This window comes from Haloferula luteola (genome assembly GCF_014201715.1).
Lineage (GTDB): Bacteria > Verrucomicrobiota > Verrucomicrobiia > Verrucomicrobiales > Akkermansiaceae > Haloferula > Haloferula luteola.
In genome coordinates this window covers 57,672-115,342 of record NZ_JACHFD010000004.1, presented here as the reverse complement: position 1 = coordinate 115,342, position 57,671 = coordinate 57,672, and the positions used below count along the sequence as shown (strand labels likewise).

Sequence of the window (57,671 nt, the reverse complement as noted above, 5' to 3'; positions counted from 1 at the left end):
CGGGAACGCAGCACGGTGAGCAAATCTCCCTGCCCTTCCCGCCACGCCTGTTCCGCGAGTTCGGTTTGCTCAGCTGCCTGGGGCAGCAGCGCATCCCCCACCTCACCGGCGAGCTTCGCCCATTCGAGCATCTCATTGCGCGCGGCTTCCGCTTCGAGACGAATCGATTGATCCAGGGCCGTCACTTCACGTCGGCGCCGTTCAGCCCGCGCCTCAGCCGCTTCGATATTGCCCTCGTTGCGATCCCAAAACGGCAGCGGAATCGAAAAGCGGATGCCGACCATCGCTTCTTTTTCCGCCGCTTCCGGGGCATCTACCACCCGTTCTCCCGCAACGAAGAACCCTGCCTGAACATCCCCATATCGCTTCGTTCGCTCAATCGCGGCCTGCTGCTCGGCTTCCAAAACCGCCAAACGCGCCACTTCGAGCGCCGGTCGACCTGTCGGATCGGCGCCCTCCGGCAACTGGAGTGCCGGCAAAGCTCCCGAAACCGTCAAGGCCTCACCCGGCGCCAGACCCAACAGGGGCTTCAAGGTGCCGACCGCTCTCTGCTCTTCGGCGGCCAGGCGTCGGATCTCTGTGGAGAACCGCGCCGTCGCCAAGCGCGCCTGACCCGCATCCAGCACGGAACCTTCGCCTTTCTCTGCAATCTCCGCAGTGAAATCCGCCAGCTCCTGAGCCAGCTCCTCCTGTTTCCGCACCAGATCCTGGCGTCCCCGCAGGGCCAGCACCTCAACCACCGCCGTCCGGGCTTCCCCAATCAACGCGTTGGTCGCTTCCGCCACTTCCCGCTGCGCTGCCTGCACCTCGGTGGCCCCGAGGTCCCGCTCCAGGCGCAACCGGTGGGTCACCGGAAACCGTTGGCTCAGACCCAGCTCCAACCGCCGCTCGGAAAAGCGATCATTGTGCTCCATCTCCACCTCCAGCTCCGGGTTCTCGAGACGTCCCGCTTGGCGGGCATGTCCCAGCGCCTCATCGATCGCACAACTCGCCGCGGCGAGCTGCGGATTGTCGGCACGCACTCGCTGTGCCACCGAATCCAGGGTCACCACCACACCCGGGTTCGACCAGGCGGGAAGGACCAAACTTATCCATAAAATCGTTCTTAGTTTCACAAAATCGAAGACATCTTTCATCTCTCATCTCATCCGCGGCCCATACCTCGGGGCACACGGAAACAAAGACGGCTCCCGACAGGGGGAACCGTGACACGCAAATGGGCGCGTCAGATCAAAGGCGGCGCGTCTTCTTCAAATACCGGCGCATCCGGCAGGCGGTCGTCCGCCAATCCCACACCCAACCACTGCCCGCTCGGCGGGCTCAATCGCACCGCCGCCAGCATTTCGGCGGAAAGATTCAGCGGCGCACACCCACAGCCATGGTGGTGGTGGTGACCCGGGCAACTTGGCGTAGGAGACTCCGTCGGTCCCGAATCCGCCTCCGCAAGGTGGCACGAGCCATCATGCTCATGGGAATCCGAATCCACCGCAGCCGGCGGGGCCTCATGATCCCCACAGCTCAAGCAAGCCTTCGGGTGAAAATGCCCCATCTCCTGCAGCTCCGGCACGGCACGCACCGACAGCCCGGCGAGAACGCCGAGCACCAGCAGCCATGTCAGAAATCCGCGGAGCACGAACCCGCACTAAGGCTTGTTGAGACGCACCCGCAAGGAAAATCCCAATCGCCCCCTGTTGCGGAGCCGCTTGCAAAAGTTCGACAATCCCTCGTTTGCCTGCTAACTCGCGCGCCCCATGATCCAAGAAGCCGTCCAGGAAGTTCGTGTTTTCGCACCCGCCACCGTTGCCAACGTGGCCTGCGGATACGACGTGCTCGGGTTTGCCATCGACTCGCCCGGTGACGAAATTGTCGTCCGCCATTGCTCCAAACCCGGCCTGCACATCACCGCGATCACCGGCGACGAGGGCAAGCTTCCCAAGGCCGCCGAGAAAAACACCGCCGGCGTGGCCGCCCTCGATTTGCTCCGCCACCTGGGCATGACGGATCGCGGCATCGAAATGGAAATCCACAAGAAGATGCCCTTTGGATCCGGGCTCGGCTCTTCCGCCGCATCCGCCGTCGCCGGCGCCTACGCCGTCAATTGCCTGATCGGCCAGCCGCTCACCAAGAAGCAGATTCTCCCCTTCGCCATGGCGGGTGAAGCCTCCGCCGATGGCGCCTGGCACGCGGACAACGTCGCCCCTTGCCTGCTCGGCGGCATCGTTTTCATCCGCAGCAACGAGGAACTCGATATCGCGCAGATCGCTCCGCCGAAAGACCTCTGGGCTGCCGTCGTCCACCCCGACATCGAAGTTCTCACCAAAGTCGCCCGCGAAATCCTGCCCAAGGAAATCCCGCTCCTCAATGCGACCCAGCAAATCGGCAACCTCGGCGGACTCCTCTGCGGCTTGATCCAAGAAGACTACGGACTCATCTCCCGCTCCCTTCACGACGTCATTGCCGAGCCCCGTCGCCAAAAGCTCATCCCCGATTTCTACAAAGCCAAACACGCTGCCATCAACTCCGGCGCCCTTGGCTTCTCGATCTCCGGCGCCGGCCCCTCCGTGTTCGCCCTCTGCGAAGGTGAAGAAAGCGCCCATCGCGTCGCCAAGGCCATCGCTCGGGTCTTCGACGCCGTCCCCCTCGGCAACCAAGCCTACGTCTCCCGCATCAACCCCCACGGCGTGCACGTCGTGGAAGAGAAAGGATCGGCCCCCCGCGCCTGATCTTCGGACGAACCCATCTTCATGCACCACGGCCCGGAGGAGGTCCTTGCCACTCCACCCACACCTCTCAGGATCGTTCGCAAAAATGCTTTGAAATCCGCGCTCATCCGCCCGGACGATTCCGCGACCTCGATCCTTCGCCACGCATCCCGCTTCGGCATTCCCAATCGCCCATCGGCGCCTCTGCCATGCTCTACCACTCCACGAACAACCCCACCCACCGGGTCGACCTCAAGGAAGCCATCCTGCGCTCGCTGCCACCGGACAACGGGCTCTACATGCCCTGCTCATTGCCCACGCTGGGGGAGGACTTCTGGAAAATCTGGCGCGATCTCTCCTTTGAAGAAATCGGCTACGCCGTCGCCGACGCCTTCTTTGGCGAAGATGTCCCGGAAGAAGCCCTGACCGACATCGTCGATGGCACTCTGGAGTTCGACGCCCCGCTCATCACCTTGGCGCCCGGCGATCACATTCTGGAACTCTTCCATGGCCCCACTCTCGCCTTCAAAGATTTCGGCGCCCGCTTCATGGCGCGCCTCATGGCCTGGCTCACCCGCGATGACGACCGCTTGCTTACCGTGCTTGTCGCCACCTCCGGCGATACCGGTGGAGCCGTCGCTTCCGCCTTCCACCAAGTCGAAGGCACCCGCGTCATCATTCTCTATCCCAAGGGCAAAGTCTCCGGGCTCCAGGAAAAACAACTCACCACCCTGGGCGGAAACATCCAAGCCCTCGAGGTCGATGGCACCTTCGACGACTGCCAGCGCCTGGTGAAATCGGCATTCCTCGATCGCGAGCTCTCCGAGCGCCTCAACCTGACCTCCGCCAACTCGATCAACCTGAGCCGGCTGGTTCCTCAAAGCTTTTACTACATCCATAGTGCCCGCCAGCTCCCCGAGGGCGTGAAGCCCGTCTTCGTGGTGCCCAGCGGAAACTTCGGCAATCTCACCGCCGGGTTGCTCGCCCGCCAGCTCGGTCTGCCAGTGGAGCACTTCGTCGCCGCCACCAACATCAACGATGTCGTCCCGGCCTACCTGAAGACCGGGAACTACCAACCCCGCCCCAGCGCTGCCACCATCTCGAATGCCATGGACGTCGGCGCCCCTTCCAACTTCGCCCGCATGGAGGCCCTCTTCGGCAAATCCTGGGAGGCCATGCGCGGACTCATTTCCGGGCTTTCCTATTCCGACCAAGCAACCCGTGCGGCAGTGCGCGAAGTGAAATCGCTTCACGACTACGAAATCGACCCGCATGGCGCGGTCGGCTGGCTGGCCGCCCGCCAATGGCGCTCGCAACATCCCGGCACGGCCACCATCACTCTGGAGACCGCCCATCCGTCCAAGTTCCTCGACGTCATGGAACAGGAGCTCGGCCAGGGTGCCGTGGAAATCCCCGAACGCCTCGCCATCCTCGCCAACCGTGAAAAGGTCGCTACCCCCATTGCGGCCGATGAAGCCGACTTCAAAGCTTGGTTGAACCAACAGGCCTGACCCGGGGCGCAGCGGCCCTCTTATGCTACGGAGCCTTCCCCCCGAAAGGAAGGCTCGCCCCCGCGAAGACCGCCTGAGCAGACTGCCGCTGCTCGGCATCGGGCTGTCGTCCATGTTTTCCCGCTTCCTCCTGTTCCTTGCCTGCGCCCTCGTCGCGCGAGCCCACGTCGTCGAACAATTTCATGCCGAACTCCTCGATGGGGAAATCGAGCTCCTCTTCGACCTGGGCTATGCCGACCCAGCAACCCGCGATGATCCCTTCGAGCCCCAACCCACCCGGGATTGGTTGGTCCAGCGCACGCCCGCGGAACACGCCGAGCTGCAGAGGGAATCCCAAGTCTATCTCCGCCACTACCTCCGGTTGGACGAATCCTCAGAGTTTCGCTTTATCGATTTCGCGACCACTCCACCGGATTTTGAGCGCCTGCTCTCAAATGGCGCCTACTACCGCATCCGGATCCCCGTCCATGACCACCTCCGGATCCAGGCAGGCAATTTCCCCGACTTGGCCGTCCATTTTCCCGATGGGGGCTATCAGACGCTGAAAGCCGGGGACGAACTCGATCTTCAGGATGACTCCTCCGCCCTTCCGCCCGGGCTCCACGCTTTTCGAGAAGGGTTTGTTCACGTCTTGCCCGCGGGGCTCGATCACATCCTGTTCATCCTCGGCATCTTCCTTCTGGAGCGCCGTTGGCGCCCCCTCCTGTGGTCGTCCCTCGCCTTCACCTGCGCCCACACCATCACCTTGGGACTGGGAGCCGCGGGCATCATCGGCCCCTCACCCCGCTGGGTGGAACCGGTCATCGCCCTCAGCATCGCCGCCCTGGCCGTGGAAAACCTGATCTTTCGCCAATTTCGCCCCTGGCGATTGGCCGTGATCTTTGCCTTTGGCCTCGTTCATGGCATGGGTTTCGCCACCGTCTTGGCCGATGGCATTGGCCGGGGTGAAGGATTCCTCGGTCGCCTGCTCTGCGCCAATCTGGGTGTCGAAGCCGCCCAAGTCGTCGTCCTCGGGGCCGCTTGGACCGTCACGCTCGGTTGGGCCGCCACCCCCGCTTACAAGCCGTTCCGGATGACTGCCAATCTCGCGCTGACCACCGTCGCGCTCATCTGGTTCGTCCAGCGTCTGGGCTGAGCCTCAGGATTCTTCAAATTCGACATCCACACCTTTTCGGCTCCATGCCTTGGAGATGTCTTTCTCAAGCTCAGCCCAGGTACGACCGTCCAGCAGCTCGGCATACGCCAATTCGATGTCTCCCTGGGGCCCGATCTCCCGCAATTTCTTCAGATAAGCCTTCAGGCGTGCGGCATTGCCCTCACCATCGAGATGCACGAAGTAGGTCGTCAGCAAAGCCCCCCAGCCGTAGTTCTCGTTGGCGCTTGAGCCAGTAAAATCCGCGTAGTCCATTTCCATGAACTGACGAAGTCCCGGTACCGAGAACTCAGTGCCCATCGCACGCCCCCGGTTCGTCTTCCGGTCGTATCCGGTCATGTTTTCTTCCACCGTCTTGAGCGAGCTCCGCACGGTGAATCGGCCATTGCGATACGGCGTGTTCGCACAGTATTCGGCCAATCCTTCCGTGAACCAACCCCGCGACCCCTCACGGTAATAGACATCGGGAGTGAGCTGGTGGGTCAATTCATGAACCAGAGTTTTGTTACTCTTGTCCCGGTCGCGCATATAACCGCTCCCCACTTTGCGCACTCCCAAGCTCACCAGCGGCACCATCACCACATTCTCCCCGCCCATGAACACACCGGCACTGCTCGGCGGACCTCCCGCCTTCACATAATCTGAAAACTCCTCAAACAAAAGAATCTGGAATTTCCCATTCGTCTGCCGCCCACCCGAAATCGCAATCGGCAACGCACGAGTGAACTGGAGAGTCGATTCGAACATCTCGGCAAAATTGCTCACGACCGACTTCGACAAACGAACATCGCAAATGAACCGATAGTTCGACGACTCATACACCCAACGCTTCTTCTCGTCGTCTTCCTCCGCGACATTCACCTCCGGGTCTTCTTTGAAAACCACGGTGTCCGGCCAAGGTTCATCCCAATTCAGGATCACCTCCGAGGTCGAACCGCCCTTGCTGCCGGTGTCCTCATCATCGTCATCCAAAAACTGCTCGTCGTCGTCACCGCCCCCTTGGCGCGCATATTCGACATCCCGCGGGCTTAGGCGGCTGAACGGCACCGTGACGTTCTTGCCCCCTGGCAATCGCAACACCACTTCCTCATCGTCGCTGGAAACGTAATCCGCCTCGATCTCCCGACCTTGCACATCTGTCCAGACACGGGCGTCCACCTGACCCGTCCAAAGGGCCAGACCTACCACTCCAGGTAAGATTCGTTTCTTCATCTTGGGTTCCAGCAGACAAATCGATTCTTTACTTAAGAAACAGCAAAAAAATGCGGACAGGAAAAACACATCCCGCCCGCATTCCGAGCCAGCCCTTCGAATTCGAGAGCGATTATTTCACTTCGACCACATCATTGAAGCCTCGCAAAGTGACGGCCTGCCCCCCTTGAGCCGGCAGGATGATCTGCAGCCCGCGCTTCTTTCCCGGATTCGGCCACATCGATGCCGCGAACTGCTTCCAGCCCTGCGGCGCCGCCTCGTCCTCATAGAAGGCCCTCATGCCGGAGGCATTGCGATCATTCACCGGAGCTTTAGCAATCAGCGTCTCCTTCTGCGGCGCGCACGGGAAGGGCTTTTGCTCCAGCTCGATCTTCACCTCGAGACTCGATAGATTGATCACCTTGAAGGTTCCCGCCGGAAACCCTTTTGCGGAATCATCGACCAGATGGGCCGCCGCGGGTTCATCTCCATCAGCCGGGGAAAAAAATACGATCCCTCGAGCCAGCTTGGCGGGCAAATCCAGCTCTCCCAGCTTCTTCGTCTCGTCTCCGATGCTCTCGGCCGAGGCCTCGGTCGTGAAAATCACATGGTTCCCCTTCAGCTCCAGAAGTTGCGATTCGTGATTGAGGTAACGCTTCAATTTGACCGCCGTGCCCGAGCCTCCGGCCTCGTGCACATAGACTTCTCCCGACGATGGATATCCTTGGAAGACGGAAAGCGCGCGAATCTGGAAATCGCGTGCTTCGAGCAAACCGCCCCATCCTGACAACAAGGCAGTGGCGCAAAGAATCTGGGTTTTCATAGCAATCCCCAACCTCGTGCGCTCACTCCGGGGTGTCAATCTCCCCCTCCGTCGATCTACGACATCCCCGCTTCAAGACCCCGGAGGATCCGTGGGCCGACTCGGCGGCGCCGTGATCGGACGCGGCAAGCTTCCCGCCGGATCCCCCGCACGCTGCTGGTCCAAAATCGCCGAGGCAATCGCCGCCGCGAGCCGATCGCGGTATGTCGCATCCTGGCACAGCCGCGCCTCACCCGGATGGCTGAGATACCCGCACTCCACCAGCACACAGGGCACCTCGGGATTCCGGGTCAGCCGCAATCTCCGGCGAACCTGCCCGCGGTTCCCGCTCTCCCCGGGAACGACCCGCTCCAGATTCCGCTGCAACCGCGTCGCCAGCCCCCAACTGTCCACTCGCCACCAGTAAAGCTCCGGCCCGCGCATCGCCGACGCACCGCTGTTGTAATGAACGCTCACCAGAATCGCCCCGTCCCGCTGGCTCGCCCGACGGACCCGCTCATCGAGATCCACAAAGGTATCGTCCGACCGCATCAGCACCACTTTCACCTGCCCATCGAGCTTCGCTTTCACCCTCCTCACCGTATCGAGTGCCAAATCCTTCTCCCGCGCGCCGGTATGCCGGGAGACGGCTCCGGAATCCTTGCCTCCATGCCCCGCATCGAGAATCACCGTGGTGAATCCTTTCGGCCCCGGACGGTGGCCCCATTCATCGCGATTCCAACTCACCGTTCCCCCTCCGCCCGTCGGCGCACAGGACCCGAGAACCCAAGCCAAAACTCCCAACAGCAGCACACGAAGCATCACCCCCCCAAGCTGGCAGGCGGCCTGCTATTCGACGAGTGGATTTCTCGGCTGAAATCCAGTGACATTCCCCACCGTCGAACGGAGCCTTTCCACCATGGAACCTCAGGAAAAATTCATGCGCCGCGCCATCGAACTGGCCCGCCAAGGCATGCACTCCGGTGCCGGGGGGCCCTTCGGCGCTGTGATCGTGCGGGATGGCCAGATCGTCGGCGAAGGCTGGAATCAGGTGGTCGCCCTCCACGACCCCACCGCACACGGCGAAGTCACCGCCATCCGCGACGCCTGCTCCCGCCTGGGGGACTTCCGACTCACCGGCTGCGATCTCTACACCACCGGCCAACCGTGCCCGATGTGCCTCGGCGCCATCCACTGGGCACGCATCTCCCGAATCTACTACGGCTTTCGCATCGAAGACGCAGCCACCATCGGTTTCGATGATCGCGAGTTCTTCGAGGAATTCGCCCGCCCCGAAGCGGCACGCAAGATCCCCGCCGCGGACCTGATCCGCGCCGAAGCCCTGCAACTCATCGAAGAATACCGCCACCTCCCCCAACGCACCCCCTACTGAAACCCGCGCAAGCTCGCGGCCTCCGCGCCCCATTCGAGCGATTTTTCGCGGTGCTATCGGCCCCTCACCTGCCCTCCTCCGCCCTCCCACGCTCGAACCGACATCTCCCCCGCACCCGCACTTGGCACTTGAACGCGGGAACCACCCGCCACCACGCTCTGCCCATGGCAGACGCACTGGTCGGCATCATCATGGGCAGCACCTCCGACTGGCCCACCATGGAGCACGCAGCACGCACCCTAGAAGATTTCGGCATCCCCTGGGAGGCGGAAGTCGTCAGCGCGCACCGCACCCCGGACAAACTCTACCGCTATGCCACCGAAGCCCGCGGCCGGGGTCTGAAGTGCATCATCGCCGGAGCCGGAGGCGCCGCTCACCTGCCCGGCATGACCGCCGCCATCACCGACCTTCCCGTCCTCGGCGTGCCCGTCGAGTCCAAGGCCCTCAAAGGCATGGATTCCCTGCTCTCCATCGTCCAAATGCCGGGGGGCATTCCCACCGCCACCTTTGCCATCGGCAAAGCGGGAGCGATCAATGCCGCTCTGTTTGCCACCGCCATGCTCGCCGGCGAGAATCCGGAGTGGCTCGCCCAACTCCAGGACTTCCGCGCCCGCCAGAATGCCACGGTCAAAGCCGCCGCTTTGCCCCCTCTCGCCTGATTCCCCCCTTCCGCTCCATTCACCCACATCTCATGGACGCCTTTCCTCCCGGAACCCTCATCGGCATCATCGGTGGCGGACAGCTCGGCCGCATGTTCTGCATGGCCGCCCGCCGCATGGGCTACCGCACCCTCGTCTGGACCGGAGCCCTGGAAGCTCCCGCCATGGTCGTGGCCGATGAAGCCATCGACCTCCCTTTCGACGACCCCGCAGCCCTCGCGGATTTCACCCGCCGCGTCGCGGTCGCCACCGTCGAATTCGAAAACATCCCCCGCGCCACCCTCGAAGCCGTCGCCGGAGAAATTCCGCTTCACCCCTCGCCCGACGCGCTCGCCATCTGCCAGAATCGCGAACGCGAAAAAACCTTCCTCCGCTCCAACGGCATCCCCTGCGCCGAGTTCGCCGTCGTCAGCAATGCTACCGAACTCGCCGAGGCCCTCACCTGCATCGGCACTCCCGCAGTTCTCAAAACGGCCGATTTCGGATACGACGGCAAAGGTCAGCGCAAAATCGAAGCCGGGGATGATCCCGAGGAAATCTGGGGAGACTTCGATGGCGCACGCGCCGTTCTCGAAGCTTTTGTGCCATTCGAACGGGAGCTCTCCGTCATGGTCGCCTGCGATGGCCAAGGCCACTACGCCTGCTACGACCCGGCAGAGAACCGCCATCGCCACCACATTCTCGACGTCTCCATCGTTCCCGCTCGGGTAGCAGACGAAGTGAAAGAACAAGCCCAGGAAATCGCCCGGGGCGTCGCCGAAGCCCTCGGCTACCGCGGCATCCTCGGCGTCGAATTCTTCATGCTCCCGGACGGCTCACTGCGCGTCAACGAAATGGCACCCCGCCCGCACAACAGCGGCCACCACACCCTGGACGCCTGCGCCACTTCCCAATTCGAACAACAACTGCGTGCCGTTTGCGGATTGCCGCTGGGATCTCCCCGACTGCTTTCTCCCGTCGTCATGCTCAACCTTCTCGGCGACATGTGGCCCGAAGAAACCGTGGCTCCGGATTGGACCCCGCTGTTTGCCGATGGCGAAGCCTACCTCCACCTCTATGGCAAACACCATGCCCGGGGCCGCCGGAAAATGGGCCACGCCAACCTCATCGGCAGCGATATCGATGACTGCCTCAGCCGCGCCGAGGCCCTCAAAGGCGGCTGGCTGGGCAAAGCCTGATCGTCCACCCTCTCCATTTCGCACGGGAACCCCTGCGAACTCAGAGCGCGGAGCGCAAACCGGGCCGGACCTGGCCCTTCCGCCCCTCCCTCCATCAAAAAAAGCCGACCCTCACGGGACGGCTTTTTTGAAATCGCTTTCTCAACGAGGCTTCAGAACGGGATATCGTCCCCTTCGTCGTCGTAATCGCTGTCCGGTCCGGCCGAACCGCCCTGGGGCGGATTTGCATAGCCGCCTCCCGCAGGGCGCGCGCTTGGAGAAGGCGAACCGCCTCCACCATTCGGCACACCGCCGCCTCGGGCATCCGGCAAAAACTGGACCGTTTCTCCCACGACCTTCAGCTTGCTGCGCTTCTGGCCGCTTTGTTTGTCCTCCCACGTATCCAACTGCAGGCGGCCTTCCACGAAGACGCCGCGGCCCTTCGTCAGATACTTCTGGGAATTCTCCGCAGTGTTGCCCCACACCGTGACGTCCACGAAAGTCGTCTCGTCCGTCCAATTCCCGGCACCATCGGAAACCCGACGATTCACCGCGATGGAAAGATCAGCCACGGCGGTTCCCTTCGGCGTATAACGAAGCTCGGGATCGCGGGTCAAATTGCCCAATAGAAGGACTTTATTCAGATTCGCCATGACAGTCCGCAGCATGGGTGGCCCGTTGGCCACCCGTCAAGGAGTCGCTACCGAAGACCGATCCGCCTCAGCGGACCTGGTAGTGCTGCAACTCAACCTGGGGGTTGAGCTTCAGGCGGGTCTGAATCGCCGCCACCGCACTCGGCTCAGCGGAGAAGAAATAGTTCACGTAGTGACCGCTCTCCGCGTGCTTCTGCGGGTAGGCAAACGGGCGACGGCCGAGCGGCTTCACTTCATCAAGCTTGGCGCCTTCGGCTTCGATTTCCTTGCCAACGGTTTGGACCAACTCATCGAGGCTGCTGTCGATGCCCTTGGTGTTCAAAATGATCAGGCCTTCGTATTTCCGGCTCATGGTCGTGTATTCTAGGATCAGGGAGGTGGTGAATTCAGGCGATTCGCGGCGACCGCGAACCCTTGGGAACGCGCAAGCTGAACGCCCGCCACCGCGCTTGCAAGCGTGTTTTCAAGCACCTCCCGCTCGTCTTCGCTGAACTTTCCCAGCACATGTCCCACCAGCTCCCCGGGCCCCGCTCCCCCGATTCCCACCTTCAGGCGCGGAAATCCCTCCGTCCCGAAATGCTCGATCATCGAGCGAATTCCATTGTGCCCACCCGCACTGCCCTTCTCCCGCAGCCGCAGCCTCCCCAACGGCAGGGCCGCATCATCAAACACCACCAGCACCTCTTCCGGTGCCCAGTGATGAAAAGCCGCAATCTGCCGCACACTTCGGCCGCTCAGATTCATGAATGTCTGCGGCTTCACCAACAGACCGCCTCCCGGCAGCTTGGCCACATGAGCCTGCCACTTCGGCTTCGACTCAAAACTCACCCCCGCTTGTTCGGCGAGACGATCCAAAACCATGAATCCCACATTGTGGCGGGTGTTTTCATACTGCCGACCCGGATTGCCGAGCCCGACAATGAGCGGGTATGCTGACACGCGCGGCATTCCAAGCCACCGACGCCAACTGACAAGCGCGAAGTGACCCGCACCCTCCTCCTCGCCACCCCCTTTCCGCGCTCCCTCCCGGGGCACCCCCAGAAAAACAACGACCCGTTCCCCCATGAGGCGGAACGGGCCGAAAAATCCGTCGATCTCGAAACTCCGAGACCTTCGCGAGGCATCAGGCAGTGGCACCTTCTTCGCTGACAGCGCCAGCGGACTTGCCCACGTGGGCAATCACCACCTCACCCGCGTAAGCCGGGCTCACCCCATCAGGGAATTTCACATCTGCGATGTGGAGCGACTCGCCTTCGCCCAAGGCGCTCACATCGAACTCAAGCAGCTCGGGGAGGTGAGTGGCGGCGCAGTGAATATCGAGCGTGTGGAGCATTTGCTCCAGCAGACCGCCAGCCTTCACACCGGCAGGCTCGCCCACCAGGTGAACCGGAACGTGAGCGGTGATCTGGGTCTTCTCGTCAACCGAGAGGAAGTCCACGTGCAGCGGCTCGCCACTCAAGGGCTCGTGCTGGATCGTTTGCAAGAAAGCCAGGCGGGAGCCTTCGCCCGCCACTTCGAGGTTGATCAGCAGGTTCTCCGACTCGCTTTCACGAAGGAGTTCGCCAAAGGCCTTGGCGTCGACCTTGAGGTTGGTGGGAGTGGTGCCCTTGCCGTAAATCACGGAAGGCAACCAGCCCTCGCGACGCATTTGCTTGAGGAGACCGGAACCGGTCCGGGCGCGGAGCTCGGCCTTCAGAGAGTGCTTTTTAGCCATGACAGAAACAGAGGTTTGGTTGTTGGGATGCACCACCGGTTTCCAACCGGCGGGGCGCGCGAAATAGCGGTGCAAGCCCGAAATGTCAAAAATTTGTTGCAGCCCGGCCTTTTCCCCCATTTCCCCGGCTTCGATCCGCGGCCCTCCGGCTCTCCGCTTGCAGATCGATCCCCCCCCTGCGAAATCCCCAGTTCCCGCGTCCATTGCGCATCGTTTCAACCGCGGCGGATGAAGCTCGACTTGGCGCGCAAACTGCCTCTGATTCCCTTCATCTCCCTGACAATTCCGTCGCAGGGAGTTGCGGGTATTTCAGGTCCCAGAGTTTACCGTTGATCTGAAGAAAGATCCTTCAATGCTGCCCGCCCGATTTCTCCGAACCGAGACCTCTTCGATTCTTTCAGGATGCGCCCTTTCACTGCCCAATCCCTTCTTGTCGGTCTGGCCCTAAGTGGCCTCGCCACCCTCAAGGCCGCCACCCCGGTGGAACTCAGCTTTTCCAACCTGGAACAGTCCTACACCGGGTCGACCCTGCTTCCCGCCATCGCCAGCAATCCTTCCGGACTTCAGGTCGGCCTCACCATCACGCCGCGCAGCGGATCCCAACTGGTGTTCCGGACCGCCCCGGAAATGCTCCCCCTCCACTACACCAGCGCCAGCCTCGCCTCCCTCGGCGACAAAGCCATGGGAGACATCATCACCCTGGCTTCCGGAAACCGCAAACTTGAGTCCGTCGAAGCCGTCCTGGTCAACTGGTCGAAAGCCTCGAATTGGCCCACCTTCTCTCCCCAGACCTCGGAGGGATACTACCACCCAATTTCCATCATCGTTTACAACCGCAACAACGATGGCAGCCTCAGCTTGGCCGCCCAGCAAACTCGCAACGTCCTCGTCCCGTGGCGCCCGGAAACTCTCGACGACGGCTACCCTTACCCCTACGGCGGAAAGGCCTTCAAAGTCCGATTCAACTTTGATGGTGACATCACCCTTTCGAATAACCTCGCGGTGATGGTCGCCTACAACACCCAAAACAGCGGCTTCACCCCCACCGGCGTCGCCGGCCCCTACAACACCCTCAACGTCGCCCTGGCGCCCTCCGCCCCCACCACCGGCACGGATTTCAGCACCTCCACCATGCTTCGCTACACCACCAGTGTGGCCTCCACCACCGGCTACGGGACCCAAGCCCCCCTATTCACCGTCCGCACCTTCAATGGCTCCCCCGCCACCGGCAATCCAGTCAATGCCGGCGTCTACCGCATGGTCGCCAACGTCACCTCCGCAGGCTACGAAGGCACCGCCACCGCCGACTTCACCATCACCCCCCTCACCGCCAGCCTCACTCTCGGCGGCCTGAAACAGGTGGTCGACGGCAGCGCCAAGCCGATCACCGTCACCACCAACCCCACCGGAATTCCCTCCACGGTCCTCTACTCGGGTGTCACCACCGCCCCCTCGGCGAAGGGAAAATACCCGGTCGTCGTCGAAGCCTCCGGCAGCAACCGCTACGGCCGCAAGAGCGCCATGCTCAAACTCGGCGATGACTTCGCTTCCTGGATGGCACCCATCGCTACCACCCACGGCCTGGGCGGGGCGGAAACCGGCACCGCGGACGATCCCGATGCCGATGGCCTCCCCAACCTTCTCGAATTCGCCCTCGGCCTCGATCCCGTCACCGGCAATGGCGCGCCGGAAATCCAGGCTCCCGGGCCCTCCAGTGACACCACCTGGACCTTCGCTTACGATCGCGACCCCCTCGCCCTCCACACTCAGTATCAGGTGCTCACCTCCACCACCCTCAGCGGCGCATGGTCCGTCCTCACCGGCACCGAGACCACCACCGGCAGCACCGGAGCCCTCGATCACATCCAGTTTCGTTTCGCCCGCCCAGCGGATTCGGCGAGACGTTTCTATCGTCTTCAGGTAACGGAGTCGGCCAACCCGTGACCTGGCATTCGTGAGGGAAGAGAGCGATCATTACCAAGAGCCCCGATCATCCTTTGGCGTCTTTGCGGCCTTCGCCGCCCTCGCCTTCATCGGCACCCTGATTCCATCCGCCCCCTGGGGGATGCAGCTATCGCTCTTCACCGGAGCGATCGGACTGATGGCCTGCCTCTCCCCGGGACGGCGGCTTTCCGTCCGCTTCCTCATCCCCATCCTCCTCTGCGTCCTCGCGGCCTTCGCCTGCTTCCTGCCGGCCGCCTGGTTGCCCACTCCGGCATGGCGCACCCAGCTCGAAGCCGCCGGACTCGATACCGGCCCCCTCGGGGTCGTCCAATGGCAGCATTCCCTCGAGCAATACGCGCCCCTGCTCCTCGTGCTTTTCGCGGCCGTCTGGTTCGCCGGCCACCGGGTCGACGGCGGTCATCTCCGATTTCTCGCCCTCGGCGTGCCCATCGCCGTGGTCGTCTTCATCCTCCTCTACCTCATCCTCTCCCGCACCGGCCAGCTGCCCGAGAGCATCAGCCGCAAGTCCCATTTCGGCTTCTTCCCCAATCGCAACCACGCCTCCACCCTGCTCTCCATGGGCGCCCTCACCGCCTTGGGATCCGCCCTTCAGGCCCTGCGCGACAAGAAAACCGGACGTTGTCTTCTCTCGGTCAGCCTCGCGCTCTTCATCCTTTGGACCCAATTCAGCCACTCCGTCAGTCGCAGCGGCATTCTCCTTTCCGTGATCGGGCCCTGCCTATGGGCCGGCCTGCTCGGCTGGAAATACTTCGGTCGCAACGAACGTCGCGTCATCGGCCTCCTGCTCCTTCTCGCCATCGGCACCTTCGCCTTGACCGAATCCCGGGTGAAAAGCCGGCTCGATGCCACCGCCGAAAAAGTCGCCGAACTCTCCGAGAATTCGGAAAATGAAGAAAGCACCTCTTCGGCCCCCATCGACTTTCGGGTGCCGATCATGCAGGACACTTTCACCATGATCTCCGCCGCGCCCCTCACCGGAGTCGGCGCCGGTCAGTTTCGCTACGTCTTCCCCCAATTTCGTGAGAAATCCGTCTTGGGATGGTACCGCGTTGTCCTCCATCCGGAAAGCAACTGGCTGGAATGGGCGGCCGAATGCGGGGTACCAGCCACTCTCGGCATCGCGATCCTGCTTGGCATCGCCTACTTCCAGGCCGCCCGCCGGATCCGCCAAAATCGGGATCGCGCCTTGAGAGCCGCCTGCCTCGCCGCATCGGCACTCCTCCCCCTCCATGGTCTGGTCGATGTCCCCGCTCATGTTTTGGGCCTCTGCTTCGTCTCCATCTTGCTCTTCGCTCTTTCGCAAGCCCCCCGATCTCGAAAAGAAGCCCCCCTTCCCCGTTCGTGGGGGTTCCGCCCGGTAGGGGTGCTGCTGCTTCCTGCTTCCCTGGCACTCACCGGACTCCTTCCCGGTATCCCCAAACCGCTCACCGTCCGCGCACCTCTCGCCTATCGCCAAACCCTGCAGGACCTCGGCGTTCAAGGCTTCCCCCCGAAAACCTACTCCTCCATCAGCGCCCTGCTCGAGGAACGCCAAGCCTTGGCCAGCCGCAGCCAGTCCTATACTCAAGCTCTCCCTCTAGACCCTCGATGGCATCACCTTTACGCCCTTTGCTTGCTCTCTTTCGAGAACCAATGGGGCACGGCCGATCGACAGTTCTCCTACGAGCGACTCCTCTTCCCAACTATGATTCAGCCGGTTTTTCACCAAGCCGATGCCTGGATCCCCTACGATACCCATCGTAGCCTTACGCTTTGGTCCGAGGCGGTCGACCGAGCCCATGCCATCGACAGCAAATCCGTCGCAAGAAGCCCTCGCCTTGCGCGAACCCTCGCGATCTTTGCCATTCGCAAGCACCGTCTCAGGCACCCAGAGCTTCGGGCCGAAATTGATAGGCTCATTCAATTTCTACGTTGATTAACCTCATACCGATCTGGAAGGCGATCGGATCGAACGGCAGATGATTCAATTACGAAAATCGTCGCTTGCGCGTTTTCCTTTAAGCTCCAGAAAGAGCGCTTCAACCTCTCATATGAAACATATCATCCATTGATATTCATCAAGAAAAAAGCGCTTCAATGACAACCTCTATTGAGAGGCTTTTATTCAGCAATCCCGTTCAATCTTATTCTTTCTGAAATCAATTCTTCGAGCTTTCTATACCCTGAAACTGAAGGATGAATTTCATCCCGATAGCATGATTCATTCCATCCATCGATTCCCGCCAACTCAAACACCTTTGCGTTATTCGGAAGAAACCTCTTTGAAACTGAAACAAACTTTTCGTAATTACTTCTTTCACCCAGTTCGCTTCTATTTGGATAAAACACCACCAGCGTAGGCTTGTCAATCTTCTCAATTCTACGCCCCCACCGCTCGGCGACCTCAGGCAAAATCGGCTTATCCGATGTCAGCTGCTTCAAAGGAGACTTCTTCTTTGGGAAAATCCGAGGATAAACATATCTCTTGTATGCATACCAACTCCTCCACATCGGCATACTTCGCGGATGTGTAAGCTCCGATTCCCATTGAGTTGCCGTGTATAAATCGCCAGAATTAACGATCCAAATGAGTGCATCCACTTCACCCAGAATATCGGGGTTTCGGTCCATCCATATCTGAGGATTCTCCACGCTCCAACTACCCGCACTGATTGGCCAGATCTTCCAAGAAGGGAAGTCGCCTTGAAGCAAATCGCCAAGCTTTTCACTCTGGTCAATTGGGTTCCCCCCCCACACGATCGAATCACCCACCAATAAGAGATCTTTCTCTCCATTCGGAAACCATTCCTGAGAGCAACTCATGTTTCGAGAATTTACATGCCATTCAGCTTTATTCGAAAACTTTCCATCTTGGTCACCTTTTGGGATATAACCGATTTCTTTATCAGTGTCATAAATGACCGTGCTGGTAATCCCGCTTGCGCGCACAGCAACCTCAACAAGAAAAGCACCGCCAATTCCAAGAACACATGAAACGAATGCTGCAACTTTGATTCCTCTCCAATTTTTCACAGAGTATATTCCCTTCTATAGTATTCCTTATGACCGAAACTTTGAAAATTCATTTCGTTGGGCATATTTTTATATCATCAACCCTGCTTAATCTACAAAAACCTCAACCACTTAGGGCTATTTGAATTGTAATTCTGCCCGCGACCACTTAAACATTAGCAAGCACGTAGACCTTCCTCAAGAACGCTGAAGCGCGAGGCTAACATCATTCTTCGAGTATATAGACATACCTTTTCAATCTCAGATCGTCAAAAGCAGGACCGTCAGTCAATCAGTAAGCCGTCTTCGGCGGGCGAATCACGCTGACGAAAGTCCAGAACACGATCGCCACATCCATCGCCAAATCCCAGTGGGCCACATAGAAGGCATCCAAACGGGCCCGGTGACGCAAATCGAGCGGCCGATTCACCTCACCACGGAAGCCCTTGGCTTGGGCCAACCCGGTCACACCCGGCTTCACATAGCGGCGCACGCCGTAACGCTCGAAAATCTCGCGGAACTCATAGTCGTGAGCTTCCATGTGAGGCCGGGGGCCCACCACGCTCATGTCTCCGAACAACACGTTCAGGAATTGAGGAATCTCGTCGATGCTCAGCTTGCGCAGCAGATTGCCTCCCGGGAACACCCGCGAGTCGCCCTTGGAGACCTGACGACTCTCCTGATCATTCGCCACATGCAACGTGCGGAACTTGATCACCCGGAACTTGGTTCCGTTGATGCCCACTCGCTCCTGCATGAAAAACAAAGGACCCCGTGACCATTTCCAGTGGATCAGCTTCACCATCGCACACAGCGGAGGCAAAACGAACACCACCACCGGAAGACTCACCGCGATATCGAACAGGCGCTTCAGGAATTGATTGAGGGTGTTCTGAAGCGGCTCGGTGGGGGGCGTCAGTACGTCCAACGAACCGATCCGCTGCAGGTCGAAGCGGCGGCCATAGCGACGGGTGATCTCCAGGGGCATCCAGCAGCGATAACCCAACTTGTCACCCTGACGCATCATCCGGGCCACCAAATCGTAGGGCATGTGCCGCGGTGGCATCACCACCAAATCGACATCGGTCTCCGCGGCCAAGCGCACGCAGGCATCCGGGTCGGATTCGTGATCCTCCATCGCATGAATCCCTCTGATGTCCAACAGGGAAGAAAGAGATCCAATTTCTTTACCGACCGAATCGCACCACTCCCGCGGCCCCAGGATCATGGCCCGCAACTTCCAGTTCTTCAGGCGCTTGCTCCCCACCTCCGCAAGGAAGTTGAGCATCCGATAGTTCGTCAGATAGAGGAAACCGAACAGCACCACCCCGAACACGGCGAAGAAACCCCGCGAAATCGTGTCATCCCGGGAGAACAGTGCCAGCGACACCATCGCCCCCACCGACCAAAGCAACTGGCGGCGGGAAACTGCACCGGCGTTGCGGCGCATCTTCCCCGGACCCGGACGCAGATAGCCCGGTCGGGAAACGGCTTCAAAGACCAAGGCCACCACCACCACCAGACCGTACTTGGCATAGTCGTGGATGGGCACGTTTTGACCATAAGCGAGTGCCAGGAGCACCCAACTTGAGATCGTAAATAGCACCATAGCACCTAGAACCTGAAAGGTCACTAGAAGCTGAAACAAGCCTCGTTCTCGGGAATCGATCATGGCCGCGCAAGGGTAAGAAGTTTTGGGGACGGAAGGACGGAAGGGTTGGGATGGGCAGTTTGGGACAGCAGAAAGGTGACCAGTAGCCCGGTTTTTCGAGTCACCTTGAATGAATTCTTTCGAATTTCAGGAGGCGTCAAATATCAATGACGCTCATTTCAAACAAGAAATCTTTCACGTAGGACGAGCGCTTTCAGGGCCTCATGAGAATCAGGAAGCCGCCGTTGGCACGCTCCCGCCACGCACCTTCTCCTTGGAAACCAACAAGGGAAAATGCCAGAACGCTTTGATATAGCGAGGAATGCACGTCTTCGGGTCTTTGAACGCCCGAAACGCCCAGCCGAGATACAGCCGATCCGCCCATTTCGGGATCGCCACTTGGCCCCCCGTGAAGAACGCAATCGCCGCTCCCGTGCACAAAATCGCCGGCCCTCGCTCACGGTGAGCCAGTTCCTCAGGAGACCAATCGATTTGACGCAGGTGATAAGCCAATTTTTCTTGGCGCCCCCCGGCGAGACAAATGATGATCCAGTCTGGTCGAAACTGCCGGACCTGACGAATCAATTCCTCATCATGGAACTGCTCATCCGACTGATAGTAGGGAGCCAAATAGTAATGTTGATTGCCGGGTGAAAAGCCGCGCTGATTGAGCAAATGTCGGGTCCGCGCCCGCTCCCGGTCCGTCGGCATCACCCACAGAATCTTTCGCTGGCGCATCGGCACGACCCAGTCTTCCTCTGCCGCCACCGACTTCTCCATGATCTGCAACCCGGAGATCCGCCGCACCATGATTCCCATGGCTCTCAAAATCAGCGCGCTGTAACCGCCGTCCACCACCGACCAGTCGCCACTGCGATAGGCCTTCATCAGAAAGGCGTCATCCCCTGCCTGCCCAAGGGAAGGGGCGGACGGAACCGTCAGCACGCCGCCACGTTGATCCATCTCCACCAACAATTTTTCACAGCTTCCATTCCAGAAGCGGATGCCAAAGGCGAAAATCGAAGGACCATCTTCGGAGGCGGAGTCGATCATAAGAGCAGGGACGAAGTTCAGTGGGCCGCGAGTCGGGGTTCGCGATGCATTCCGCGCTTGCCATGGAGGAACCCCTAACTTCGATCAAGGAGAAAGCCGTGGCAAAGATGCGAGAACCCCCATCAGCAATCGCCAAGCCAGATTCAGCGCTCCCCATCACGGATGGACGCCCCCACTCCGGGAACTCACGCATATCGCTCTACGTAGACGAGTTCCTCTCGGCAATTCTTCCAAACTTTTCTTCGGCCCAACCGGGGCTCCCCGGATTTTCGGGCTCAAGGACCGGAAAAAAGACCGCTATTCTTGGGAAACCACCGCCCCATCCACAGCCTGGGACGCCGACGACAGCCCACGCTTTCGCCACCCTTTCCGGATTCGACCCGCCACCCAAGCCAGCGCAAGTCCGACCCCGGCCCCACAGGTGCCATACACCACGTCCACCGGATCGCAGTGGCGCTTGGGCAGAAACAGCTGCCCGAACTCGGCGAGCATCACCAACTCCCGAAGCACCAGCAGAGCGATCAGCCAGGCTTTCCAGCCCTTCTTCCCCGCCACCAAAAAGGCCCCTACGGCCACCCCCACAAAAACCAAGGGAACGGCCGTCCGCAATTGATCATGCCGATCCGCCCAGGCCCCAAGCCCTGAAAGCCAGCGAATCCGATTCAACGCGGGATCCGGAATCCAACTGAAAAAGAACAGGACCAGAATGAAAGCTACTCCGACACTCCATGCCAACACCTTCCAGAATCGAGCTCCGCCTTCACCGTGCACCGAACTACAAATCTTCGAGAAATCCATCCAAGTCAGCACCTACCGCAGACGAAATGCCAGAATCCCAAAAAACGCGCCTGCCATAGATATTTCAAATAGCATTAAAACTCTGAAATTGAAAGACGGATCGACACTCAAATAATTCTCTTTGCAAAAGAACGCAATATCACGAATCCGAAGGCTTCCGCTTAGCATGCGAAAGCTCCCTCTGCCTTAGCGTAATAAAGTACTCGTATATGGACTGCAGCGTAGCATAGGTAACCCCGGCCCTCCCATCAAGAAATGCACGGCGAACAAACATCATATAGAACCACTTCATGAATGGACGTCCAGGAATTCGATAAAATAGCTCCTTTTGATGAAATCGACGCTCCGTAAAATCCCTCTCAAAAAAGGCCTTCCACAAAGAAAACCTAGCTCCATTTATACGATTTTCATGAATCGTTTGAGCCTCCAAGTTTGAATATTTTATATGTCTCTCGAGCCAGAAACCAATACCCTTACTAAAGGGGTAGTGATCTAAATATCCTTCAATTTCACCAATTTCTCCATCAACGACAGATACCGGATTCACCAATCGCTCGTATCGCATCCGCTCAGGGCGAAAAAGCCTCAAATAAAATGGAGAAATCTGTGCATGTTTCAACCACGTCCCATCAAGATAAAAGTCACGACGTCGCAATCGAAATGCTGCCTCAACTCGATCGTTCTTTGCGCCATTCAACACAGCGTCACGCAACCCTCTAGAAACACGTTCATCAGCATCAATATACAATACCCAAGGATACTTAAAATCGATGTTCGCTAGACCCCAATTTTGGTGAGCTGACCAATTATCAAATACTCTCTGAGTGATTTTGGCTCCGAAAGACTCGGCAATCTCTACTGTACGATCCGTACTGAATGAATCAAAGAGATGGATGTCATCTGACCAACCAACAGACTCAAGGCATCCTGGCAGATCATTCTCTTCATTCTTCGTCAATATTAAGATGGAAACTGACATTATTCTAAATAGGCTTACTCAAATAAACTTCCGCTCCTTAACAAACTTACACGGATTACCCGCAAACACCTTCCAACTATCAAGCGACTTTACCACCACTGCTCGCGCACCCACAACAACACCATCATCGATCATAACTCCAGGCCCCACGAAGGCATCCGCCGCCACCCAGACCCGTGAGCCGATCGAAATTGGATTCAGTGTCAGCGGATGAGATGGCGAAGTGTAATCATGACTTGAGGCACACAGATAAACCTTCTGAGATATTGTAGAGTTCGCCCCAATGACAATCTTCCCTTGGTTATAACAGTCGACTTCAGGGCCGATGCACGAAAATGGCCCAACCTCAAGATTCCAAGGAGCCCAAATCTTGACATTGCTATGAATTGTTGCTGACCAACTGACCTTAGCCCCAAATAGACGAAGAATAAGGACACGCCACTTCCGAAATAATCGAATTGCGAATGGTCTATAGAATAACACAAAAGCAATTCCCCAGATCACTCTGGCGACCTGTATCCTTAATGGAAATCGATGACGAACATCCGTAGTCCTCGGTAATTGATGTTCTCTTTCTTGAGTATTCATATGCTTTCAGCGTCGATTCGGAAAGAACTTGAGAGTCAAATATGCTGCCTTCTTCCGAAGAATTCTTGGTAGCGAACTCAAAATTTCTAGAAACCTCAATACACGCAAGTGAAATCCTAAGCGCCTTTCGTAAATGGAAAAGTCATCGTCATCTACTGCATCGGAAAATGCCTCTCTGGATACCACTGAAATACTCGCCCTTCTCCGATAGATTTCACGCCTGAGTCCTGGGACCCTATACTCACCAGGCAAGACCCGCTTTTCAGGTCTCCAGATTCCCTTTTTATCTGCTTCCTCAAGCCGAATCGATAGACCCTCTCGACGTTGCCTAAATCCACCTGCTTGTGCGTCTATCGCCTCCTTCTCTGAGAGCTCTGACAAGCTAACTCTACCCTCAGCTTTCGCATCCAGTATGACACCCAAGATATCAGCATTGCGAACTACAAGCATGTTGTTGCCATCAGGATCCATTTCAAACCGAGGAAGCCAAGCATCGCCAATGGTAATATCGGCAGTTTCCCCAACCACATCATCACAAAAATTACAGGCATTTAGCATTAATGCGCCTTGATTGAACTTCCCACCAACCACCTTTGCAGAGTCCTTAACTATCTCGCGCTCCTGGGAATAGGCCGTAAAAACATACGCGCGGGCAGGGATCCCCTCGCCCTTAGTTCGGTACTTTATACCAACCAAATTTTTGGGAGAAATACCGCATCCCCATCCAAGTGATAGAGACCAATTCGAACTCTTTAGGTGCCCACATACCAATGATGCAGTATATGCAATTGCATTCCTCATATCATGATCGTAGACTTGAATCCTCCGTATAGCTTTTACAAAGCAAGGAAGACCAACAAAAAGATATCTCTTCCCCTGATTCGCCTTCACCAACTTGAGCACCTCAGAAAACTCGATTACATGATACTTAGTTCTTGAAGCAGCACGAGCCTCGTCTTGATTGAGACTAATAGTATAACCATAAAATGGACCTTCCTGGTTCGCCCTCTCCCGGGAACCAACATGGATCACACCGTCGATCAACCCTTTCCTCATAAGTTCAACACCAATCCAGGTGCCAAAACCACCCGATGTACCAGCATCTCTAAAGTTTGACTCCACAACATGACCTCCATAAAGGCCAATGTAAGCTCCAATTTTATCACTGCGATGTTGGGATTGATCAAGAAATCGCTCGGATAGCCTATCCTCGTTCAACTCTTCGTTCAAGAACGGACAAACTTTACTGGGAACGTCTGAGGCTAACTCTTCATATTTTGATAGATCTGGTAAGAATTCACCGTATTTGTTGAGCTTCATTTCAAAGCCACCAGCATAGGCGCATCCCCCACACCCGACACAATATCCACCTTTGACAACATCAATGATTGTTTTTTTGCGTCTTTCCATATCTTAAAAATTTTAACTTTACGTACTCTATGCGCGAACTCACGCAAATATGAATTCAAGCTTGATGCCTCCCCAGCTTAAAAAATATCGACATCCGAGCCGACCCTAAAGGGAACTATTTGAGCACCCAGGAACATCACCTTCACCAGAGAACTTCAGAGTTGTCATCGGACTCAACATAGGAATCATTTTAAAGATTCGCAAAAATGCGATCGTACTCAATCGTCAAAATAATTTGCACCCCAACTAATGAGTGAATCATACTCGCCAATGGATTATATTTAGTAATACTATGAAAACCAATTTCACTGTTCACGAGAGGATTTAATTATTAGGACTTAATAGAGCCAATATCGCAATCTCCATCCTCTCATTTTTTAGCTGAAAGATTGATCTCACGACGGAGATAGTCGATTGAGGAATCTCTCCAATCTGCCAATTTCACACCAACCGCATCCCAATCAATCTCTTTGCTCAAAAGATGCATTGCGGACTCCGGATCTCCGGCCGGAAGGAATCGGTCGTACAAGCCCAATCTTTCAAGCAATGAAATCATTCGATCATTCAATCCAACCTTCTTGCCCGGCAACCCCACTACAATAAATGGCTTACGTAGGAGAACACTAAACATTGTCCCGTGGAATGAATTAGTTACAACAAACTTCGATCTACTGATCAACGAAAGCCACCCGGCAGGTCCGGGGTACCTTGTCTCACCGATAGCACTCCACCGACTGAAGGGGTTAGCTGGTGCAATCAACTTCGTGTCCAGAAGATTTGCTACGCTCATAGCCACCTCCCTTACGCCCTGATCACTACGAAGAGCATAACAAAAGACGTGCCCATTCTCACCTTCATTCTCCACTGAGCCAATTAGTGAATCGTAGCTCTGTAATAAGCAAGTTGGATCGCATACCCAGTCAGCAACACGCCCTGTAAGCTGCGTTACTAAACCAACACCGTTCTTCTCACGTACAGCAATAGAGTCCAACTTCGCCATAAGCTGAGTCGCACCGGATTCTCGAAGTGAATCTATAGTGGCGGATCCAAAGCTAGCCGCGAACGATATCCTACGTACCGGTTCGACACCGAAGTCCAAAAAATAGGCTGGATCCAATCCCTCTTGAACAGAAGGGCTCCAAATCTGGTCACTCCCACAGATCAAAAGATCAAAGTGCTCGCTGATTTGCCTAAGATCTTCTAATGAATCATATCTAGGACCATTCAATCCAAGCCACTTAGTCCTAAAAGTCGAAAATTCTTCCTTCTGTGTGGTGTTCCCATATCTCTCAGACCTGATTGCATTAAACTTCAAATATGCAACTTTCAAATTTGCGATCCATGTCTTTTTTGAGAACCCAATTCTAAATCGACCTCCTTTCTCTACATGCGCAGGCGAATAGTTTACAAAGCGAGCATCATGCCCTTCCTCTAACAAGAATGCACGAAGCGCATAGGCCTGAAGTGCGGCCCCAAAATTATCACTGAAGTGAAACGTAACAATACCAATTTTCATGATTTACTAAATGGGGATGAGGGCGCCACATAGTGCCCGCCACCTTTTACCGTGCCTTCTTCGATTACTCTGTTATGTAAAGAGCACTCATCACTCGTATGAAATCGATCTTTAATATACTTTGCCGGCGTTCCGCCAACAATAACACCGGGAGGAACAGGCTTTGTAACAACTGAACCAGCCGCCACAATAGATCCTGCACCAATACTACAGCCGGCCAGAACAATCGACCCACAGCCAATCCAAGCATCCCTTTCGACGATCGTCTCCCTCACCGAATCCGGTCGGCCAGAAAAAATCGTAGGGCACCCCACATTTGTGAATACGTGATCATCACCGACGAATGAAACTCGAGGTCCTACCATTGCATATGCCTCAAGTTTTACGTTCGGGCCGACAATACTCTCAGGACCAAGGTAGCTAAAGCTTTCCATTACCAAAGACCGGTGAATCGACTGCTTCCCCTTAGCAATATAGGCACTGTCAGAAATATGCCTCAAATGGAATCTCCAACAGCGAAGGCGCATCAATAGCCATTTAAGAGTTGGTTTGCTCATGCTTTTAGCCCATTAAGTTCATCGATCGAAATGTCGTCCCGAATGCTCTCGTCTTCATCGACATTCGATATTGCCTCCATAATCTTCTTCACTTGATGACTCGCATTATAGAATGTTTCTATAATTGAAATACACGCTCTCGCCTGAAAATTGACTTCCTCTTCGCTTCGACTGACCACACGTCTAATGGCATCAGCCAATGATGAAACGGAGTCTTTCTCAAAGAGTTCACCCGTCACGCCTGGAATCACGACTTCTGCCTCTGGCATCTGAGTGTCCCGATCGCTATGACTCACCACGGGGGTACCGTAGGCCATTGCATGCATCGCTGTCAGCCCAACATTCCCAGGTGATATAACCGCGTCACAACCAATAAAATAACGGGAAAGCTCGGGCTCGGAATAACATGCCCCCAAAAACCTGCAGGGAACTCCAAGCTCCTTTGAAAGAAGCTCAAGTTGAGATTTCTCCGGTCCATCACCGACAAAGACAACCCCAATTGCAAAATCTTGCGAAAGTTTGGACACAGCATGAATAACTTGGTCAAACTTCTTGACTGGAGTCATCCGGGCCGAACAAAGAAGTACTTTCCCATCCCGATCTCCAAATTCAAATAACTGTCTCAACTCGGTTCGGCATTCCAGCCTCGACGCATTCTCCCTTAACTGCCTTTGCAATGAATATTGTAGGCTGTTGTAAATAACATGCACTCTCCCAGGTTCAAAGCCGTTTTCAACTGCTATTCTCCTTGCTCTCCTTCCATAAACAAATACCCGATGGGGAATCTTAAAATACATCCTTCGCAACTGCTTTTTCGTAAATGACTCATTTTCACGGAGCCAACCATGCGCCCAGAAATAAACCTTAGTTCCGGTAACACGGAGAAGAAACCCATAAACCCACGTAGAAACACAATTCATATCCCCGAGGAATATTGCATGCCCTCCACGTCCCCAGGGAATCAAGCGGCCCAATCCCTTTAAACAGTATTTCGCCCCAAAGACACGCCGGATCGCCACAGCATTAAAATCCCCATCCGGTATCAAAGGACGAATTCCATATCCCAACGGTTCAGCATCATCCGATGCGACAAAACGCACGTTATCCCACGCTTTCGCAAGCTCCTCAATTACGGCTGCTCGGTAGTGAGGGAAGAAATGATATATCAGACAAATCCTTATTTTTTCGATTTTTTGGTCCATGGTATCGTCTGATTTCCCTTTCATCCAACACCTACGACAGCACCCAACTGTTTCGTCATGTCAGTAGGACCTTGACTCCTAAGCTTTTTATATAGGAAAAATCTTCGTAGCGGGACAGGAGAGCGATCTACGTCGCCCTTTATAATTTGCCTCATAGCATCCACGGCGCCCTTGATGCTCATCCTAAGGCGACCTGACTTCATCTCGAAAAGACTGGTGCTTATAAACTGAACAAACATGACCGGAATCACGATCAATGTCGGAGTCAATCGATAGGCAATTATCAGCTGATTCCGCATTCGATAATATGAAATCATGTCGTAATTTCTTACCGGTGAATGATAATGGAGAATAGGCCTCTTACAACTTGCCATTCTAACGAAATACCCACGAGAGTACAGTCGAATCGAATAATCCGTCTCCTCTTCTTGCCTTACCAAACCCTTATAATATCCACCAAGACTTAGAAACACGTCCTTCCTTAGGGCGTGAGCACATCCTCGAAACTGTGAACATAGTACTAGTCGATCCTGGTCACCTCTTCCCGCTTGGGTGACTTTGTCTGGATTGATCAGAACATCAGTACAAGGTATTGTCACAGCAGCTACCAAATTTGGTTCAAAATAGGGGATAATTTCTTCGATGGTATCAGTATCGTCAAAAATGCAATCGTCATCAACTGACACAAGAATATCACCTATCGCCAAACTTGCACATTTTGTTCTCGCATTGATAAGGCCAAGAGATGTCTCTCCACGATATAGGGATACTTTAGGAAACTTCGTGCTGACAAGCTCATAAGTACCGTCTGAAGAGCCATCATCGTAGACGAGGATTTCATCCACACCTTTTAGATCAACGCACGATTCGAGACAACGCTCCAATTCCGCCTTACGGTCTTTAGTTGTAATAACAATGCTAACGGTCATTTTTCACAAGGCGGTTTTTATTTCGAAAGTATGCAAGAGAGTAACAAAATAGCAGGAAGTGACTGAGGGACGCCAAACGAGGCTCAGTAACCATATAATGTCCAATAGTTAGCCCGAAAATTGCGCCCACCATTAGAATCCCTCGCAAAATATATCTTGTTTCCTGATTCCGTCCAAAACTGAACCAGAATATTACGCTTAAGGAAATATAGAATACGAGCGCAAACCAACCGTTTAAATATAAAATATCAAAGTATTCGCTATGAGCATGGGTGAAGCCAGCTGGGTTTATTTTCGCGAACGGCCGAATTCCATTTCCAATCAAAAAGGAGCCTACGTTCGAAAATGAATGCTCAATTGCAATACGCTGAATAACTGTGCGTGCATTTAGGCTGTTATCAGACTCAATCTGGGTAAATCTGTTTTGTGATAGATGAGAGAGCACGAAATATCCAGATATCGCTAATACCGCTAGGATTGCAATTGCACCAATGCTAATCGTTTTACGCTCCCACGAATACTGAAAGAACAACACGCACAGCACAAAAGCACCGACGATCACACCAGTTCGAGTGCCCGAAAAAATAATGTTAAGCATTGAAGCTAGCGCCGTTATTACGTAAACTATCTTGATCCATTTCGGATCAGGTGAAACTTTCAAGATAACAAGCTTGCAAAATACGAAGACAATAAAGATGCATCCATAAAGACCAATTGCGCCTCGATTATATGCCAAGAATCCTCTGACCAGTTTATAACTTTCAAACGCTGATCCTTTTACATCATCATCCTTTTCTTCGATGTAGGAGGGAAGGGAATATATCCCTAGATAGTTTAGAAGACCCATTAAAGAAATAAAGGCCCAAAAGATGCAACCAACCTTGATTATATGAATTGGATTGATGTCACGATAATTTCTTGCCGCAATATAAATGAAACCAAATGCGGCGGCCTTACGATATAAATATAGGTAATGTCTCGAATCATCAGCATTTTGAACAATCAATGAAGCTCCAACGCTTGTGAATGGGATTACAATAAGTAGCAAGAAGGCAATTTGCGATACTCGATCGTTAAAGATGTTTGCAGGAAATCTTCGGTAAAAGACAATAAATAGAAGAAACGGAACTAAATCTGAGATGAACACAGGAAAGTGGAATCCTACAACCTCTGATAGAGGCATTGGAAACATCATCAGAACGGCGACAATACCCTCTCGCACACTAACCTGGCATTTTCTGCCGATCAGCACACTTAAGATCGCACAAAGGATAAGAAGAGGGATAACAAACATTACCTTACGATTGGGTGATCACCTCCATTACCCTGGCCGTGTTTTCCTGGAACATATCGAGAGCTCGACTATTTTGAATTTTCCCAGCCAACTTCGCCATTTTGGGGATTTCATGGTGCTCAAAAATGGTCACTCCAAGATCTCCTAGAATTGATGTCCGAGTATCATTCGTCCCAAAGTAGAACACCTTCTTACCGAAGCTGAAACTCGGAAGAGCTCCATGTAGTCGTCCAGTGACGACAAACTCCGCATTCTTAAAATATGAAAGATAGAGCTGAACATCATCGTTGAACTCGATGAGTGGCAGTTTCCATCCTGCAGCTCGGGCCCTTTCATAATCACGACGCTCGTGTACGATTCCTACGACGTTGTGACCCATCTTCTTTAGCTGATTTCCATACCAAACCTGTCGGTAAAACTTGTCCCGCCCGAAGGAAAAGAGAACATACCCATTTGAGTTCTCCTCTTTAAAGTCCGAAATGAAAAGTGTTGGGCAACCGGTATAGGTGCACGAAATTCCCTTTTGCTTTAGAAAGCGGTAGGTGAACGAGTCTCTGCATCCCACGATTCCTGAGAGTTTATCAACAATAGACATATCAGGATCGACCCCCTTTCTTCCAATAATTCGGTGACGAAGGAGAATCCCTGGGCTAAATTTCTTATACCAAAGGGATCCTGCAATGCAGTAACTCCGCACTTTTTCAGCATCGATCAAATTGAGCGCTTTGTGCTGTCCTACAGTAAGTTGGGTACATCCTGGAATAATAAGTTTACTTCCCTCCTTGTAGTCCGGTGGTTCCGTGCCTTTCGAGTAAAAGGGAATAAGCTTGTCCTCTGGACTAAGATACCTTTTTAGAACCTTCTGCGTCGCCAGCTCGATGATATAGTCACCATAGTTGATCGACGGGAGCAGATTTGCGTAGAGGTAGTTCATACAAGTTGCGTCACTTTTGCTGTTTTAAGATATTTACGGAGAACCTGGAAGATTAGCCCCCCCAAGATGAAGTCAATAATTAACGGAACAATCATGGATCGGCCGAACTGCGTGGCAATGATCGATACAATCATCACTCCATATGTAGTGAAGCGGATGTAGTGATCGCGATCATTTCTCTTTGTTCCTGGATGGACGTCCTTCCTGATTGAGTGAACTCGATAAAGATCATAAATGAGAAAGAATAGAGCCATCGATATACCTACATGATTCACTTCACCTCCCATGTAATGGAGAACGGACGCCATAAGCGTAACTGAAGCCAACCCTACAAATGAAGTTGTTTTCACCTTTTCAAAGGTAACTGTGAGTAATGATGAAGGGAGATGAAGAATGGAAACAGCTATAAATACGATAAACCATGAAAAAAAGTCGAGCTCTTCGTAGGAAACATTCAGAAACTTATGTAGACCCCATTGAGCATACGGGACATTCACGACGAGCGCCGCCGCGGCAAACACAAACACTAAGCTCGATACCTGATAAATTTTCAGAAGCTCATTATGTTTTCCTTTGGCGTTGCACACATTGAATTGAGCTGTCAGCGGAACAACAAATACACTAATGGCTTGTCTAATAACTGAATTCAGCTGAACCCCCAATCCGTAAACCCCAACGGCTGTATTCCCGTATTTGTGAGAAATTATAAATACCGGAGCCTGAATGAACAATATATACACCAAGTTATTCAAGAGGTTGAATAAATTGAATGAAAGCATGTCCCAAACAAATCTCATTGAGACCTTAACCAGCTGAACCGGGATCTCATGGAGGGATTTGACTGATTGATACCAGACGACTAACAAAACTGAGAGGGATTCGGTCGCCAGGATCATCGAATAGACCGTGATTTCTTTGAACCACGGAAAGATACTAAATACTAAGATCGATCGAACTATGTTTCCCATCAATGTCGCTTTCGACACTAAATGAGTTTTATTCTGTGACTGAAGAACGGCGATTGCCGGAAGAGCGATGATCTGGAGCAGAGCGTTCGTAGCCGTAGCAAGGTACACCTGGCGGAATGCTTGTTGGTTATCACCTTCGAAGTGACTTGCTGCTCCAGAGATATATACTCCAATGAAGATGCTAGCTAAAATGCCCACCAGTGCAACGATCGAATAGATCGTCGCAGAGAGGTACTGATTGAACGCTTGGAAGTTTCTAGCGTGGAAAAAGTCTCCTAAACGTTTGGCGGCCGCAGCCGAAATGCTCAACTGGAGCAATGAGAGCACCGTCACAACAGACAGGGAGTAGGTAAGAATCCCCCATTGTTCCAGGCCAACAGCTTTCACCACATAGCCAAGAATGACGATGTTGGAGGTGATTTGGAAAAGCCTCGCCACGCCAGCATATTTGACGTTTTTTGCGAAATCGGACTTTAAGAGCTTGTGCATAGCGCCTTCTAATAACTTCCCTTAAACTCCCTAGAGGTTGACGGGCAAGTGTACAGTGTACGTTCTGAGATGTAGTATGAAATAGTCTTTTGTTTCCCCGAGTTGGGACTCTCCCTCAAGCTTTAGGTAATTCTTGGGTTGCTTCGTTTTTGGAGGAGCTATGCACACTGTTGGAATGTGGTTCTGAGAGCTCTAGTGGCTATTGAGGGTCAATCTGGGGGTGTTGCGCAAGCGAGTGCCAAAATACAACACCTACGATTCAGTCGTGTTGTCTCCAATGTTTCCGAGCCAACCCAACGAAGTTGGCCCGGCAGGTTGATTTGGGCTATTCCTTGGCCACGGAAACGTGGTGACCGTGCGACTTCAGCAGCGCGTGGCGCTTCGCCTTGTCCAGGTCCGACGCCACCATTTCGGCGCACATCTCCTCCACCGTGATCTCCGGCACCCAGCCCAGCTTCTCTTTCGCTTTCGCCGGATCGCCCAGCAGCGTCTCCACTTCCGCAGGACGGAAATAGCGCGGGTCCACTCGCACGATCACGTCTCCCACCTTCACTCCGGGGGCATTCTCGCCGGCCACCGCCGTGACGGTCGCGTGCTCGTCCACTCCCTCGCCACTGAATTCCACCGTGATCCCGGCTTCCAGCGCCGACATCCGCACGAACTCACGCACCGAGATCTGCTTGCCCGTGGCAATCACGAAGTCCTCAGGTTGCTCCTGTTGCAGCATCATCCACTGCATCCGCACGTAGTCCTTAGCATGACCCCAGTCACGCAGCGAGTCCATGTTGCCCAGATAGAGGCAGCTCTCAAGACCTTGCGCGATGTTGGCGATGCCGCGGGTGATCTTCCGCGTCACGAAGGTCTCGCCACGACGCGGCGACTCGTGATTGAAGAGAATCCCATTGCACGCGTAGATCCCATAGGACTCGCGGTAATTCACCGTGATCCAGTAGGCATACATCTTCGCCACCGCATACGGTGAGCGAGGGTAGAAGGGCGTGGTCTCCTTCTGGGGAATCTCCTGCACCAAGCCATACAGCTCAGAGGTCGAAGCTTGATAAAACCGGGTCTTCTTCTCCAGGCCCAGGAAGCGGATCGCTTCGAGCAGGCGCAGGGTGCCGATGGCATCCACATCCGCAGTGTATTCCGGCGCTTCGAAGGACACCGCCACGTGCGATTGGGCACCGAGGTTGTACACTTCGTCGGGCTCCACCTCGCGCAAAATGCGGGTCAGGTTGGAGGTGTCGGTCAGGTCCCCGTAGTGGAGCTTGAACCGAGCATGTTCGACATGCGGGTCCTCATAGATGTGATCGACCCGTTCGGTGTTGAAGAGCGAAGCACGGCGCTTGATGCCGTGCACCTCGTAACCTTTTTCGAGAAGGAACTCCGCAAGGTAGGAGCCGTCCTGACCTGTGATGCCAGTGATGAGCGCTTTTTTCATGAGATAGGGAAAGGCGGTGAGTGTTCGGGTGAAGAAGCAAAACCGACTCCGTGGGGGGCTGGGTCGGGAGGAACGGAGCCCGGACGGAATTCGACCGGGCTCAGGGGAGCGGAATCAGCCCTTGCCAATGACAAAGGGCGCAAAGCCGTGGGCCTTCAGGGCCTCCAGCGGAAGAATCGATCTTCCATCAAACACGAAGGCGGGCTTGAACATCAAATCGTAGATCTTCGGCAGATCGAGGGTTCGGAACTCATCCCATTCGGTCAGGGTCGCCATGGCGTGCGCCTGATCGCAGGCCGCGTAGGCATCGGGGGCGATCTCGACGTTTCGGTCGAACAGTTCACTGGAGATGCCCCCATAAGCGAGGTCCGCCTTCATGGTCGCGGGGTCCACCTTGGGATCGTAAATCGCGAGACGCGCCCCTTCGAGAAGGAGGTCCCGACAAACCGCAATGGCCGCGGACTCCCGGGTGTCGTTGGTGTCCTTCTTGAATGCGAAACCAAGAATCGCGATCTTCTTTCCGGTGACGGTATTGAAGAGCGTCCGCACCATCTTCTCCACAAAACGGGATTTCTGCCAGTCGTTGATGTGAATCACCTGGCGCCAGTATTCCGCGACCTCCGGAAGACCGAAGGATTCGCAAAGGTAGGTCAGGTTGAGGACGTCCTTTTGGAAACAGGACCCACCAAATCCGACCGAGGCCTTGAGGAACTTGGGCCCAATCCGCGAGTCGGTGCCGATCGCATTCGCCACTTCATTGACATCCGCTCCGGTCGCTTCACACAGTGCCGAGATCGAGTTGATCGAAGAAATCCGCTGCGCCAGGAAGGCGTTGGCGACGAGCTTGGAAAGCTCGGAAGACCACAGATTGGTGGTGATGATGCGTTCGCGGGGAACCCAGTGAGCGTAGACCGAAACCAGTGCTTCGACGGCAGCGTCGCCATCGGGAGTGGTTTCGCCACCGATCAAAATCCGGTCGGGAGCATTGAGATCCTCCATGGCGGTGCCTTCGGCGAGGAACTCCGGATTGGACAGCACCTGGAAGCTCGCCGTTTCCTTGGAATTCGCAGCGAGGATGGTCTTGATCGCTTCCGCGGTCTTCACCGGGATCGTTGACTTCTCAACGATGATCTTCGGCCCTTCCGCCACTTCGGCAATCAACCGGGCCGCCGACTCAATGTAGCGGAGGTCGGCGGCGCGACCGGCACCAATGCCATAGGACTTGGTCGGCGTCCCCACGGAGACAAAGATCAAATCCGACTTTTGGATCGCGGACTTAGGGTCTGTGGTGAAATGAAGATTGCGACCCCGGGCTTCCTTGACCACCTCATCGAGACCCGGTTCGTACACGGGAAGAACCTCCGAATTCCAGGCATCGATCCGGGCTTGGTTCAGGTCGACGACTGTGACCTGAATGTCAGGGCACTTGGCAGCGATCATCGCCATGGTCGGCCCGCCGACATAACCGGCACCGAGGCAGCAAATAGATTTCACCGGGGAAAAAGGGCTGGTGTTCGTGGTGTTCATGAATCGGTCAGAGATTGAGAAATTGTGTGTTAGAAATGAGCGGCATGTCATCGATTTCAACAAGTTCCATCGACGCTACCGCCTTTGGTCGATCTCCCTCATAATGAGAAAGAAACCTTGGTTAAAGAAGTTCAGATTTATGTTTAAATCCGCTGATAATTAGCGTGTAACGCTGAAACCGGGAGAATCTCAAGCAAATGCAGTCATCACGGAAATTTCCAAGAATGAGGGGGGCGAACTCGAGGTGCATCTTAGGGGGTGGGCAATGACGGCGATGTTTCAGGGAAACTCTCTTCCTGATTTCCAAACCCTGCCAGGAGAGGAACCAAATCTTGCGCGAGTTGGTGCCAATGCAGCAGGCGACCGATTCGTTCGACAAGCACTGGATGGGCGGCCTCCTCCAGAGCCGGCAAACGCTCAAGCACTTCCCTCCCGGTCTTGAAACCCGGGACCAGGCTCTCCTGGATCAAACCGGAGGCAAGGCGCCTCAGCGAAAGCTCCGCTCGATAGTAAGTACCTCGAGAACTTGGAACGACGACAGTCTCCACCGCTTTGGTTCGCTCCAAGAGCTTCAAGCCGGTCGAGGCGCTGGCTTTGCTCAAGCCCGAGCGCTCAACGATCTCCGTGAAACTCAACGGCTCGTCGCTGAGAAAAAGAGTCTGATAAATCAGCGCCGTCGACCTCGGCATGCCCAAGGTATCGGCCATGCGGCAAAAATACTCGGCGATCAATGCGACAGCATCCAGTGCGGATGAAGATGGAGATGTCGATTCAGGCAACGCCGAGAAAAAAGCAAAGTGCGTGCCGAAGGTTCAAGACATTCCGAACAAAATGAACGAAATGTCACTCCCGGAGGATCGAATCTCCATTCAACCGCCCTTCAGCTGGGGTGCTGGCCGCCCAAACGCCTCCGAATCATCGATAAAGCCACTCTTCAAAACCGCAGCCATCAAGAGACTAAAAGGCGCTATCTTTCTCTCTCACGGAGCAGCCAACTCGACCATCCGAAGGTAGCCAACAAGCGAGATGTCACGCCTCACTCGTCGCCCGCTTCTTCCGCTTGCGGTTCTTCTTGCGAGGCGTGTCGTCGTCATCCGAGCCGTAGGCCCCGTAGCCTCCGTAGGAACCGTAACCATAGCTACCAGTACTCCCATACTTTCCATACTTGTAGTAGCCGTAGGAGTAGTTCTCGCCGATTAAGCGGCGCTTCTCGGAAAAGCCGTTAAAAATTGCTCCAGATGGAGGGGTGCCGCCCTCCTCTAAAACCTCCAACACCCGACGAACCGCGCCTTTGGGCGTGTAGTTGGCACGAATCACCAGGCACAGATTGTCCACCTGCGGGGCAATGATCCGAGTATCAGGAACCGCCAGCACCGGAGCGGTATCAAGCACCACCACATCAAAATACTGAGTGGCCTGCGCGAGCAGTTTCTCCAACCGAATCCCGCTGAGCAATTCCCCAGGATTGGGCGCACGCACCCCAGAAAGCACCACATGGAGATTTTCCACCCCAGGAAGTGGAAATGCCGCCTCTTCCAGCGTCGTCTGGCCGGCAAGAATCTCCGTGACGCCCTTGCCGTTGTGATCTCTTTTCAATCCCAGTGTCTTATGAACGGCTGGCTTCCGCAGGTCCGCATCAATCAGCAGCACCTTCTTCCCCTGACCAGCCGCCGCCAGGGCGAAGTTCACCGAGGTCGTCGTCTTCCCTTCACCTGGAAGCGAGCTCGTAAACGCCGTGACCTTGCGTTTTTTCTCGTCGCCCAACAAAGTGATCGAAGCACGCAAAACTCGATACATTTCGGCGAAACTTGTCTCCGAAAGGTGGCGGCGGAATGCAAGTACTGGATCCCACTCATCCTCATAACTTGGTGAAGGTATCCCTGTCTTCTTTTCCTGTTTAGAAACAATTCCCTCAAGTACGCCTTCCTTCATTTGGGAAATCGAACCCAAAACCGTCTTCGAGGTCTCGGACTCCACTTGTGCTACCGTGTGAAATTTGTTGTCCAGACGAGTCAAAATCAATGCGATCATCAACCCCCCCCCTACGCCAACAACCATCCCTGCAGCCAATACTAGCACCGGTTTGGGTGACACAGGGAGTTCAGGTAAAGTAGCCAGACTGTCGACATCAATCTCCGACTCTACAGCCTGCTGATTGATACCACTCTCCTGCATGCGAGTCAGCATGCTATTGAAGACAGAGGTCTGACTCTCGATTTCATTCTCCAGCACACTGCTGCGAGCGATCAACAATCGACGAGCCGTCTGCAATCGCTCATTCGGGTCACCTTGAGCTTGATCCCATTCGTCGTGAGTGCTTTGCCAATAATCCTTGTCGGCTTGGGCGTTCCGCACGGAATCAAATTCGGAAAGGAAGCGCTTTTGGAAAGTCTCCAATTCGCTTTGAGCCGCCATCATCTTAGGGTGCTTCGGCAAGTATCGCCGCGAAAGCTCTAGAGCAACCGCCTCTTTCTCCTCCAAACTCTTTAGCGTATCCAAAACACCTTGATAGTTGGCCAAGGCATTCTGAGCCTTCTGAAGACGCCCACGAGCAGCCTCCGATTCCTTAACCAAGATATCAAAGGAAGAGGTACGACCTTCAGCTCGATCACCTGTCAATTCGCGGTTGAACTCCAATGCGATTGCATTTGCCAAAGCTTGGGCAACTTCAGGAGATTGATGAGTTACCGTAACATCCAACAAGCGCGTATCACGCTTCGGAGACACTTCGACCCAAAGAGAGATCTTTTTCCATAGCTTGTCCGGTAACGGCACCTCGTCGGCGCCTTCCTCGTCAGGTCCACCAACCCAGTTTTCAGCCCATGTAGGTAGCCAATGAACAGGCGGAGGAATCAAACCAGGTAGCTGGCGAATCGAATCGTCAGCAGCAATACGCTTCAACAATTCTGGGCGCTTGATGCGTTGAGCGACGGTATTGAGCGCCTCGTCCGTCCTCAGATCGATTTCTTCAACCTGATCTTTGCTGTTCATCACAGCCCCAGTGCTCTGCTTCACCAGAATGCGAGAACTGGCCTCGTACTTTTTCGGCGCCTTCGACAGAAAGTAGAGAGCTGCGAGAATCCCGAAGACGAGACCTAGCGCAATCCAATACCACCGACCTAGTAGGTCGATTATGAGGCGCCTAAGTCGCTCTTGCTGAGCAACTGAATGACGCTCAAACACATCTTCATCTTCAAATTCCAGAGAATCTTCGTGGGAGCGGATGGAACGGCGGGGCATGGCAGAAGGGTGAGGTAGATCCTCGCGGTGGAGGGGATGGAGAAAGTGGGTAAAAATCTCCGATCAGGGAATCGTCGACAGGGATTCGGGGACAAAAATGTTAGAAAATCCGCTCAGCCACCGTGATGATATCATCGGGCTGGAGCCAGTAGGGCTTGCCCCCACTTTGGGAATATTCTCGAAAATCGATCACGACAATCTGCCCCTTGCGGTTGACGCTCACCTTTTTTGGGTTGGCAAGCTCGGTCAGTCCACCCGCCATTGCGACGGCCGTGACAAGATCCAAGCGTCCGTCAACGGGAAAGGGCACTGCGCCCGGCTTACCCACCCGGCCCAGCACGGTCACAAAACGTCGCACAAAGCGGCTTTCCTGAACCACCACGCGATCCCCGGGAGACAAGCGAGTCCGACCGGCGGATCCTTGAATGGCCGAAAGGGAAAAGCTGGTCGACCCTCCATTGGAACGCACAAGTTGGATGTTGTTCACGTCCGCCTCGGGTGTCACCCCTCCAGCGGAAGCAATAGCCGATCCCAAATCCAAGTGGCCCGTTTGGGGGATGCTGATTTGACCCGGGTTCTTCACTTGCCCAATGACCGAAATGAACTCGGTGGTGTACTCATCGACTGAGAGCGTCACCTTGGGATCGACAAGATAGTCCTTGGCGTAGCGTTCCTTAATTTCCGCGGACGCTTCCACCACACTCAGGCCCCCAATCTTGACGGCGCCAATGAGCGGAAAGGAAGCTTGTCCGGTCTTGAGGATTCGGACTTGGGTCCCCAACTCGGGCTCTTCGTAAACCGAGAGAGTCACCATGTCATTGGGTCTCAGAACGTAACTATCGTCTTGAGATTCTTGGGCAAGCGCAGTTCCTGGAGCCATCAAGCCGCTAAGAACGATCAAGATGAGAAGAGCAAAATGGCGGCATGAAGCGATCATGGGAGAAAATTGGCTGAAATTCATATCGTAGACGGCATGAGGGGAATTGGCATTTAACCGCACTAAAAGCGCCAATTGAAGCCCATGCCCGTTTGGAATCCATCCCAAGACAATGCCGTCGTGTTTCCTTTAAGATCTTGATAACGTGTGGCGAAGCGCAAATCCGCGGAATCTCCAAAGAGAGGCCAAGTCAACGACGCATCGTAAGTCATCAGGTCAAAATCCTGACTCGAAATGGCGCCTCCACCTGAAAGCCGCTCAGTGGATCGAGTGGTGAGACTGACCCCGAGATCCAAAGTCAGTCGTCGGATCTTCCGTTTGTATCCGAGTCGAATCGCCGAAATTTCATCAATCGCTCCGGCGATGTTAGGATTTACATTGGTATCTTGGAAAAGGGTCAGGTTCGCATTCCAGAGCTCGGAGGCTTCGTAGTGGAGCGTCACCGCAGTGTTGAAAGTTGAATCTCCCCCGCTAGGGTCTATCTGGAAATCCATACCAAACACCGAACGCAGTGACACCTTGCTCGAGAGCTGGTAATTGAGATTCAAGTTCGGCCCCCAAGCCGAAACATCAGGCCGATTTTCCCCCGTCCGATAGGAATATCGAAGTCCGGGACCAATCTCCGTCAGCGGGGAAAATTTCCAAAGGCCTGCAACTCCTAAATTGTAGGAGCTGGTATCGGCATATCCCTTTGTGTCTGAGAAGGTACTGTTTTGATTGAAAGTCGAGACGATCGAGGTCTTTGGACTCAACTCGTAGCGAAACGACGCCTTGTTGATGTAGATCACTTTTTCAATCGGCGTCGTCCGGGAAGAATAGATGTCGGTCGCCTTTCCTCCCCCAATGGAGGTAAAGTAGGAAGCCGTCACCTTCCCTCCCGTGTAGCCGACAAAACCAGCGAGATCATAATTCAGACCACTGAAATCGCTATGATCGAAATACTCATCATACGATACCGCGGCGCGAGCGCCTGCCAACCAACGCGTACCAACGGTGGCGTAAGTAAAGTCGACCCCTGGCGAAATGACGAAGTCGTCTTCGGCGGCACGGCCTGGAGTGTCCGAGCCGTGGGTCAGGTTGGAGTCGTAGCTTGAGGAGAAGCTGGCGGAAAGAGAGATACCTTGCTCATCTTCTCCCAGTTTGCCCGAGATCCGACTGATGGATGAGGCGCGGGAGTAGCCGCTCGGAGCGGAAGGGAGGCTGAGAAGAAGGTTCTGCGCCTGAAGATGAGGGGAGAGCAAACACAGATAACCCATTGCTGCGATCTTCCCTAGCGGCCGGTATGCCAACCCGCGCGACGAACTCGAAATTCTCTTTCCTTCAAACATGGTCTCTCCACTCAAAAATTGCACTCCCTAGGCAGACCCACGGGCTGCGACGGTGATTCAGTTCCCGCAGCAGCCCGTGAGCAATGCTTAACTTGCAACATTTCCGAGATCAATGTCCCGGAAACCCCGGATCAGGCGACCCGGCGGCGGCGCATGAGACCGAGAGCTGCCACGCCGCAAAGAAGGGCGGTGCCAGGCTCGGGAACCACGGCGATGTTGTCAAAGATGAGCGCGTTGGCGCTGGTGCCTAGAGCTTCCGAAGCATCCGGAGTGTGCGTCAGGACCAACGAACCAAAATCACCGCTCACGCTGGCGGCCACTTCACCGATTTCGATGGAACCCACTCCGCTGGCGGCTGAGCCATAGGAGAACTTCACCGCATCATCGAGGAAGGTGATGAACAGGACGTAACCCGAGTTGACATCAACGGTCACGGATCCGGTTCCACCCACCACACTGAGGTCCCACAGGTTCACATCGCCCACGGTCGGGGTGATGCTCAGCATGCCAAGGGTTGCCGTCGTGCTGTCGGTGACCGCGATCGAGAACGAATCGCGAGTGGTGTAGGGGTCACTGGTGTTGTCTAGGATCCCGAAGTTCATGCTCAGGGAGTAGCCCGACATGGTTCCCGCTGCCGAAAGATCTCCGGTGATGGAGGTCGTGGCATGAGGAGCCTGGTTGACACGCAGAGTGCCCAAGTAGCCGGTGCCGGTGGCGACGCCACCAACAATGGAGGCATCGGCCACGTAGGCCATCGGAGCTTCGGCCCCGAACGGGGTGGGGTTGGCGATGTCTTGGCTCCAGCCGCTGATGTCGCTGGAGAAGAAGGCATCCGAGACTTCCGAGTTGAAGTCATAAAGAACCGCAGCATTCAGGGACGAGGCACCAAGCGCCAGGGCCGGAAGGCAGAGAAGGAGAGAGGGCTTCATAAGAAAGGTAGGACGGAGTTGAGAGAGAGTAAGGGTGAGGTCTCAATGCCGGAGAAATCTCCGCATCAAGGACTGACTTCGCCGGGATCGACGACGTTGATGACGGTGGTGTCGGTCGGGATCGGAAGTTCCGAGGCCGGCACTTCGGTCGGAGGCACCGTCGGATTTTCCACGACTGGCGTTCCACCGCCCGTCGGAGTGGTGGTCACTTCCTTGGTCACGGTGGTGACGGTGAAAGTGCCGCTGCCGGGCGAGGTTTCTTCGACCAGGATTTCCACCTGCTCGAGGATGATCTCACCAGTGGTCTTCTTGGTTTCGACTTGCGTCTTGTAGGTGACGGTGCCGTCTCCGTTGTCTTCGGAGAAGGTGACCGTGGCAACCACGTTCCCTTCGGTGTCCGTCGTCTGGACGATCTTGGTATCGGTTCCGATGGTCACGAAACCGGAGATCGCCGCAGGAGCGGCGGCGGTGAGAGCCGCAAATCCCATGAGGGCGACGGCTTGGGTGATTCGAGTCTTCATATGGTTCAGGATTGGCTCGGTTTGGCTTTCTGCACGCAGTGCATGACGGCGGAAGCAGCAGCCGGGCCAAACCCTAGAAACTATACGTACCACAGCAAGAGTTTTTATAATTCAAAATTGCCTCTTGGAGACAAGTGCTGAGTTTTCCGGTGCGCTTTTCATGTGCTTGGATGCCTCCCCGGGAGGATGGAAAATCGATGCCATTCTCCATTCCCTATGAAGCCACTCCCTTCCCATCTCTCTGGTTATGTGAGGATTGCAAAACGGCATGGATCGTTGCGACGAACTCGTCCGCGACGGCTCCGAACCCTTGAGATGACACGGATTTCCCGCCACCCGCAGGCCCCTTGGAAGGGGGTGACATTTTTGCCCCGCACGAATTATGAAGGCCTTCTTAGGGATCGGCAGGAAGCCCATCCAGGCCCGAGAGCTCCCCGCCACCCGCATCAACTCGACAAGTCGTTCTTTTTCTGAGACTCATCTCTTTCGAGACAAGTCCTCACCGTGCCAGGGCAAGATGATGGAGTATCAAAATCGGCATCCGGTGGGGTGGGGAAGCCAACCATCGGCCCCTCGATGATGAATCTCCTCAATTCACTGACTTTAGGAGACTTGGCATTTTTTCTAACCCATCCATAAGAATTCCACCGAATTCCCGACGGGGACAGGCCCCAACCTGCCGGGCGAGCGAGTCCGACGCCTGCACCTGCGGATTCCGCCAAAATCTCTGGCGCCGAAACGCTTAGTGGGTCCGCAGGGCACCGATGCTCTCTTTCCCCGCCAAGCCCACCGACGCCCTCCAATGACCGTGGAGAGCGCCCGAGCCGGGAGAGTTCAAAATTTCGGAGGACCGAAACGAACTCAGACTTCAAACAGCGAAGTGACCGATTGTCCGCCCGCAATGCGGCGAATCGCCTCGGCCAAAAGCGACGCAATGCTGCACACGTGGACCTTCTCGCCGGTCGCTTGGGGCACGGAGTCGGTGGTGATCACCTGCTCGATGGCCGAGTCCTTGATGCGCTGACGCCCCAACTCGCCCAACACCGCGTGAGAAACCCCGGCAAAGATCCGCTTGGCACCGTGCTGGTGCAGGATTTCCGCCGCGGCGCACAGAGTCCCCGCCGTTTCGGTCATGTCGTCCACCAGCATGACATCCCGCCCGCGAACCTCGCCGATGACGTTCATCGCCTCGACCTTGGTGGCACTGACGCGGTGCTTGGCCACGATGGCCAGTTCCGCACCGATGGCATCCGCATAAGCCCGAGCCATCTTGACCCCACCGACGTCGGGAGAAACCACGGTCAGCCCGGACGGGTCGCCCACTTTCTCCCGGATGTAGCCGATGAGCGCTGGCTTGGCATAGAGATGGTCGACCGGAATATCGAAGAAGCCTTGGATCTGCGGCGCGTGAAGATCCATGGTGAGCACCCGATCGACCCCAGCGGAAGTGAGCAGGTTGGCCACCAGCTTGGCGGTGATCGGAACCCGCGGTTGATCTTTCCGGTCCTGCCGTGCGTAGCCAAAGAACGGCATGACGGCGGTGATCCGGCCGGCCGAGGCTCGCCGCGCCGCATCCACCATGATCAACAGCTCCATGATGTTGTGATTGGTCGGCGGACAACTCGGCTGGATGATGAAGATGTCGGCGCCGCGGATGTTTTCGTTGATCTTCACGAACGTTTCACCATCCGGGAAAGCGGTGACATGGACATTGGCGAGCCGGGTTCCCAGTTCCTGGGAAATGCTGTCGGCGAGGGCACGGTGGGCGGTTCCGCTGATGAGCTTCATGGAAGGTAGTGGGCGCAGGGTCTTGGGGCTGCGCGATTGTTGACAGCTTGGAAGGGGTCGGCAACCCTCCATCCGGACACGCCATGGAAAAGCCCCATTTTCAGCAACCTCCCTCGAGCCCGTTCCGGTGGGTCGATGCCGTGGGCCCGGCCCTCGCCGGACTGGTGGTTTTGATCTTCTACGGATGGATTCCGGCCTTCGGCCCCGGTCATGAGCAGTCGCCCTTGGTTTGGCTGCAATCGACTTGGAATAGCCAGAATGACTTCGAGCACGGGTTCCTGGTGCCCTTGATCATGGTGGGACTCCTGGTGTGGCAAGGGAAGAAGCTCCGTCAATCGGTTCAGCCGGGGTCCTGGCTCGGGGCGGCGGTGGCGATGATCGGGGTGGGATTTTTCGTGCTTTCCTGGCGGACCGGGCAAGCCCGCCTGGCGATTGGCGGTCTGCCGATGATCCTCTGGGGATCGGCTTGGTTTCTCTATGGCTGGCGTGTGGCCGTGCTCACCTTTTTCCCGCTCTTCCTGCTCTGGCTGGCCATTCCGGTGCCTCAATTCCAGCAGGCGACCACCAAACTGCAGATTCTCTCCACCCATCTGGCATCGACCGGATGCCGCTGGCTGGGCATCGAAACCGAAGTCCGGGGGACTCAAATCGCTTCGCTGACCCAGAAATGGGATCCGCTGGAAATCGACGACGGCTGCAGCGGCATCCGATCGCTGATGGCCCTGATCCTGATTTCGAGTGTGTGGGCCTACATTTCGAAGATGCCCTTGTGGAAGAAGGCCATTCTTTGCCTCTCGGCCTTTCCCCTGGCGATCATTGGCAACACGCTGCGGCTGACCTCGATCTTCATGATCGCCGAGTATGGGGACCCTCATTTCGCCATTCACACCTGGCACGATTGGGCCGGGTTGGTGATTTTCTACCCGATCTCCTTGATTCTCCTCCTCGGCCTTCACGCTTTGCTTGAGGGAGGGAAGCCTCTTTACCGCTGGTTCCGCCCGAAATCGCGCCGGGTGGTGCGCAAACAAGTCCAGATGACCGAATCATGAAGCGGGCACTCCTTCTCACCGCGCTCCTCGCTGCGGGCCTCTCCACCATCTTCTTTCTCCCCGACTTCAAGGAAGTCGACAGCGCCATGAGCCTGAATGTGCCCGAACACCTCGGGCTATGGGACCTCGAGGGCTACCCGCCCTCAGAGAAAGAACTGGCCATCCTGGCCAAGGACACTCGCTTCGCCAAAGCTCACTGCCGACTGCCTCGCCAGGAAGAGTTTTCTTACATCACCGGACGGTCGCCCTATGACTTTGCCGATCTCTCGGTGGTGATGTCAGGATACGACCTCGCGAACTCCATCCACCGTCCGGAACGCTGCATGCCGACGCAGGGCCACCGCTCGTTGGTGAGTTCCACCTCCACGCTGGAGCTCGCCCATGGCGGCTCGATTCCGGTCACCCGCTTGCTCTCGAAACAGGACCAGGCGATCGAAACGCCCGAGGGCCGGAAAGTCATCACCCACAACTGCCTGACCTATTACTTCTTTGTGGGACATTCGAGCATCACCGAAAGCCACACCGAGCGCACGCTGATCGACATTCGCGACCGCGTGATCAAGGGCGAGGCTCAGGGTTGGGCCTACGTGACGGCCACGATGCCCTACAGCCTGGAGAGCGAGCTTCCGATGGGTTCCCCGCTTCTTCCCTTGCCCGATGCGGACAAAAAAATCCGCCAGCTCCTTGCGGAACTGGCGGAGGAAAACATCCAGTGGGCGAACATCCAGGGCTGAGCCTCAGTCCCCATCGACTGGAACCGGGCGACTCCAACCCGAGGGAGCAATCGCGGCGGACTCAAGGAATCCATCGAGCTCGCCAATTTGCTTCTCCAACCCGGGAAGGTCCTTGTGGAGCGCCCAACGGGGTCCCAACACCTGAGCTTCTTCGAGCAAGTCCTTGGCCGCTTCCAGCCGAGCTCTCGCTCGCTCCGGTTGGCGCGAGTTCCAATCTCTCACCGCCGCCTCATACAAATGGTGCGCGTAGTAGAATCGAGACTGAAACACCGTCTCCAATCGCCCCGTGAGTTTCACGCCCTGCTCGAAACTCTGCTCGGCTTCGTCATTCTTCTGAAGCACGGAAAGCGCATTCGCCTGATCGAGGAAGAGCGCGGCATTTTTCGGGTGGAGTTGCGTCGCCTTCTCAAAGGTGGCCTCTGCGGCACGATAGTCCGCCCACCGCTGTTCTGAGGTCGCCGTTTCGTCGCTCGCCAGTTTTCGCAAAGCGACTCCCTTCATCTGCAGCAGTCTCCAGCTCGGCCACCACTCCATGGCCTCATCCATCCGCTCGAACCCTTTTCGTGGCGATTCCGAGATCCATGGCGGTTTGGCGTAAAGGGCCGGCCACAAAGCCGCCAGGGCCAGGCTTCCGAGAACACCGAAATACAACAATCCCAACCCACCCGCCACACTGACCAGGCGTCCTGGCAAAAGCCGGATCGCACTCCCCTTTTCCGGCCGCAGACCCCGCAATCCTCCCAGCCCCAACCACAACCCGAGCAGCAACACCGAAGGAAGCAGGTGAAAGACAAAACTGAAATTCGACTGCACCAGCATGCCTCCGAGGGCACTCAGCACCCCCAATCCGACGGCTCCGTAGGTTTCCTCGACCCCCTCGCCTTCTTCTCCCAACACCAAGCCCACCATCCGGAAACAAACCAACACAGCAAGCGCGCCACCGACCAAGCCGAAGCCAAGCCATCCATAGTCCGCGGTCAACTGGAGGGCTTCATTGTGAACAAATGGCTCATTCTCCAGTGCCACTCCGATCCCCTTCAGACTCCAATGCTGATTCCGCTCCCAAGCAAACGCCCGGCTGCCTCCACCCTCGAGAGGATGCTCCTTGATCACGGCCATTGCGACCTCATACCAACTGAGCCGATCGTTGTTTTTGAATGTCTGGTTAAGATTGGATGAGGTCATTTGGCCTCCTTCGGTTCCCCTCAGCGACGCCCAGGCTAACAGAAGCACGATCAATCCCAGGACCGGGCTCACGATGGCGGCGACCACCACCCCCCGCTGCTTTCGCCTCCACGCCATCAGTCCGGTTCCCAAAAAGAACAGGAAACAGGCGGCGATCAAACCCAGCAGACCCCCGCGCGACCCAGAAAGCGGCACCAGCACGATCGTCGAGATCACCGCCACCGCATACAGCACCTTCTCCCAGCGACGATCGTCCGAGAAAAAGATGCGTGGCGCACAAAAGAACGCCGCCCCAACCAAGAAATTCGAGAAGTAGTTGTAGTGCCCAAAGAACCCACTCGGATTCGGATAAGGGCGGGCCCCATAGGGCCAGGCAAACTCAGGACGCATCCATTGCACGAGCGCCACCACGCCATTCGCCAGCACCAGGAAGCTCAAGCCCACCGGCAAAGCCCGAAAGGCAGACCGTCGAGGATCCAGCCGAGACCCCAGCCAAGCCATCCCCAGCATTCCCACCACCAGCAGGCCATCCTGGAGGGCTTCCTCACGGACTGGCGATCGCACCGCTACCCAGCCCAACCACAAGACCGCCGCCGCCACCAGGCCCCCTAGGATCGGTGAATAACGCCACGCAGGCCGCACCCCACAAGCCCCCAAAACCCCCAGGCTCAAAGTCACCAACGCCGGACCCCAGCTCCAGGCCACGGTTTGGGGGCCCCATAGGACCGCCATGGCAAGGGTCGCGAGAATGGCAACAACCAGCATTTTCATGACGCGATGGTGCCAAAACGAATTCAGCCCGCAACCCCCGACCTCGTTCAGGCCGCTCCGCGCCCAAAGAGCACCGCTGGAATCGTTTTCAGGAGGATCTTGAAATCCAACCAAAGCGACCAATTGTCGATGTATTCGAGATCCATCCGCACCCACTCCTCAAAGGAGGTGATCCGGTTTCTGCCCCCCGCTTGCCATTCGCAGGTGATGCCCGGTTTGACGCTCAGGCGACGCCGGTGCGCGGATTTTTCAAAGGCTTCCACTTCATACAGCGGCAAGGGGCGCGGCCCCACCAAGCTCATGTCGCCTAACAGCACATTCAATAGTTGTGGTAGCTCATCAATGCTCAGTTTCCGCAACAGCGCCCCAAAGGGAAAGATCCGCGGGTCCCGCTTGAGCTTGAAGACCGGTCCATCCATCTCGTTCCCTTGCTCCTGCTTGATCTGCTCAAGCATCGCTTCCGCATTCGGCACCATCGTGCGGAATTTCCACATCCTGAAAGGCTTGCCATAGCGTCCGGCACGCTTCTGAGCGAAAAACGCCGAGGCTCCCGGACTGGAAATCCGAATCCCCAGCCACGCGACGATCCATAGCGGTGAGGTCGCCAGAATCAGGAACAAGGCACCCACCCGATCAAATACCGCCTTCATCGCCACCTCCCAGGACAGCTCCGGCGTCGATCGCAGCACCAGCATCGGTTGATTCCCCACCACATCAAAAGTCGGACGCGCGATCTGAGTCCGAATGAACGCGGCTCCCACCCACGCCTCCACGCCCTGCAGCTCGCAGGCTTCAATCGCCAGCGACAAGCGATCAAAGGAGGTGCCTCCTGCGGTGAAAATCACCCGCTCCACCGAATGCAGTTTGAGCAGCTGGTAAAACTCATCCACCGAGCATGATTCCAGATCAAACCGAGCGGTCAGGTCCCACGCGTCAATGATTTCGGGATCCAATTCCGCCTCGAATTGAGCAATCTCCTGAGTCGATCCAGCAATGACAACTCGTTCCTTGTGAATGTCACGGACCTGACGATTGCTCAACAGATAGGTGAAGACCCGGTCCCGGATCAGCAGGAACAGGAAGGAAAGGATGACGCCACCGCCCAGAATCACCCGGCTGGCGTCAAAGCGAATCCCTTCCAAGGGCCGAATGAACAAAGCAATCATCCCCAGGACCAAGCCCAGCACGAAAAGGGTGCGCACCAGCTGCTTGATCGAGACCACCGTGGTTTTGGTCCGAGGAGTCCGATAAAATCGGAAAAACTCCAGCAGCAGGGGCGTGAAGGGGACCGAAATGAAAAGCACCCAGGTCATCTGCTCCAAGCCCGCAGCATCCGTGGGGGGCAAGCTGCGAATCTCACGCAACGGACTGCGAAGCAACGAAGCTACCGTAAAACCGAGCCATACCAGCCCCGCATCCACCAGTTGGAGAATCTGGATGGAAAACGCTTCTTTTCGATTGACCATAATGAATCCGAGGGAAGACCCGCAACCGCAGTAATCGAAGGCTCTCAAGGGTGTCACGGCTAAAAACGCGACATCTGCGCCAGGGCTCTTGGAAGGGGATCGATTCGCCGCGTTTTGCCCTCCTACGTGAAATCCAATCCACCCTTGTCATTCGCCATGCTTCCCCCAACCTCCCGCCCGTGCAGGTGCCTCCCGCTACGAAGAATCTCTTCTCCACCTTGCGGGAATGCGGCTGGATCCCCCTCGTGGCCTTGGGGGTGGTCGCCCTCTACTGGAGCCCCGCGCCTTTTTGGATCGATGCCTCCGGATACACCGTAGCCGTCGAAAAAGGAGGGGCCGTCGTCCACCCACCGGGATACATCGGATTCCTCCAGGTGGCCCACTGGTTCCATGCCATGGGCCTCACTTCCTACCATTCGGTCCAGGCCATTTCGCTTCTCTCCTATCTCGCCGCAATCCCGATCCACTACGCGGCGTGCCGGAGGCACACCACCCGAGCATTTGCCACGGTTCTGACGCTGATGTTCGCCTTCAGCTGGGTCTCACTCAATATTGCCAGCGTCGGCACCACCCATGCCTCCGATTTGCTTTTTGGCGCCGTCATCGCCTGGTTGCTCTCCCTCCCCGGCCGCGCAGACCATCGGGGGTGGTGGTACCCTCTCTTGGTCGGCACCATGCTCGCCATCGCCGCTTTTCGCATGTCCACCTTGGTCATGTTTGCCCCGATGGTCATTGCCTTGGTACTGCTGGATTTCCGCCGCCGCAGCCTCTGGATTTCCGGCATCGTCGGCGCTTTGCTCCTCGCCGGAATCCTCCTCGCCACCGCCAATGCCTACGGGGGCATGGACGCCTTCAGGGCGGCCACGGCCGAGCTCAATGCGACCAATCGACAGGCAGGAATCCTTACCGGAGGCAGTCTGAGATCCTCCGCCTCCAATCTGCTGCGCGCCTTGTTCTGGCTGATCATGGCGGCGCCCCTTCTGCCCGTTTGGATGGCTGCCCGCCTTGGCACCCTCCCCAAAAGGCTGGCAGATTCCACGAATCTCCTCATCGGGCTGGCGATCGGCGGATGTTTGGTGGTCAACTTTGGCTACCTCTGCACCCACCCCGGCTACTTCGCACCGCTCCTCTCCCTCTCCTTCGTCCTGACCGCCCGCTGGATTTCCCCCACCCCACTCCTCGGAAAATCTGGTGCCGCCCAGATCGGCTTCGTCGCCCTCCTTTTCTTCCTCGCGCGCCCCCTTCCCTCCCAAGGCTCAGCGCCCCTTGCCACGCTCAATGCCTGGCTTTTGCAATACTCGGCCTCCACCCAAAGGCACGCGATTCCCATCCGAACCCTCAGCGAATGGTTGATGGACAGCGGTCTCACCGAACTCGTCCCCGATTACCGCGTGGAGAAAGTCATCTCCGATCGAGAAAAGGCGCAAGCCGACTGAGCCGCCATCCCAGCAGCCTTCCCAGCCTCGTTCCACGGCCTCTACAATGCCGCGAGACCGATCCCCACCAGCGCGATCCCGCAGAGCCAGCTGAACGGATCTTTCACGGCGAAAAGAACCGGATCCGCATGCAGCACCCCACGGTCCGCGAAACGCCACAGCCGGTTCAACCAAAACAAAAACACCGGCAGGACTCCCCACAAATACTCAGGATGGGCATAGAGCTCCCGGGTGTTTTCATCCACCGCATAGAATCCCGCGACCACCACGGCTCCTGTACCTGCCAACATTCCCACCCCCGGTAGAAACGCCGAGTGCTCCAGGCGATACCCCCGACCGGGAACCTGCTCCCCTTCGGGGCGATGCGGATCCGCCCACATCCCCATGATTTCCCCGTGGCGCTTCGCAAAGGCCAAACTGGTGAACATCAACAGCGAGAATGCGAGAATCCAAGGCGAAGGAACCACCCCAATCGCAAACGCTCCACCCACAATGCGCAAGGTGTAGAGCATCGCCAGCACGACCACATCCACCATGGCCACCTGCTTGAGCCGGAATGAATACGCCAAGGTGAGGAAGAAATAGAACCCCAAGGTCAGAGTGAACGAAGGAGGAAGGAACACCAAAGACAAACCCAAGGCCACCATCGCCAAGACAGGCGCCCCGGCGAACAGCCACAGCACCGGAACCTCTCCCACCGCCGCCGGTCGGAATCGCTTCACTGGGTGCTTCCGGTCATGCTCCAAATCGAGCAAATCATTGAGGAGATAGACACTCGATGCACCCAGACTGAAGCAAAGAAACGCCAAGCCCGTCGCCGTCATCTCCGCGGAATAGAACCGATGGCTGGCCAGCAAGGGCACCAGCACGAGCAAGTTCTTCACCCACTGGTGACATCGCAACTGCCGAACACCACTCCGCCAGGGACGTGGCAAATCGCCATGAAACTCAAACTCCTTCCCCATCTGCCGCAATCGGCGCAAGACCCCCGGGTCCGGGTTGGTCACATGCACCCGCCGGCATTGCGACCAGACCTCCACATCCACCATGGAATTGCCGAGGTAATCGAATCCTCCCTCTCCAAAGACCTCCACCAATCGCTGCCCTTTGCGCTTTCCGATGAGGTTCACCTTCTCCTCGGTGGTCCACCATTCTTCAAACAAACCACTTTTCTCGGTCAACCGCTTCGCCAACTCAAAGTCGGCTCCGGACACCAAAAGCAGCCGCCTCCCCTGGGCTTTCTCCTCCTCCAAAAATGCCACCACCGCCTCGTTCCACGGCAAATGCTCCGCAAGCAATCCCGAGCGCTCGGCCACCATGCGCTTGAGATAGGGTTTCCCCCGGACACAAAAAAGGGGCAGCAAGAGCAGCCCCTGCGGATCCCGTCGCAACATCCTCGCCACCCCTTCCCACAAGGTGTCCACTCGAAACAAGGTCCCATCCAAGTCCACCGCCAAAGGGGGCTCAGAAGAAAGTCTCCTTCCCGGATCTGGAACTTCCAACTCGCTCTTCATCCTCTCACGCCCCTCGGCACCTCTCCGCTTTCCTCCCTCGGCAAACCCAAAATCGCCTGAATCCCATCCTTGAAGCGCGCCTCTGTGTAACGGCTCTCGTAGTACTTCCGGTTCTGCTCTCCCCATTGGGGCCAATCTCCCCGAGCCAGCACCGCCTTGCGCAGGCTATCCGCCAGAGAATCCGCCAAATCCCTTCCCTGATCGATCTCCACCACCACTCCCCCAAACTTTTCCCCCGCCACCGAAAGATTCGCCCGCCAATCGGTCACCACCAAGGGCAAGCTCCATTGCATGGCTTCTACCATCACCAAGCCAAAAGATTCATACGGAGCCACACTGCTGAAAACAAACAGATCCCCCTCACGATAGGCGTCCTGCAAGGCATCCCCACTCAGGGGACCCGACCCATGAATGCGTTCCTTCGCCCCCGTGGCTTCCCGGTCGGCCATCAATGCCTCCTCACTGTAGGGAGCAATCGGTTCACCGACCAAGCGGAGATGAAGCTGGGGAAACTCTCCGGCAATCTTCCCGAAAGCACGCAGCAAGGCAGGGGTGCCTTTGTCCTCGCACAAATGCCCGATGGACAAACAAGTGATCGTCTCCTTCTCGACTCTGGATCTCACTCCACCCGCCCAATCTTCACAATAGTTCGGCAGCAGATGAATCTCTTCGATTCCCAAGCAGGCGGCGTCCTTGCGCCCGAACTCGGTAATCACGATCGCTTCCCGGCAGCAGATTCGATAGATCCAGCACCCCAAGCTCTGAAACGTGGACGGACGATCTCCCCATTTCTCCGCCAATCCCGCAGCGTGGAAATGAAGAAGCACCCGGGAACAAGCTAGGCGAATGAAGGGCAACAACAACAGGTCCCGTAAAATCGCAATTCGATGCGGCCCCCCCGCGGGGAAAATCACCGCGTCGATCTTCCCTCGCGCCCGCAACTTCACGAGGCGACCCAACACCCGGAAGAGCTCCGTCACTTTATGGGCATCAAACCGCCGCGCAGCCGACCAGCTGCGAGTAAACTCCAGCTTGAGGTGATCGACTTCACACCCAGGACATTTCTCCAACAAATGCACCATCCGCTGGATGCAAATGTTCTGCCCCCCAATCGGAGGCGGAAACTGCCCGGCCACCACCACTCGCATGGCATCTCTCTTCAGACCCATACCTTTTCGCGCAGCCAGTGGACCGTTTCCTTCACCCCCTCCTCCATCGAATAAGGAGGCTCACCTAAAAGATCCATCGTTGCCTCCATGTCCGTAAGATAGTCCTGAGTCATGCTCCGCAACCGGGAGGAATTGATGTAGAAGGGACGCCCCATCAGGCGACTGAACCCATCCCCCACAAAAGCGAGGCTACGGATCACCGGATACGGAATCCGGAGCGGGTCCTTTCCGCGAATTCCCTGATGGAAAGCAAACACCCATCGATCGATCGGGATCTGCCGGTCCCCCACATACAGAACCTTGTGATTCACCTTCTCCACCGGCAGCTCCAAAATCCGCGCCATCTGCCACACCACATTGCCAACGTATCCATACGTCCGCGTCGGTGCCGGCAGATCCGGGTGAATGTAAAGACCCCGATGCACCACGCGCCAGAATTCACGGGAATACCGTTGGTGCCACGGACCCCAAATATTCACCGGCCGAATCAGGGTCCAGCAACACGGCAGATCGGCCGCCCGAGTCAACCGCTCCGTCTCCACCTTGCTCTGCCCGTAAACCGTGTGGGGAAAGTAATCGAACTCATCCTTGGGCAATCGATCCGGTCCCGCCACGTATTGGCTGGACGTGATGATCGCTCGCTCAATGCCAGGGGTCGCCTTGATCGCTTCCAGAACATTCGCTGTTCCCACCGTGTTCGACAAGTAACCTTCTTCCACCGTCGTGCGCTCATCGCAATCCGTGCGCCCCGCCAGGTGGATCACCACCTGAGGAGCCGCAGCCGCCATTGCTGAGGCCACTGAACTCGCATCCATGATATCCCCGGAAACATGCACATCCGCATGCTGGGAATCGAGAGGGGGTGCCAGATCGAAACTCACCACCCTCCACCCCGCACGCCGAAAATAGGCCACGCAATTGGTGCCAATGAATCCACTCCCACCAATGATAAAGACTGCTTTTTCAGACATCACTCAACGCAAACCCATTCTTTTTCCCCACGATCACCCCTACCTCAATCCCATTGCTGGTACACCTGGTAGAGACCTTCAAGACTCCGACGCCAAGTGAATTGGCGAGCCCAAGCTTCACCCAGATCCACCAACTCCTGTCGACGTTCGGGATCCAAAACCTTCTCGAGCGCCAATGCCAATTCCTCAGGAGAATCAGGGTCGAAATACACCGCCGCCTCTCCGCCAACCTCCGGCAAACTGGAGGACGCCGCCGCGATGACCGGCTTGCGACGGCGCATCGCCTCCAAGACCGGCAGGCCGAACCCTTCGAACTTTGAAGGCACCACCACCACATCCACGCAGCGATAGAAATCCTCCAGCTCATGGTTGCTGAGCCTGCCCAGTTCCACCAAACCCTGCGGGCCTAAAAGAGCAAGAAACCGATCCCTCAACGCTCTTGGCAGCATCTCTCCCCCCCTCACCAAACTCACCGGCTCACCCGTCGCTTCGGCGAATTTCGCCAAAGCTTCAGGAAGCACTTCCAGATTCTTTCGCTTCAGGGTGCTCCCCAAACTCCCCACTCGAAGTCCCGAAACTCCCTTTTTCACTCGCTCACCGACATTCGTGGTCACCGAGGGTTCCACCGAACCGGCATCCGCCCCATTAGGCACCACAAAGATCTTCTCCGGTGAGATTCCCAGCAACTCGGTCACCTCCCGCTTCGTGTAATCCGAAACAGAGATGATCGCGTCCGCATTCTCTAGATGCCTGACCCAACCTCGGAACCGTTCGACTTGCGCCCCAGTAAGATCACATGGATCCCTCAATGGAATCAAATCATGAACCGTCACCACCTTCGCAACGTTGCCCCTCACTGAGGTCAATAGGTGCGCCCAACTATGGTCCAGCACGTGGGCGATCTTTCCCGGCGAGGAAGCAGAAACCTGTAGAGGATACAGGAACTTCCGCATCAGCAACCGCTCGAAGCGGGACCCCCTCTCTCGATACGTAGGAGGGATCGCAAAGCGACAATCGAAAGGATCATCAGCTTCCTGCGCCCCCATCAGGAGATTCGCATACCGAGCCATCGACACATCACCATAGCACGGATGGGCCGGATACCAGGTTACCTCTACCATCGAAGTGGATTCCCTTAGAAAATCGGCGTCTCGCCCGTTCATTTCCCCGCAGACAGGGTGGCTTCGTTCACCGCGTCACTGCTCAATTCCTTCGTCACGGAGGCGCCCCAGAAATCGTCGGTCGGAACAAATCGCAAATCGAAAACCTCCGAAGACCCCAAGTCAGGCGGAAACCTGTTCGCCAGGAGCACCCGCGCTCTGACGTTCCGACGAGGAATCCATTTCTCCGACCGGCACCTGAGAACTCACCTTGGATTTCCGAATCTCAACCATTCCGAGCCCAAGCAACAATCCAAGAACCGAATTCACGGGTGCCACGAACAAAAGGTTTCCATAGGCCAAACCCGAGACTCCCAACGCAACGATGATCGCCGTCAGGTAGACCAAAAGCTTCCTCGAGGACGCATCCTTCACCTTGAGACAAGAGGAATGCCACCACGCGATCACTCCCCCTAACAACGCAAGACAGACTCCCAGCGGAATATAACCCACCGTCACAAGCGACTGCGTGATCAGATCGTGTGTGAAAGGCCGAACTTTAGGATCGAGGCCGAATGGCGTCCAGTTATCAGCCTCGGTCAATAGCATGAAGCTACTAAGACGGGCTTGATAAGTGCCCAGCGTGCCAAATTTCTCGCCAATAGCAGTCGCCTCGAACGATTGAGACCATACGTTGATGTTGTTATAAATCCACTCCGATTTCACCACGACCACTGTCGCCGTCATAAATAGGAACGCGTAAAACAACATAATCCGATTCCCCCTCAAAAACATCAATGACAATGCCAATCCAAGAGGCGGCAAAATATAGGAAGTCCGATTCTGAGCGATCAAACAGGTCCCAAGGTAGAGGAGCCCAACCACAGCATAAAAGAACCACTTCGCTCTCCGCACGTGAAACAACATTCGCGCTTTTGGCAAAATAAGAAAACACACCAAAAAGAGAGTTCCGCCAATTGCACCAAGAGAGGTGTGGGTATTCATGGTGGAGAAAGGGCGCATTTGATCGATTCCATCCAAGACGTAGAAGCTATACAGAACCTTACTCAATCCGGTCAAAATATAGCGTTCTTCCCAGGCAGAAATGCCGAAAATCCATTGATAAAACGCATAGAGGCAAACAGGGATTCCAGAGATCACGAGGAGCTTCAATGTCTTGAGACAATCTCCTTCCTCACGAAAGAAACTGAAGCTTGCGAATGCCATCATCCCAAGCATCGCCGTGCCCAACATCGATTGCCCTCGTTCAACGAAATCCACGTCGCGAACCAAGAAAAACCCAGAAATCGAAACAAAAACACAACCCACAAAAAACACTTTATCAAATAACCGATCAAATTTGATCTTTCCTGTCACAATTTGAAGGACCGCCGCACAGCAGGCAAAAACTACAATGATCGGACCCAGGCCCAATGAGGTGATGATGTCCATCATCGAAAGACTGTCACCCACCACCAAAAGTCGCTTGAGAAAGTCAAAATAGAATTGGAGGAGAAGGAATAACAGAAGTCCAATGCGAGGAGCCACAAACCCAAAAACGGCCCCGACGAACAACAGCCACTGGAATACCTGTCCAAGTTGATTCTTCCCACTTCCGAAGACGCTGAGTCCAAGCACCACTGCGGCACCCAGCAGAACAAATGTCAGCAATGCTGTTGTAATTTTATTTCCGTTCACGCCGTTAAAATGATATAATTAGAAAATATTTCCTCCTGAAGAGAGCTTACCGTAAAGCTCCACAATACCAGCTGCCCTCAGATCCCATGAAAACCTTTCCCGGCAGCTTCTCGCCGCTTCCAGCCCCATCGTCTTCCGCATTTCGGGATTGCGGATGAGAGTCATCGCGTTGGAAGCCAAGGTCTCATCATCTCCAATTTCACATAAGATCCCATTCATGGGGTCAATGACCAACTCCTGCAAAGAACCTGCCTTAAAACACACCACAGGAAGACCGCAAGCCATCGCTTCCGCCACGACGTTGCCGAAACTCTCCGATTCGCTCGAGTTCATCAAGATGTCGGAAGTCCGGTAAAGATCTGCCAGTTCCGAATGGGAAACCACACCAAAGAAGCGCACACCATCGATGGATTTGTCGACGCAAATCTGCTCAAGGCGGGCCCGCTCCGGTCCATCTCCCACGATCCTCAATTGCGCGAGTGGAAACTCTCGTTGAATCAATTGGAAGGCCTTCAAGAGAAGGTCAAAATGACGATCTCGAGCGAGTCGCCCAGCATTGATCAGAATAGGAACCTCGTTATCCGGCTTTTCTTCCAATGGATAAAAAT

At 55.9% G+C, this 57,671-nt stretch carries 51 protein-coding genes (2 of these 51 cut by a window edge); 11 read left to right on the top strand and 40 right to left on the bottom strand.

Annotation, left to right across the window (positions count from 1 at the left end; all coding sequences use genetic code 11):
• Positions 1-1,136, bottom strand: partial view of a TolC family protein gene (locus tag HNR46_RS05275; protein ID WP_184016514.1) — the 5' portion only. It extends 97 nt beyond the left edge of the window; the window shows 1,136 of its 1,233 coding nt (coding positions 1-1,136); its start codon is at positions 1,134-1,136; the stop codon falls past the left edge of the window.
• Between the two features lie 89 nt (positions 1,137-1,225).
• Positions 1,226-1,633, bottom strand: a complete 408-nt coding sequence (locus HNR46_RS05270) for a hypothetical protein (RefSeq protein WP_184016512.1) — start codon at positions 1,631-1,633, stop codon at positions 1,226-1,228.
• Positions 1,634-1,751: 118 nt separating this feature from the next.
• Here HNR46_RS05270 and HNR46_RS05265 point away from each other — a divergent pair, with 118 nt between their 5' ends.
• From HNR46_RS05265 to HNR46_RS05255, 3 genes are all read left to right on the top strand, one after another.
• Positions 1,752-2,723, top strand: coding sequence for a homoserine kinase (locus HNR46_RS05265; protein ID WP_184016510.1), 972 nt, complete (start codon positions 1,752-1,754; stop codon positions 2,721-2,723).
• Positions 2,724-2,911: 188 nt separating this feature from the next.
• The gene (gene thrC / locus HNR46_RS05260) at positions 2,912-4,213 is read left to right on the top strand and encodes a threonine synthase (RefSeq protein WP_184016508.1); all 1,302 of its coding nucleotides are present in this window, start codon (positions 2,912-2,914) and stop codon (positions 4,211-4,213) included.
• Between the two features lie 112 nt (positions 4,214-4,325).
• Positions 4,326-5,348 carry a HupE/UreJ family protein gene (locus tag HNR46_RS05255; RefSeq protein WP_184016506.1) on the top strand — a complete coding sequence of 341 codons (1,023 nt, stop codon included), beginning with the start codon at positions 4,326-4,328 and terminating at the stop codon, positions 5,346-5,348.
• A gap of 3 nt (positions 5,349-5,351) precedes the next feature.
• Here HNR46_RS05255 and HNR46_RS05250 read toward each other — a convergent pair whose 3' ends face one another.
• The 3 genes from HNR46_RS05250 to HNR46_RS05240 form a co-directional block, all read right to left on the bottom strand.
• On the bottom strand, positions 5,352-6,578 hold the full coding sequence (locus tag HNR46_RS05250) for an SHD1 domain-containing protein (RefSeq protein ID WP_184016504.1): 1,227 nt from the start codon (positions 6,576-6,578) through the stop codon (positions 5,352-5,354).
• Between the two features lie 112 nt (positions 6,579-6,690).
• On the bottom strand, positions 6,691-7,380 hold the full coding sequence (locus HNR46_RS05245) for a hypothetical protein (RefSeq protein WP_184016502.1): 690 nt from the start codon (positions 7,378-7,380) through the stop codon (positions 6,691-6,693).
• A gap of 72 nt (positions 7,381-7,452) precedes the next feature.
• A complete protein-coding gene (locus HNR46_RS05240) occupies positions 7,453-8,181 on the bottom strand; it encodes an N-acetylmuramoyl-L-alanine amidase family protein (RefSeq protein WP_246417952.1) in 729 nt (242 codons plus the stop codon).
• A 97-nt stretch (positions 8,182-8,278) separates the two neighbouring features.
• Here HNR46_RS05240 and HNR46_RS05235 point away from each other — a divergent pair, with 97 nt between their 5' ends.
• The 3 genes from HNR46_RS05235 (at position 8,279) to HNR46_RS05225 (ending at position 10,589) form a co-directional block, all read left to right on the top strand.
• Complete coding sequence (locus tag HNR46_RS05235) at positions 8,279-8,752, top strand: nucleoside deaminase (RefSeq protein ID WP_184016498.1); 474 nt, start codon at positions 8,279-8,281, stop codon at positions 8,750-8,752.
• A 164-nt stretch (positions 8,753-8,916) separates the two neighbouring features.
• Positions 8,917-9,411, top strand: coding sequence for a 5-(carboxyamino)imidazole ribonucleotide mutase (gene purE, locus HNR46_RS05230; RefSeq protein ID WP_184016497.1), 495 nt, complete (start codon positions 8,917-8,919; stop codon positions 9,409-9,411).
• A gap of 32 nt (positions 9,412-9,443) precedes the next feature.
• A complete protein-coding gene (locus tag HNR46_RS05225; RefSeq protein WP_184016495.1) occupies positions 9,444-10,589 on the top strand; it encodes a 5-(carboxyamino)imidazole ribonucleotide synthase in 1,146 nt (381 codons plus the stop codon).
• 152 nt (positions 10,590-10,741) lie between these two features.
• Here the strand turns inward: HNR46_RS05225 and HNR46_RS05220 are convergent, their stop codons facing one another.
• The 4 genes from HNR46_RS05220 to HNR46_RS05205 all read right to left on the bottom strand — a co-directional run bounded on the left by HNR46_RS05220 (position 10,742) and on the right by HNR46_RS05205 (position 12,935).
• Positions 10,742-11,236, bottom strand: a complete 495-nt coding sequence (locus HNR46_RS05220; RefSeq protein ID WP_246417944.1) for a single-stranded DNA-binding protein — start codon at positions 11,234-11,236, stop codon at positions 10,742-10,744.
• A gap of 52 nt (positions 11,237-11,288) precedes the next feature.
• On the bottom strand, positions 11,289-11,573 hold the full coding sequence (gene rpsF, locus HNR46_RS05215) for a 30S ribosomal protein S6 (protein ID WP_184016493.1): 285 nt from the start codon (positions 11,571-11,573) through the stop codon (positions 11,289-11,291).
• 17 nt (positions 11,574-11,590) lie between these two features.
• Positions 11,591-12,160, bottom strand: a complete 570-nt coding sequence (pth, locus tag HNR46_RS05210) for an aminoacyl-tRNA hydrolase (protein ID WP_343076016.1) — start codon at positions 12,158-12,160, stop codon at positions 11,591-11,593.
• A 184-nt stretch (positions 12,161-12,344) separates the two neighbouring features.
• A complete protein-coding gene (locus HNR46_RS05205) occupies positions 12,345-12,935 on the bottom strand; it encodes a 50S ribosomal protein L25 (protein WP_184016489.1) in 591 nt (196 codons plus the stop codon).
• A gap of 402 nt (positions 12,936-13,337) precedes the next feature.
• Here HNR46_RS05205 and HNR46_RS05200 point away from each other — a divergent pair, with 402 nt between their 5' ends.
• Together HNR46_RS05200 and HNR46_RS05195 are read left to right on the top strand one after the other, a co-directional pair.
• Entirely contained in the window at positions 13,338-14,879 is a 1,542-nt protein-coding gene (locus HNR46_RS05200) for an MBG domain-containing protein (RefSeq protein WP_184016487.1), read from the top strand.
• A 10-nt stretch (positions 14,880-14,889) separates the two neighbouring features.
• Positions 14,890-16,815, top strand: coding sequence for an O-antigen ligase family protein (locus HNR46_RS05195; RefSeq protein ID WP_184016485.1), 1,926 nt, complete (start codon positions 14,890-14,892; stop codon positions 16,813-16,815).
• Positions 16,816-17,000: 185 nt separating this feature from the next.
• Here the strand turns inward: HNR46_RS05195 and HNR46_RS05190 are convergent, their stop codons facing one another.
• From HNR46_RS05190 to HNR46_RS05080, 23 genes are all read right to left on the bottom strand, one after another.
• Positions 17,001-17,912, bottom strand: a complete 912-nt coding sequence (locus tag HNR46_RS05190) for a hypothetical protein (protein ID WP_184016483.1) — start codon at positions 17,910-17,912, stop codon at positions 17,001-17,003.
• Positions 17,913-18,183: 271 nt separating this feature from the next.
• Positions 18,184-19,563: a sugar transferase gene (locus HNR46_RS05185; protein WP_184016481.1), complete on the bottom strand. Its 1,380-nt coding sequence runs from the start codon at positions 19,561-19,563 to the stop codon at positions 18,184-18,186.
• A gap of 210 nt (positions 19,564-19,773) precedes the next feature.
• Positions 19,774-20,595 (bottom strand): WecB/TagA/CpsF family glycosyltransferase, encoded by an 822-nt coding sequence (locus tag HNR46_RS05180; protein WP_184016479.1) that lies wholly within the window; start codon positions 20,593-20,595, stop codon positions 19,774-19,776.
• 297 nt (positions 20,596-20,892) lie between these two features.
• A complete protein-coding gene (locus tag HNR46_RS05175; RefSeq protein WP_184016477.1) occupies positions 20,893-21,393 on the bottom strand; it encodes a VanZ family protein in 501 nt (166 codons plus the stop codon).
• 139 nt (positions 21,394-21,532) lie between these two features.
• Positions 21,533-22,372, bottom strand: a complete 840-nt coding sequence (locus HNR46_RS05170; RefSeq protein ID WP_184016475.1) for a glycosyltransferase family 2 protein — start codon at positions 22,370-22,372, stop codon at positions 21,533-21,535.
• 18 nt (positions 22,373-22,390) lie between these two features.
• Complete coding sequence (locus HNR46_RS05165) at positions 22,391-22,960, bottom strand: LbetaH domain-containing protein (protein ID WP_184016473.1); 570 nt, start codon at positions 22,958-22,960, stop codon at positions 22,391-22,393.
• Positions 22,961-22,966: 6 nt separating this feature from the next.
• On the bottom strand, positions 22,967-24,370 hold the full coding sequence (locus HNR46_RS05160; RefSeq protein ID WP_184016471.1) for a Coenzyme F420 hydrogenase/dehydrogenase, beta subunit C-terminal domain: 1,404 nt from the start codon (positions 24,368-24,370) through the stop codon (positions 22,967-22,969).
• A 370-nt stretch (positions 24,371-24,740) separates the two neighbouring features.
• Complete coding sequence (locus tag HNR46_RS05155; protein ID WP_184016469.1) at positions 24,741-25,886, bottom strand: polysaccharide pyruvyl transferase family protein; 1,146 nt, start codon at positions 25,884-25,886, stop codon at positions 24,741-24,743.
• Entirely contained in the window at positions 25,883-26,443 is a 561-nt protein-coding gene (locus tag HNR46_RS05150; RefSeq protein WP_184016467.1) for an acyltransferase, read from the bottom strand. The genes HNR46_RS05155 and HNR46_RS05150 overlap by 4 nt, the downstream gene beginning before the upstream one ends.
• Complete coding sequence (locus HNR46_RS05145; protein WP_221285022.1) at positions 26,440-27,669, bottom strand: glycosyltransferase family 4 protein; 1,230 nt, start codon at positions 27,667-27,669, stop codon at positions 26,440-26,442. Before HNR46_RS05145 ends, HNR46_RS05150 begins: the two co-directional genes overlap by 4 nt.
• A complete protein-coding gene (locus tag HNR46_RS05140) occupies positions 27,666-28,574 on the bottom strand; it encodes a glycosyltransferase family 2 protein (RefSeq protein WP_184016463.1) in 909 nt (302 codons plus the stop codon). Before HNR46_RS05140 ends, HNR46_RS05145 begins: the two co-directional genes overlap by 4 nt.
• A complete protein-coding gene (locus HNR46_RS05135; RefSeq protein ID WP_184016462.1) occupies positions 28,564-29,868 on the bottom strand; it encodes an O-antigen ligase family protein in 1,305 nt (434 codons plus the stop codon). The genes HNR46_RS05140 and HNR46_RS05135 overlap by 11 nt, the downstream gene beginning before the upstream one ends.
• A gap of 4 nt (positions 29,869-29,872) precedes the next feature.
• Positions 29,873-30,802 (bottom strand): polysaccharide pyruvyl transferase family protein, encoded by a 930-nt coding sequence (locus HNR46_RS05130; protein ID WP_184016460.1) that lies wholly within the window; start codon positions 30,800-30,802, stop codon positions 29,873-29,875.
• The gene (locus HNR46_RS05125; protein ID WP_184016458.1) at positions 30,799-32,259 is read right to left on the bottom strand and encodes an oligosaccharide flippase family protein; all 1,461 of its coding nucleotides are present in this window, start codon (positions 32,257-32,259) and stop codon (positions 30,799-30,801) included. The genes HNR46_RS05130 and HNR46_RS05125 overlap by 4 nt, the downstream gene beginning before the upstream one ends.
• A 325-nt stretch (positions 32,260-32,584) precedes the next feature.
• Positions 32,585-33,700 carry a GDP-mannose 4,6-dehydratase gene (gmd, locus tag HNR46_RS05120; protein WP_184016456.1) on the bottom strand — a complete coding sequence of 372 codons (1,116 nt, stop codon included), beginning with the start codon at positions 33,698-33,700 and terminating at the stop codon, positions 32,585-32,587.
• Positions 33,701-33,814: 114 nt separating this feature from the next.
• On the bottom strand, positions 33,815-35,227 hold the full coding sequence (locus HNR46_RS05115) for a UDP-glucose 6-dehydrogenase (RefSeq protein WP_184016454.1): 1,413 nt from the start codon (positions 35,225-35,227) through the stop codon (positions 33,815-33,817).
• A 251-nt stretch (positions 35,228-35,478) separates the two neighbouring features.
• Positions 35,479-35,934 (bottom strand): GbsR/MarR family transcriptional regulator, encoded by a 456-nt coding sequence (locus HNR46_RS05110; protein ID WP_184016452.1) that lies wholly within the window; start codon positions 35,932-35,934, stop codon positions 35,479-35,481.
• A gap of 322 nt (positions 35,935-36,256) precedes the next feature.
• Complete coding sequence (locus HNR46_RS05105) at positions 36,257-38,467, bottom strand: polysaccharide biosynthesis tyrosine autokinase (RefSeq protein WP_184016450.1); 2,211 nt, start codon at positions 38,465-38,467, stop codon at positions 36,257-36,259.
• A 100-nt stretch (positions 38,468-38,567) separates the two neighbouring features.
• Positions 38,568-39,404, bottom strand: coding sequence for a polysaccharide biosynthesis/export family protein (locus tag HNR46_RS05100; RefSeq protein WP_184016448.1), 837 nt, complete (start codon positions 39,402-39,404; stop codon positions 38,568-38,570).
• Between the two features lie 62 nt (positions 39,405-39,466).
• A complete protein-coding gene (locus HNR46_RS05095; RefSeq protein WP_184016446.1) occupies positions 39,467-40,660 on the bottom strand; it encodes a TonB-dependent receptor in 1,194 nt (397 codons plus the stop codon).
• A gap of 203 nt (positions 40,661-40,863) precedes the next feature.
• A complete protein-coding gene (locus tag HNR46_RS05090) occupies positions 40,864-41,661 on the bottom strand; it encodes a PEP-CTERM sorting domain-containing protein (protein ID WP_184016444.1) in 798 nt (265 codons plus the stop codon).
• Positions 41,662-41,726: 65 nt separating this feature from the next.
• Positions 41,727-42,182 (bottom strand): hypothetical protein, encoded by a 456-nt coding sequence (locus tag HNR46_RS05085; protein ID WP_184016442.1) that lies wholly within the window; start codon positions 42,180-42,182, stop codon positions 41,727-41,729.
• Positions 42,183-43,043: 861 nt separating this feature from the next.
• Entirely contained in the window at positions 43,044-43,970 is a 927-nt protein-coding gene (locus tag HNR46_RS05080) for a ribose-phosphate diphosphokinase (protein WP_184016440.1), read from the bottom strand.
• 83 nt (positions 43,971-44,053) lie between these two features.
• Between HNR46_RS05080 and HNR46_RS05075 the strand changes: the two genes are divergently transcribed.
• Both HNR46_RS05075 and HNR46_RS05070 read left to right on the top strand, forming a co-directional pair.
• Complete coding sequence (locus HNR46_RS05075; RefSeq protein WP_184016438.1) at positions 44,054-45,019, top strand: exosortase/archaeosortase family protein; 966 nt, start codon at positions 44,054-44,056, stop codon at positions 45,017-45,019.
• On the top strand, positions 45,016-45,753 hold the full coding sequence (locus tag HNR46_RS05070; protein ID WP_184016436.1) for an exosortase-associated EpsI family protein: 738 nt from the start codon (positions 45,016-45,018) through the stop codon (positions 45,751-45,753). The genes HNR46_RS05075 and HNR46_RS05070 overlap by 4 nt, the downstream gene beginning before the upstream one ends.
• A gap of 3 nt (positions 45,754-45,756) precedes the next feature.
• Here HNR46_RS05070 and HNR46_RS05065 read toward each other — a convergent pair whose 3' ends face one another.
• Together HNR46_RS05065 and HNR46_RS05060 are read right to left on the bottom strand one after the other, a co-directional pair.
• Complete coding sequence (locus HNR46_RS05065) at positions 45,757-47,709, bottom strand: O-antigen ligase family protein (protein WP_184016434.1); 1,953 nt, start codon at positions 47,707-47,709, stop codon at positions 45,757-45,759.
• Positions 47,710-47,756: 47 nt separating this feature from the next.
• The gene (locus tag HNR46_RS05060; RefSeq protein ID WP_221285021.1) at positions 47,757-49,175 is read right to left on the bottom strand and encodes a sugar transferase; all 1,419 of its coding nucleotides are present in this window, start codon (positions 49,173-49,175) and stop codon (positions 47,757-47,759) included.
• Positions 49,176-49,354: 179 nt separating this feature from the next.
• On the opposite strand from HNR46_RS05060, the gene HNR46_RS05055 reads away from it, so the two are divergent.
• Positions 49,355-50,611, top strand: coding sequence for a hypothetical protein (locus HNR46_RS05055; protein ID WP_184016430.1), 1,257 nt, complete (start codon positions 49,355-49,357; stop codon positions 50,609-50,611).
• Between the two features lie 41 nt (positions 50,612-50,652).
• Here HNR46_RS05055 and HNR46_RS05050 read toward each other — a convergent pair whose 3' ends face one another.
• The 6 genes from HNR46_RS05050 to HNR46_RS05025 form a co-directional block, all read right to left on the bottom strand.
• Entirely contained in the window at positions 50,653-52,125 is a 1,473-nt protein-coding gene (locus HNR46_RS05050) for a UbiA family prenyltransferase (RefSeq protein ID WP_184016428.1), read from the bottom strand.
• A complete protein-coding gene (locus HNR46_RS05045) occupies positions 52,122-53,294 on the bottom strand; it encodes a glycosyltransferase family 4 protein (protein ID WP_184016425.1) in 1,173 nt (390 codons plus the stop codon). The genes HNR46_RS05050 and HNR46_RS05045 overlap by 4 nt, the downstream gene beginning before the upstream one ends.
• Positions 53,285-54,265, bottom strand: coding sequence for an NAD-dependent epimerase/dehydratase family protein (locus HNR46_RS05040; RefSeq protein WP_184016423.1), 981 nt, complete (start codon positions 54,263-54,265; stop codon positions 53,285-53,287). Before HNR46_RS05040 ends, HNR46_RS05045 begins: the two co-directional genes overlap by 10 nt.
• A 44-nt stretch (positions 54,266-54,309) precedes the next feature.
• Positions 54,310-55,428, bottom strand: coding sequence for a glycosyltransferase family 4 protein (locus HNR46_RS05035; RefSeq protein ID WP_184016422.1), 1,119 nt, complete (start codon positions 55,426-55,428; stop codon positions 54,310-54,312).
• Positions 55,429-55,548: 120 nt separating this feature from the next.
• Entirely contained in the window at positions 55,549-56,820 is a 1,272-nt protein-coding gene (locus tag HNR46_RS05030; RefSeq protein WP_184016420.1) for a hypothetical protein, read from the bottom strand.
• 261 nt (positions 56,821-57,081) lie between these two features.
• Positions 57,082-57,671, bottom strand: the 3' portion of a protein-coding gene (locus HNR46_RS05025; RefSeq protein ID WP_221285020.1) for a glycosyltransferase family 4 protein. The gene runs 544 nt beyond the window's last position; only the last 590 of its 1,134 coding nucleotides appear in the window; its start codon lies off the right edge, out of view; the stop codon is at positions 57,082-57,084.

Excerpts from the sequence above, each read along its gene's own strand:
- HNR46_RS05265 (WP_184016510.1), top strand. The coding sequence starts at position 1,752 with ATGATCCAAGAAGCCGTCCAGGAAGTTCGTGTTTTCGCACCCGCCACC.
- thrC (WP_184016508.1), top strand. The coding sequence starts at position 2,912 with ATGCTCTACCACTCCACGAACAACCCCACCCACCGGGTCGACCTCAAG.
- HNR46_RS05255 (WP_184016506.1), top strand. The coding sequence starts at position 4,326 with ATGTTTTCCCGCTTCCTCCTGTTCCTTGCCTGCGCCCTCGTCGCGCGA.
- HNR46_RS05250 (WP_184016504.1), bottom strand. The coding sequence starts at position 6,578 with ATGAAGAAACGAATCTTACCTGGAGTGGTAGGTCTGGCCCTTTGGACG.
- HNR46_RS05245 (WP_184016502.1), bottom strand. The coding sequence starts at position 7,380 with ATGAAAACCCAGATTCTTTGCGCCACTGCCTTGTTGTCAGGATGGGGC.
- HNR46_RS05240 (WP_246417952.1), bottom strand. The coding sequence starts at position 8,181 with ATGCTTCGTGTGCTGCTGTTGGGAGTTTTGGCTTGGGTTCTCGGGTCC.
- HNR46_RS05235 (WP_184016498.1), top strand. The coding sequence starts at position 8,279 with ATGGAACCTCAGGAAAAATTCATGCGCCGCGCCATCGAACTGGCCCGC.
- purE (WP_184016497.1), top strand. The coding sequence starts at position 8,917 with ATGGCAGACGCACTGGTCGGCATCATCATGGGCAGCACCTCCGACTGG.
- HNR46_RS05225 (WP_184016495.1), top strand. The coding sequence starts at position 9,444 with ATGGACGCCTTTCCTCCCGGAACCCTCATCGGCATCATCGGTGGCGGA.
- HNR46_RS05220 (WP_246417944.1), bottom strand. The coding sequence starts at position 11,236 with ATGCTGCGGACTGTCATGGCGAATCTGAATAAAGTCCTTCTATTGGGC.
- rpsF (WP_184016493.1), bottom strand. The coding sequence starts at position 11,573 with ATGAGCCGGAAATACGAAGGCCTGATCATTTTGAACACCAAGGGCATC.
- HNR46_RS05205 (WP_184016489.1), bottom strand. The coding sequence starts at position 12,935 with ATGGCTAAAAAGCACTCTCTGAAGGCCGAGCTCCGCGCCCGGACCGGT.
- HNR46_RS05200 (WP_184016487.1), top strand. The coding sequence starts at position 13,338 with ATGCGCCCTTTCACTGCCCAATCCCTTCTTGTCGGTCTGGCCCTAAGT.
- HNR46_RS05185 (WP_184016481.1), bottom strand. The coding sequence starts at position 19,563 with ATGATCGATTCCCGAGAACGAGGCTTGTTTCAGCTTCTAGTGACCTTT.
- HNR46_RS05180 (WP_184016479.1), bottom strand. The coding sequence starts at position 20,595 with ATGATCGACTCCGCCTCCGAAGATGGTCCTTCGATTTTCGCCTTTGGC.
- HNR46_RS05175 (WP_184016477.1), bottom strand. The coding sequence starts at position 21,393 with ATGGATTTCTCGAAGATTTGTAGTTCGGTGCACGGTGAAGGCGGAGCT.
- HNR46_RS05170 (WP_184016475.1), bottom strand. The coding sequence starts at position 22,372 with ATGTCAGTTTCCATCTTAATATTGACGAAGAATGAAGAGAATGATCTG.
- HNR46_RS05165 (WP_184016473.1), bottom strand. The coding sequence starts at position 22,960 with ATGAATACTCAAGAAAGAGAACATCAATTACCGAGGACTACGGATGTT.
- HNR46_RS05160 (WP_184016471.1), bottom strand. The coding sequence starts at position 24,370 with ATGGAAAGACGCAAAAAAACAATCATTGATGTTGTCAAAGGTGGATAT.
- HNR46_RS05155 (WP_184016469.1), bottom strand. The coding sequence starts at position 25,886 with ATGAAAATTGGTATTGTTACGTTTCACTTCAGTGATAATTTTGGGGCC.
- HNR46_RS05150 (WP_184016467.1), bottom strand. The coding sequence starts at position 26,443 with ATGAGCAAACCAACTCTTAAATGGCTATTGATGCGCCTTCGCTGTTGG.
- HNR46_RS05145 (WP_221285022.1), bottom strand. The coding sequence starts at position 27,669 with ATGAAAGGGAAATCAGACGATACCATGGACCAAAAAATCGAAAAAATA.
- HNR46_RS05140 (WP_184016463.1), bottom strand. The coding sequence starts at position 28,574 with ATGACCGTTAGCATTGTTATTACAACTAAAGACCGTAAGGCGGAATTG.
- HNR46_RS05135 (WP_184016462.1), bottom strand. The coding sequence starts at position 29,868 with ATGTTTGTTATCCCTCTTCTTATCCTTTGTGCGATCTTAAGTGTGCTG.
- HNR46_RS05130 (WP_184016460.1), bottom strand. The coding sequence starts at position 30,802 with ATGAACTACCTCTACGCAAATCTGCTCCCGTCGATCAACTATGGTGAC.
- HNR46_RS05125 (WP_184016458.1), bottom strand. The coding sequence starts at position 32,259 with ATGCACAAGCTCTTAAAGTCCGATTTCGCAAAAAACGTCAAATATGCT.
- gmd (WP_184016456.1), bottom strand. The coding sequence starts at position 33,700 with ATGAAAAAAGCGCTCATCACTGGCATCACAGGTCAGGACGGCTCCTAC.
- HNR46_RS05115 (WP_184016454.1), bottom strand. The coding sequence starts at position 35,227 with ATGAACACCACGAACACCAGCCCTTTTTCCCCGGTGAAATCTATTTGC.
- HNR46_RS05110 (WP_184016452.1), bottom strand. The coding sequence starts at position 35,934 with ATGGCCGATACCTTGGGCATGCCGAGGTCGACGGCGCTGATTTATCAG.
- HNR46_RS05105 (WP_184016450.1), bottom strand. The coding sequence starts at position 38,467 with ATGCCCCGCCGTTCCATCCGCTCCCACGAAGATTCTCTGGAATTTGAA.
- HNR46_RS05100 (WP_184016448.1), bottom strand. The coding sequence starts at position 39,404 with ATGATCGCTTCATGCCGCCATTTTGCTCTTCTCATCTTGATCGTTCTT.
- HNR46_RS05095 (WP_184016446.1), bottom strand. The coding sequence starts at position 40,660 with ATGGGTTATCTGTGTTTGCTCTCCCCTCATCTTCAGGCGCAGAACCTT.
- HNR46_RS05090 (WP_184016444.1), bottom strand. The coding sequence starts at position 41,661 with ATGAAGCCCTCTCTCCTTCTCTGCCTTCCGGCCCTGGCGCTTGGTGCC.
- HNR46_RS05085 (WP_184016442.1), bottom strand. The coding sequence starts at position 42,182 with ATGAAGACTCGAATCACCCAAGCCGTCGCCCTCATGGGATTTGCGGCT.
- HNR46_RS05080 (WP_184016440.1), bottom strand. The coding sequence starts at position 43,970 with ATGAAGCTCATCAGCGGAACCGCCCACCGTGCCCTCGCCGACAGCATT.
- HNR46_RS05075 (WP_184016438.1), top strand. The coding sequence starts at position 44,054 with ATGGAAAAGCCCCATTTTCAGCAACCTCCCTCGAGCCCGTTCCGGTGG.
- HNR46_RS05070 (WP_184016436.1), top strand. The coding sequence starts at position 45,016 with ATGAAGCGGGCACTCCTTCTCACCGCGCTCCTCGCTGCGGGCCTCTCC.
- HNR46_RS05065 (WP_184016434.1), bottom strand. The coding sequence starts at position 47,709 with ATGAAAATGCTGGTTGTTGCCATTCTCGCGACCCTTGCCATGGCGGTC.
- HNR46_RS05060 (WP_221285021.1), bottom strand. The coding sequence starts at position 49,175 with ATGGTCAATCGAAAAGAAGCGTTTTCCATCCAGATTCTCCAACTGGTG.
- HNR46_RS05050 (WP_184016428.1), bottom strand. The coding sequence starts at position 52,125 with ATGAAGAGCGAGTTGGAAGTTCCAGATCCGGGAAGGAGACTTTCTTCT.
- HNR46_RS05045 (WP_184016425.1), bottom strand. The coding sequence starts at position 53,294 with ATGGGTCTGAAGAGAGATGCCATGCGAGTGGTGGTGGCCGGGCAGTTT.
- HNR46_RS05040 (WP_184016423.1), bottom strand. The coding sequence starts at position 54,265 with ATGTCTGAAAAAGCAGTCTTTATCATTGGTGGGAGTGGATTCATTGGC.
- HNR46_RS05035 (WP_184016422.1), bottom strand. The coding sequence starts at position 55,428 with ATGAACGGGCGAGACGCCGATTTTCTAAGGGAATCCACTTCGATGGTA.
- HNR46_RS05030 (WP_184016420.1), bottom strand. The coding sequence starts at position 56,820 with ATGATGGACATCATCACCTCATTGGGCCTGGGTCCGATCATTGTAGTT.